The sequence below is a fragment of the Cohnella sp. AR92 genome, from assembly GCF_003990975.1.
In the GTDB taxonomy this organism is placed as follows: domain Bacteria; phylum Bacillota; class Bacilli; order Paenibacillales; family Paenibacillaceae; genus Cohnella.
Window position 1 is genome coordinate 57,672 of the sequence record NZ_RZJR01000019.1, and the last position, 42,943, is coordinate 100,614.

Consider the following 42,943-nt stretch of genomic DNA (forward strand, 5'->3'; position numbering starts at 1 on the left):
TACCTACTTTACAACACTAAACGATAGCAACCAGAACGTGTCTCAAACGACCAAGAAATCATATACTTACTATGGTACTGGATTAATTCAAACGGAAACAGACGGAGCCGGCAGAACGACTCGGTATGAATACGATGCATTGAGAAGGCTGACAAAAATTCAGTATCCAAAGTTTATTAATTTGGCGAATACACAGTATGATTCTTACGACCAATACCAGTATGACTATGTCTATACCCCGTCGACCGCCGATTCAGAGACGCGTAATATCTATTCTTTGAGGGTGACTAGTAGTAGAACTTATGTCACCACTTCAGGATCTACCCAGATATCTAAACAGGTCTCCTATTACGATGGACTAGGCTTATTAAGATACGACCAATTGATAGGTGGAGGACAGACACAAACAACGCAGTATCATTGGGATGACCTGAAGCGGGCTGTTTATATGATTGATCCGATGGGATATACGACCACGGTTTCGTATGATGAATGGGGCAATCAGAAAGAGTCGATAGATTCGGACAACAATCTATATGTAACGGAAACGAATTTGCTTGCTCGCGAATCAACCACCTATTTCGTTGCTGCTAGCAACGTAGCCACTTACAGGACTAACCCGTACCTGGCCGCTAACAAGTCCAGTGTATTGAAGAAAAGTTATGATCAATGGGGACGTCTCCTTTCGAATACGGCATATAAAACATGGCCTAGTACCAGCCAACCCGTCACTGAGACTTATTCCTATGATTTGACTGGAAATGTAGTAACCCAAACGGACCCCAAAGGAAATGTCAATGATGAGGGGGTGACCAGCAAATTCAGCTATGATGCCAAGAATCGTCTTACGAGCATAAAGGATGCGCTTGGTCAAATAACAAAGTATGAATATAATGCAAATGATCAGATTGTTAGAACCACCATTCAAAATGGCAATTCAGGAACTCAACAGGTTATTAGCACCAAAACGTATAATGAAGTAGGTTTAATAACCTCCAAAACCGACCCGAATAATCAAAAGGAATCCTATTCCATTTTCAATAACGTGGGATTATTAGAGAAGACTACGGATCGCAATGGAACGATTTATAGATATCAATATGACGAGAGAAATTTGCCAAAAATCCAAACGGTTACCGGTATGGTCGGCGGGGTTACTCAGAAACTGCAAACAGAGACAACTATTGGGTATAACGGAATTCTGAATGATAAAATTCAAACCTTGCAAAGCAATGTAACAGGAACATTAGTTGATTCGGGAATATTAACTACGGGAATTGATAGTCTTAAACGTACAACTTCAAAACAAATTCAGGAAAGTGGATTTACATCGTACCTTGGACTTGCGTACGACTTAAATAACCGTATTACTCAAATATCATCTGGTACTAATTCTGCGAGCACGTTCAATGTTCTATATAAGTATGCTAAGAAGAATTTGGAAAAAGTCCAAGTAGACGGTCAGAGCACTGTAAATAACTTGGATTCCACAAATGTAAAGTATACTTATTATCCGAATGGTCAGCTCCAAAGTATAACCTATCCACCATTACCGAACGGGAAACTACTGACAATTAATTATACCTATGATGCACTGAATCGGGTTTCGACTGTCCAAAATAAGAATGGGGTCGATGTACTGTCCTCGTTTACCTATGGATATGACAATAATGGTAACATTACATCGATTATTGAAGTGAGAGGGCAATTCACCACTACGAGCAACTATACCTATGACAAGCTGAATCGCCTGACAGGAACGTCTCGTAATGGCGGAGCAACTGTAAGCTATACTTATGACCTCAAGGGTAATCGTCAAGCCGTTACGAATAATGCATTTGCTTTAACCCCTGAAACTACTCGTTACGATTATGATTTATTGAACAAGTTAAAGTCTATAACAAAGGGAGCTGCTGTAACTTCGTTTGAGTATGCTCCGGACAATCTCCGCTACAAGAAAACCTCCGGTAGTACTGTCAGTCAGTATCGCTACAATCAAAACGGAGAAGTTATAGCAGAGGTAAACGGAAGTAATCAAACGACAGCAAATTACGTACGTGGAGACCGTTTATTGGTTAAAAAGGATGTTGCAACCTCCAAGAATTACTATTACTTATATAATGGTCATGGCGATGTCGTACAGATGGTCGATGCTTCGACGGGAAATGTTGTCAATAGTTACAGCTATGATGAATGGGGCAACATATTACAACAAACAGAAGATCCTTCGGCATCAAATATATTCAAGTATGCTGGGGAAGTATATGATAATGAGACCGGACTATATTATTTAAGGGCCCGATATTATGATCCAAGTGTAGGGAGGTTTATCAATGAGGATACGTATGAGGGGCAGGTAAATAATCCTCTAAGCTTGAACCTTTATACGTATGTCCAGAATAACCCGTTGATTTATACAGATCCGTCAGGTATGTGTGGAGTTAAGAGCTGGGGAGACGCTGGTGATTGCTTTGTAAAAGCCGGTAAGGCTGTAAAGAAAGCGGCAGTCGCGACATACAATTTCTTAATTGGAGATGATCTTAACACTTTATTTGACCCCAACTCATCGCAACAAGAAAAAGATATGGCAGCAAAGATGCTCGCTTTGAACTTTATCCCAGGAGAAGGTCAGGTTGCAAAAATAGGGTTGAAGGCAGCGGAAAAACAGGCATTAAAGATAGCAGAAGAGCAATTAGCCAAACAAATTCTAAAAGAGTCTGATCAATTCATAAATATATACAGGGCTGTTGGTGCAGAAGAGTTTTATCAGATAATGAAGAGTGGCTCCTTTATGGTTAGCCCTATGGGATTTGATGGGAAGCAGTTTGGGTTAAACTTTGATGATACGCTTAAGTTTGCCGAAAAATACAAAGATATCGCAGCAATAGTAGAAGTCAAGGTTTCAAAGACAGAACTCGATAGGCTTGCTGATTATACACACGTCGACCCGTTTATTTTTAAGAATGGTACACTTACGATTCACCTTGAAAACTTGGATGATTTCAACAAAATAATACAGGCAATTAGTCACAAGTACTAATTAGAGGAGATTATTATGCTTAAACTGGATGCAAGAGTGATTTTCGATTCAAAGAACTTAACTCACGATATAAGCGCTAAAAACATTCTTAGACCAGGAATAAACTTTGGAAACAATTTATTGTTTTCGGGGACGATTATTCCGGATGCTGATGTAGAAGTGTTAGTGAGAGATGCTCAATATTCGGTAACGATTGAGCTTCCAACAGTCGATGAAGAAGCGTTTGGGCACATCAGAGACCTTGTAAAGAGTGGTGGCAGTATCACTCTTCAACTGGCTTCTAAAATATTGGGAAAGGGAATAATTGAAAACTTCACCTTTGAAACTGAGTAAAGAGAGTGGCCACATGCGAGTGTAACAACTCCATGTGGCTTCTTTCAACAAAGAGGCATAGTAGAAGGAGGCTAAGCTCGTGCGGTCGTTGCCAAGGTATATCGCATCGTCAGACTTTGATGACCTGATCGAACTGGCGTTAGCTAACGGCGACAAGGAGTGGTTCCTCGATCTCGTTCAGCGGAAAAAGGAACTGGAAAAGGCGGAAGCGGAAGTCCGGCGCGACCTTGGCTTCGAAGATTAGACGTTGACTTGCGAAAATAGATGGGATGAATAGAGCACATGGCTCCCTTCAATACATGGGGCTCATGTGCTCTATTTTGATTGGTGATAAGTCGGGCGCGAACGTCATGCTTTCGGTTTTCGAGGCTCTCCGATGGTGAACGGATGATTTTACCACCGAAGGGGTTGAACGGGCGCAGCACCCGGAATGCGCAAGCGAGACACGGTTAAACAGGAGTCGAGTGCGGTGGAACGATAACGACAAACGTGCTATTATTGCCGCGGGAACGTCTTGAATATCTCCACCAATAGCTTCTTGGTCATCTGAATGTGGCGAAGCTCCTTGGCTTGAAGTAACGTGAGCACTTCCTGTAATGCTGCTTCCTTCTTGTCGGAAGGCGGCTGTACGAAGGGCTGTTCGAAGTCAAAGAATACCTTCGGCTCCAGTTCCAGCGTCTCGGCAATCTTAGCAAGGTTCTCTAAGGAGATGTTGCGCTCGCCGCGTTCGACACCGCCGATGTAGGAGAAATGGAACCCGCACAACTCAGCGAGTTGATCTTGGGAGAGACCCTTGGCTTTCCGGTAGTCTCGTATTTTGGAACCGACTAAATTTAGAATATCTGCCACGGTAAACACCTCTATAGAGAGAGTAGACGATGGCAGAGGATGCGGTAATTGATAGTATAGTATCAAAATAAATAATACTAAAATACATGCTTTTACTGTATAATTCTGCCTATCGTAAATTGTCGAAGGGGTGCAGAAAATGCAGGGAAAGCAGAAGAATTCGTTGAAGAGTGGGACAAACGTACAGTCGGCAAGCGTGGTCAAACAAGGAGAAGTGAACAAGCAGAAACCTAAGACGAATTTTCTAACCGGGTGCCTTGGATGTTTAGGAATGTTGATAGCGCTGGTCTTCATTGGAATCATCATCGTAGCGATTGTAGGGGATAAGGGCAACAACAACGAGCATGGGGCTGCGGAAGCAACACCCGTGACGGCGAACAGCACAGGGCAAGGAATCGAAGCTCAGGTTCGTTCCTCCATAACGAGAGCCATCGGGGACACATCCAACATGGACGAACCGAGAATCGTTAGTCTTCAAGTAAACGACCATTCCGGCACAGTGCAAGAAGGGGATAAAATTGTTGTCGCATCACTGAGAGGGAACGATAACTTGACTGCAGGCATGATTAAGGGCGGCATGCAACTAGACTCGATTAAGGTGTTCAAGGCATTGTTCCAGATAGCGGACATTGAAGAAGTAGCCTTGTTATGGCAGTTCCCAACTACTGACGATTACGGTAACTCCAAATCAACAACGATACTCAAAATAACACTAACGAAAGAAACAGCCGGTAAGATCAATTGGAGCGAATTTGATAAAGATGACTTTGTGAAGGTAGCCGACAGCTATTGGGAGAGTCCTGCGATTCGGGAGTAGGAAGAAGAATGAATCTATTGCTTCACGCAAGACTCATGATGGTGAACTTTTATGGTAAAAATACACAGGCAAGCAAACGTGTCATGAAGCCTTGATTGTCCGGTTTACACAGAAGCTCATGAGTGTGATTTGTTTAGTGTGATTCAACTGGAACTCCATGTAGGTAATAGTTGTCGGTAATCCGGATTACACGGAACTCATGAATATGAACGTTTAACATGAAGATCGTTTGAAATGAGGGTTGACCGCCAGATAACCTCTATGCAATAATGAGGACGCGAAGGCGGGATAGGCTACGCCGGGACAACCTTAACAAACATTCAACCTTAGAACACTTGATTTTCACCGCTTGGGCGGTGGCAGTCGGTGTTCTTTTTGCGTTTCGGTGCAAATTGATCGTCCGACATAATAATTCGAGCAGAGAGGGATGGACGAAATGAGGAAATCAATCAAAGAAATGGATTTCGAAGCACTAAGTTGGGAGATCGTGCGAGTAGAGAGGGTCTTGTTCGCGTACAGCACGATTAAAGAATCCGTACAGCAAGCCATGAAAGCTATGTGTCAGGAGGATGCGGAAGCAAGCATGACCATCCTGCGTTCTATTCAGAAGATGGAGAACGATCAGCAAGAGAGAAAGCTTCGACTGGAGTTAGAGCAAGTGCGCAAGGGGAGAGCGTTAGGGCTGCTGCCCATCTCAACGGAACAATCGGAGTCGATGTCCGAATGGTCGTTTGACATGGTGCAGAACGTAAGCGAGAACGGGAGAAGTGGGTTAACAGGGTTCGACATCTTCGAGGACGAGGAGTTCATCGATGGCTATATCTAATGCAACGCATACAGCGGCGATGGTACTGAGATATATTCGGCTGGCTGTTGGCTTGCACAAGTCGCTGACCGTAGAGGGACGGAGTCCGGTCAAATGGGCTAGCTGCTGACGAGTCATACGACGCTCCTTCAAGATTTCATTCAGACGGATTCGAACAATGGATTTCATCATGGGTTCCTTCCTCCAACACGTTAATTGCGAATAGTGTACGACCTCTTCCGGAGCGAACACGAGTATAAATTTGCGGGTTGTGCAGATTTTGGAAAGGGTCGTATACTACGCATCAACGTTTAACCGTTGACGGAGGCGAGTTATCCGCAGAAAACGGGGATAGCGTTAAAGGGACTAAAGTCCGTGTAACGGGAGGGGATTTTCTTGAGGGAGAAGGTCGTCGGATACGTTAGAGTATCCACTTATGGACAAGCGAAGGAAGGTTACAGCTTGACCTACCAAGTGGAGGAGATCGAGCGATACTGTCTTCAGAACGACTTGGAGCTGTTGAGCGTCTATGAGGATAAGGGCATAAGCGGCGCGGCAGTCGATGAAGAAGGGTTGACCGTTGAACGCGAAGGCTTGCAGGAGATGCTTGCCGATCTGAGGTGCGGGGATGTGTCCGCAATCGTCGTCCTGAATACGTCACGACTATGGCGTTCGGATATGGCGAAGGTGCTCATTCAACGGGAACTGAAACGGCAGAACGTGGATGTAACCGCCATTGAGCAACCGAACTACAGCATCAACGCCCATGACCCTAACGACTTTCTAGTTAATGGCATGTTGGAGTTGTTAGATCAGTATCAGCGCCTTGAAATCGCTTTGAAGCTGAGTCGAGGGCGCAAGAAGAAAGCCCAACAAGGCGGTTATGCGGGTGGTGGCGTTCCGTTTGGATACCGTGCTACGAAGGGGCAGAAGGCTTTTCAGATTGATTGGGAATGTGCCATTATCGTTCATCGGCTGTTTGAACTGAAGGAACTGTTCCCGCATTGGCCGCTGTCAGAGTTCGCCAAGCAACTCAACTATGACGGTTACAAGACAGCGCAAGGCAAGTCGTTCACCAAGGTGCAGATCAAGCGCATATTCGATCGTGAGGACTTCTACAAAGGGATCTACAGCTACGGTGAAGTCACGGCTCCGGGTCGCTACACCGCGATCATATAGGAGGCAGTCGGAATGGAAGACTTGAATAACCGATACAACCGACTTGTCGAGAAGGAAGACCAACTATTAGAGGAACTTGAAACGATTGAAACCTACGTAGATGGGATGCTCAGCTATACGCATAAAGAAGGCGACCGATTCCAGATGACGATGATCGAGGGTATTCTGAACGCCGTATTCGCGTTAGAAAGTGATCGCCGTCAGCATCTGCTCCATGTCCGATTCGAGAAAGCAATGCTGTCGTGCAGGTTGCAGAAGCAAGTTTGAATAAAAGGTTCAATGCCACTTAAAGAATCGACTTGAAATCTTTTAAGTTAGGTCAGGGCAGGAGAAAGGGAAGAAACTTGCTGTTGTATCTTTGCGGGCTGCCTCGTGCGGTTAACGCTCGAACTGAGGATGCAGGCTTCTCTTTTACCGACTGTCCAAAATTCTGAAGGGGGCATCCAGAATGATCCATCCTAAAATGAATCATATCTATGTGGGGGTAGATTTGCACAAAGAGAAACATGTGGCGGTTGTCATTGACTGCTGGAATGAAAAGACGCTGGGAACGTTCCGCTTTGCGAACAAGCCATCAGCGTTCCCTTCATTCGTTGAACAAGTCAAGTCCTGTACCACAGAGGGGCTGACACCTGTATTCGGTCTGGAGGATGTTAACGGATATGGGCGAGGCTTATCGATCTATCTAACAAGCGAAGGGTATGCGGTGAAGTCGGTAAACCCATCGCTTGCGAATGACAAGCGTAAAAGTAACCCACAGCCAAAGAAAAATGATAATTGGGATGCCCGAATCGTTGCCAAGATACTGCTTGACGAGTTGGACCATCTACCGGATGCAAAGCCCCAAGATGTCTATTTCTCGTTAAAGCATTGCGTTAATCGCCAGGACTCATTGGTTTGCGAACTGACGAAGACGAAGAAGCAGCTCCACAATGAACTTAGCTATCACTATCCAAGTTACAAGAAGTTTTTCACCGATCTAACGGGGAAGACGGCGTTGGCATTCTGGAAGGAATATCCGTCCCCTCATTGTTTGAAGGATGTGCCAGTAGAGGACTTAGCGGAGTTTCTTCGAAAACATAGCAACAACTGTTTAACTGTCGGGAAAGCGATGGAAATAGTAGGTTGCATAGAGTCAGATGGAGACACGAAGCGCGGGAACCAGGGGGTGAAGGATGCGATGATTGTCAGTTATGTCCGACAGGTTGACTTCTTGAAAAAGGAAATCGCAATGGTGGAAGAGCAAATCAAGGAACTGATGGATACCCTCGACTATAAGTTAGAATCCATGACAGGCATTGAACTTGTGACAGCAGCGGACTTTATAGCCCGAATCGGTGACATTAGACGCTTCAAGAACGCCGATAAACTGGCGAAGTATGCAGGAATTGCACCATACGAGAACAGTTCAGGCATTAGGGAAAACGTGAAGAAGAGTAAGTTGGGAGACCGTCACTTGCACGGGCTGTTCTACGACTTGGCCATACGACAGTTAGCGGTGACGAAAGGCAAGAAAGAACCTAGAAACCCAGCAATGCTGGCATACTACCAAAGCAAATTGGATGCGAACAAGACGAAAAAGCAGGCTATCGTCTGTGTGATGAGAAAGCTGGTCAACGTTATTTTTGGCATGATGAAGCATAAAACTGCTTATGTAATGCCAGTGGTAGAAGAAAGAAGAGTAGGATAAAATTGATAGAAGATAGCGGTTTATTAACTAGGATACGTATGAGGGGCAGATTGATAATCCTCTGACGTTGAATCTTTATACGTATGTACTGAATAACCCACTAAACAGTATTGATCCTACAGGCCATAATCCGATAAGTGGGTGGTCATTGACTAAAAAGTTTATGGATAAAGTCCAAGATTCAGTGGAGTTTGCTGGGAAATGGGTGTATAACGGATTAACAGGCGGACTTGCTTCGGATATATACAATTCTGCAATCGGAGTGGACTTACTAACTGGACAAAAGTTATCTGCAACAGAAAGAGTCATAAGTGGTGCATCTGCTGCGCTCTTTTTCTCACCGGTGTTAGAGGAGTTTGTACTTACTTCAAACACAGTTAAGTCTATGCGGGTTCTTAATATTGGATCAGGTACCAATCCAATTAGAGGTGCGATAAACATTAATAATGTGATGAAGGATGGCGTAGATTTGGTAGCTGATGTTACAAAAAAACTACCTTTTGACACTGGTTCAATTGATAGCATAATATCAATTAACCCTTACGGTTATAATCCCTTGAACGCTGCTACAAATACGGTTCTTAAAGAAGGGGGGACATTCACCATTGTCGGGCAAACATGGAACAAATATTTTAACAATATCTATAAGGCTAGTTCTGAAGCACTCAAACAGATGGGATATGAGGTGGTTTCAAGAGGCGCTGCCTCTGATGCTTATAAGTTCGGAACTCAAACAACGAATGGTAATCCTATAGATCCAGATACTCTTTTCCAAATAATCTTGCGAAAGATATAGGTGACGAAATGAATATTATATACATTACTGGAGAAAAGTTCAATTCAATTGGATTTGGTGAAGCTAAAATTGATTGTTCTCCTTCACGACATGTAGATGGCACTTTAACAGTTCAAGTCAGTAATATTGACTTCTCGGCCTCTTTAGCACAAGATATTGTTTCAAGTTATGAGGATGATGTAATAATAACAAACGCTACTTTAACTTTTGAAGAAGTTTCAAGGATAAAAGTAAAAGTTGCATTATATGAAGAAGATGGAAGATCATTCTTAGTTCAGCAGAGTGGGGAAATCTTGAGATTAAAAAAAGAATGGATATTCCCATACGAAAATGAAGGTTATACATATAATTTTGGAGGTGTCTTAGATTGGCCTTATGGTCATTGCAGTATAGTTATCACTGCACACGGAAATGTGCTAATTCAATTTAATCAAGAAGATTGTATCAATTTACGTGAATTTAACTTGAGAAAGTAAACAGCTTTATTACCATATGAGAGTGTAATAACTCCATGTAGTTTTCGTGCGCTTGCTAAGCTAGGTACAACTCGTCGGTGAAAGTCAGACCAAGGTAAGAGCCAAGTCGCCTTGTAGATGACAGGCAACTGGTGGAGAAATCCTAAGGTTGAAGCCCTGTGACAAAGCATTCCTTCCGGAGTGCAAGCAAAGGAACAGACCGTAACATCAAGTGAATCCTGCCGCATCGTCACATGGCCCCGAAAGGGACAAGAGAGAGTCGAGCCTTGTATCGGATAATTGCCGCATGCACAAGAAAGAGGAACATCGGAAAGCCTTATGAGGGAAAACCTCACGTACGGTTTGATGCAGGGGGGACTGGGATACCAGTCCCCCTCTACTTTTCGCCAACATACTGGTGTTTTCCCTAAGCAATTAGAAACATAACCGGATTCAGAAAGATGAACTTTGGTATGAAAATGATGGGATTGTCGGCCGATATCAGAGGTAGCGAAAGGAGGCAAAACCATGCAAAAGTTGCCAAGACAATCGCCTCGTCGGACTTTGATGTTTAGATTGAGCTGGCGTTAGCTAACGTTGACCAAGGATTAGTTCCTCGATCTAGTCCAGTTGTGGAAGGGACTGGAAGAGACGGATTCGTCGTGACCTTGGCTTAAAGGAATAGGTGCTGTCGCTAATACGAACGTCATGCTTTCGGTTTACAGGATTCTTCGATAATGATCGGGTGAGATTTTACCGACAAGCGGGGTGAACAGGTGCAGTACCCGGCAAGCGCAAGCGAGATACGGTAAATAGGGGGCGGGTACAGTGGGACGATGACGGCGAACAAATTTCTCATTGCCGAGGAAACGTCTTGAATTACTCAACCAATAGCTTCTTGGTCACTGAATATGGCGAAGCTCCTTGGCTTGAAGCAGTGAAAGCACTTCTTGGGTCCAGCTTCCTTCTTGTCAGAAGGAAGCTGGACGAAAGGGTGATCGAAATCAAAGAACACCCTGTGATTTTAAATGCTTCCGCGCTTTACGGAAGTTCTACGACAACCTATTGTTTGTCAAAGAAGGGCCTAAGCCTAGACAACCCTCATAGACGGAACGAAGTCACTTCTCCCAATGAATGAACCGGCTGACGACAGAAACGATCGGCGACGCATCCAGATCCATCAGGCCGTTCAGATCGGACACGACGTAGATCAACAAGAATGGCAGCAGCCCGATGGCGAGCAGCGCCATGACCATCCCGACCGTAACACTGCGCACGATACGGCCCCATGCGATCATGAGACTCACCCCGCTTTTCCAATAAGATTAGGAATGGAAGAAGCGACCGTCTCGGAAGGAGGGCGGTCGCTCGCGTATGGTCACCCTACGGCGTCTCTCTTCTTGAAGAACGTCTTGAGAGCGCTATAGATCTCGGTTTTCTCCTTGATGACATGATAGAGAAACTGCTGATGCTCGAGATGCTTGTAGGCGGACATGAGGGTGCTGGAGCGATTGTATTGGTTCACTTCCCCATAGCCGAAAATATTCGCAACATTCAGAATTTCTTTGATAAGCCGAACGCATCTCTCGTTGTCGCTGGTCAGGTTGTCGCCGTCGGAGAAATGGAAGGGGTAGATGTTGTAGAGAGACGGGGAGTACCGGCTGTCGATGATCTCCAGCGCCTTGATGTAAGCGGACGAACAGATCGTGCCGCCGCTCTCGCCGCGGGTGAAGAACTCCTCCTCGGTCACTTCCTTGGCTTCCGTATGGTGCGCGATAAACACGATCTCGACTTTCTCGTACTGCCTTCTCAGGAATCTCGTCATCCAGAAGAAGAACGAGCGGGCGCAGTACTTCTCGAAGGAGCCCATGCTTCCCGACGTATCCATCATGGCCAGGATCACGGCATTGTTCTGGGGCTTCACGATGTCCTCCCATGTCTTGAAGCGGAGGTCGTCGGGGGAGATGCCGGCGATCTCGGGCCGTCCCTCGCGGGAGTTGCGGCGCAGGTTCTCCAGGATCGTCCGTTTCTTGTCGATGTTGGACATGATCCCTTTGCGGCGAACGTCGGTGAAGCGGACGTCCTTCATCTCGATCTGTTCTTTCTCCTTGCGCTTCAGATAAGGCAGCTCCAGCTCCTCGAACAGCAGATTTTCCAACTCCGCTATGGAGATCTCCGCTTCCACAACATCGTCGCCCGGCTGGTCGCCGGCTCCTTCCCCCTTGCCGCTGCCGCTCTGGGGGTCGGTACCGAGAACGTCGCCGACCTGGCTGTCCCCGGATCCTTGGCCGACATGCTTGCGCTTGTTGTTGTTATAGATGAAGCGATACTCTTCCATGCTGCGAATCGGAATCTTGATGATCTGCTTCCCGTCCGAGAGGACGATATTCTCTTCCGACAGCAGGTCGGGCAAGTTCTGCTTGATAGCCTCGCGAACCTTCTGCTGATGCCGCGACTGATCCTGGTATCCCTTGCGATGCAATGACCAGTCTTCGCGCGACAGGATGAAAGCCGGCTCAGTCATGGCGTGGACACCACCTTTTTTGGCAAGTGTAAAAATCGTGTGTTATTCAATATATTCTAGTTCTCACAAACGATGTGTGCGATTTTTCTAAGCTGTGATTCCCATCATAAGATCGAGGCCTTTCCGGCGAATCATTTGTCCCATTTCGTTCATGGCGTTAAGCCGGGGAAAAGGGTATGATGGTAACAGACTGCCACGATTTGCCTTTAAGGGAGGATATACCGTGTTAAGGAAATATGCGATGATCGGCGCTTTCATTGCGCTGTTGGCTGTCGTATTCGGAGCGTTCGGCGCTCACGCGCTCAAGGACCAGATCTCCGAGGACGACCTGAAGACATTCGAGACCGGCGTTCGTTATCAGATGTACCATGGGCTGGGCCTTCTGCTAATCGCCCTTCTGGGAGACCGGTTCGGCTCCGGCAAAAAGATGGTTTGGGCGGGGCGGCTGCTCGTGCTCGGAGTCATCCTGTTCTCGGGAAGCCTCTACGGCTTGTCCCTGACGGGGCTGACCTTCTTCGGTCCGATTACCCCGCTCGGCGGCGTTTCCTTCATCGCCGGCTGGCTCTGCGTGATTCTGGCGGCAAGGAAGGCACAATAGTTTCAAAAATGTCGAATTTTGTTATATAATGAAGATCATACATCGTTTGTCATGTTTCCCATAAGGGAGGAAGGACGTAGCCTTGTGAACGGATGGACCGACATAACGTCTTACGAGCTCGAGCTTCTTCACTCGATTTACAACAGTCCGATCACGATAGCCGTCTTGAGCAGCGATGGACGCTTGCTCGACCTGAATCAAGATTCCAGCGATTACTTCGGATATGACAAGTCGGAAATGATCGGCGAGCCGTTCTTGAGATGGCTCGATCCGTCTTCTTATGAGACTGGCGTTCAAGCCTTTAGAAGATCGCTGCTCGGCGAGAAAGTCACGGAGGACATTCGCATCTTCCACAAAGCCGGACATGCGGTCGATCTGAACGTGACGATGACCCGCATGCACCGCGACGGAGAAGCGGCCGGCGTCGTCTTCGTGCTGCAGGATGTCACCCAGCACAAGAGATCGCTGAAGCGCAATCACTACCTGGCCCATTATGACGATATGACGGGGCTGCCGAATCGCCGTCTCTTCCTTCAGAATCTGCAGAAACGCATGTCGGAGATGAGCAGAGGGGAGAGCCGGCTTGCGGTCTGCTACCTGGACGTCGATCGATTCAAGCTGGTGAATGCGTCCTTCGGCCGCGAAGCGGGGGACATGCTCCTTCTGCTGATAGCCGCGAGGCTGAATCTATTCTTCCAAGGAGAGAGCGATCTGGCCCGGATGGAAGGCGACGAGTTCGCGGGCATTCTCCTCGACGTCCAAGGAGAAGAGGACCTCTCGCACCGCATGCGTCTTCTCATGAGCTTGTTCGATGAGCCGTTCCTGCTGGGAGAGTCGCCTATCCACGTATCCGTAAGCATCGGCATCATGATGAGCGACGGTCTTGCGGAGGATGCTCCTTCTCTGCTTAAGAAGGCGGATACCGCCTTGAACAAGGTGAAGGAGAACGGCCGCAACGATTATCAGCTGTATTCCCCGGACGTCGACCAGCAGGCGCTGCGTCGTCTCCAGCTTCAGCATGAACTGATGAAGGCGTTGCAGAACCAGGAATTCCTGCTGCATTATCAGCCCCAATACGAACTTGCCAGCGGAAGGATCGTCGGGATGGAAGCTCTCGTTCGCTGGCATCACCCGAAGAGAGGCCTCGTCCCCCCCGGGGAGTTCATCCCGGCCGCGGAGGACAGCGGAATCATCGTTCCGCTCGGAGATTGGGTGATTCAAGAGGCTTGCAGACAAAACAAGGAATGGCAGGACGCCGGCCTGCCTCCAATTCCGGTGTCCGTCAATTTGTCGGCTCGCCAATTCTCGCAGCGCAATCTCATAGGCAAGATCGCCGAGGTTCTCGAAGCGACGGGACTCGATCCGAACTACCTGGAGCTGGAGATCACGGAGAGCATGACGATGGATGTGGAGCGGGCCACTTCCTTCCTGGAGCAGCTGTCGGAGCTCGGCGTGGGCATCAGCATCGACGACTTCGGCACGGGCTACAGCTCGTTCCATTATTTGCGCAACTTCCCGATCGGAAGCCTCAAGATCGACCGATCGTTCGTAAGGGACATCCAGCAGGACCCGAACGATGCCGCTATCGTAGCGGCCATCATCGCCATGGCCCATAATCTTCAGCTGGAAGTCATCGCCGAAGGCGTGGAGACGATCGAGCAGGTTCAATTCCTGCAGCAGCATGGCTGCGACGAGATGCAAGGGTACTACGGAAGCCCGCCGCTGCCCAAGTCGCAGATCGAGGGGCTCCTATACGAAGGCGGCAAGTTGGAAGGGCAAGGGTAGAATGCTTATTTCTCCATATAACAATCAAAGGCCGATCCTTATTGAAGTTAAGGATCGGCCTTTGCGGTTGACTGCGCCTATTCAATGAAATCGTCGATCTCGTTCAAGTAGATGGAATAGACTCTCTTCTCATCGACATGATAGAGCGTAAGCAGCGTTTGTTCCGGATCGAAGTTAACGATCCTGCACGGCATGGATTGCTTGATGCCCTTCCCGCGGTTCAGGTTAACCCGAATCAGCTTGTTCGACTGGATGTAACCTCGTATCTTGGCGTCGAGGTTGTCCGTCAGGAGGAGACTGGTGCGCTCCGAAGAAGCAAGCTCCTTCTTGATCGTCTCTCCAAGCTTCATTCCGGATTGTATTCGGTAGTCCGCGAGTTCACCCTCGTTCAGAAGGTGCAGGAGCTTCTCCATGGCGATGCCGTTGCTCGGTGCGCGGATCAAGATGTCGACTTGGAAGAGGTAAGAACCGTCTTCCGAAGCTTTGTTTTTAGTCATGGCTGATCCAAACCCCCGAGGTAACCCAGCATTCAACTATCAAAATGGATACCGTTAGTTATAATATACCATGTTTCTACTGGTTAAAATAGTACAAATTGGGCATTTCCCTATCGATTACACAGGACCTATTGCATAGTCGCGAGCATAGTATGGTTCGAATGCACTATTGAGATACCCTCAGCAGCTGCATGATCGCTATTGGGAGGTGATTATCGATGATGCGACTCGTTCCTATCGAAGTGGAAGGCCATACCGCGCTTGGCGTAGAGGTTCTGCTGCCGGGAACCACGCTTCTGGCCATCACGATAAACGACGGGTATATTATGTGCGGAGCGCTTGACGTTCAACTTCTGAACGAGCGGCTCAAGGACCGCCGAATCATCGCGGGCCGCGCGGTAGGCGTACGGACGTTCGAGCAGCTGCTGGAGGCTCCGCTGGAATCCGTTACGGACACGGCGCGGGAGCTTGGCATCGTGCCCGGGATGAAAGGCCATGATGCAATTGCGGCGATAGCGGAGCGCCATGCTCGCTCCTGAACACCGCCGCCTGCGGCTTTGCTTATCCAAGCAAAAACGCCTTACGCGTTCTTGGACGTCGATGAAGCTTAGCGTAAACGATACAGGCAATGATGAGCTTGAAACTTATTAATCCTGTATCGTGAATAAGGCTTTGAGGCCGGTCTGATAAGGGGCGCGAACGATTCCCTTCTCGGTAATGATGGCCGTCACCAGTTCGTTAGGAGTCACGTCGAAGGCGGGATTGTAGACCTTCACCCCTTCAGGCGCCGTACGGCGCCCGAAGGCGTTCGTGACCTCGTCCGAATGCCGTTCCTCGATCGGAATCTCGGCTCCGGTCGCGGTAGACAAGTCGATGGTGGACATCGGACAAGCTACATAGAACGGAATGTTGTGCGCCTTGGCCAATACAGCCACCCCATAGGTGCCGATCTTGTTGGCGACGTCGCCGTTCGCGGCAACGCGATCCGTTCCGACGATAACGGCTTGAACCCATCCCTTGGACATGACGTGAGCGGCCATGTTGTCCGTGATGAGCGTCACGTCGACGCCCGCCTGTTGAAGCTCGAAAGCGGTCAGCCGCGCGCCCTGCAGGACAGGACGAGTCTCATCGGCGAACACCTTGAGCGTTATTCCTTGTTCGAGGGCGAGATAGAAGGGGGCAAGCGCCGTTCCGTACTTGGAGGTGGCGAGACCGCCCGCGTTGCAGTGCGTCAGTACGCCCATTCCGTCGCGGAAGAGCGTCAAGGCATGCTCGCCGATCAGTCGGTTCGTCTCCACGTCTTCCGCATGGATAAGCTGGGCTTCCTTCCGCAGCTCTTCGATCGCCTCGGCAGTCGAGAAATCGGATGCCGCCAGCGCGGCCGCCTTCGATTCCATGCGCTCGAGCGCCCAGAACAGATTGACGGCCGTCGGCCTGGAAGTGGCGAGATATTCCGCGTGGCGCTTCGCTTCGGCCGCCAGCTCGCGGACCGAACCTTCGAGGTTCTGCACGCCGAGAACGACGCCATAGGCAGCCGAGATGCCGATCGCCGGAGCTCCGCGAACCTTCAGCTCGCGGATCGCTTCCCACACCTCCTGCGGCGTGGTCAGCTTCAAATAAACGGTCTGCTCGGGAAGAAGGCGTTGATCCAACAGTTCCAATTCTCCGTCCGCCCATATAACAGGTTGCAATATCTTCGATACGACGGAAGCTTCTAGCTCGCTCATGATGCGTAACTCCTCTCGTAATGCCGGACTCTCGTCCGAATGCCTGATTTGCCCGGCTGGCGCCGAGCGTTAAGGATCCGAACCGCTTACTTCGCGGCGGCATCCGTTGCGATCCGAATGATATCTTCAATAGAAGCGGCTTGACGATGGCTCTTGATCAGCCCAGTGCCGATCTTAAGCGCCAGGCGCTGGGCGCGCTCGCGGGAAGCGGCGTCCGGAATGGTATCGATATCCGCGACGTGGGCGAGGCCGTAGACGCGGCGGACGGTCTTCGCGCCGGCGAAGCCGACCGTGTCCTGCAGCAGGCGGGCGAGGAAGCTGTCTTGGTACCCGGAAGCGCGGAAAATGCGGTCGTTGCCCTGCTCGTTCCACAGCTTGCGGAATTTCGACTCGAACAGCGTCCAGGTGTCGCGGATGGTGTTCAACAGGTAAGCTCGGCGGTCGCTGCGGGAAGCTTCGTCAAGGCTCCAATGCTCCTGGGAAGCATAGTTCAGCAGCAGGTTCGCGAAGACGGCGCCGATATCGAAGCCCATCGGGCCGAAATAAGCGAATTCCGGATCGATGACCTTGGTGGATTCCGGGGTGATGAAGATGCTGCCCGTATGCAGGTCTCCGTGAAGCAGCGCCTGCGCGCTCGTCAAGAACTTCTCCCGAAGCAGCGCGACTTCCAGCTTCAGCTCCTCGTCCTTCCAGATCGCTTCGGCCGCGTCGCGAATGCTCGATTCGATGCTGTTCGTCGGCGCATCGAAATACGGATCCTCGAAGATGAGATCTTCGGTGATCTTGCACAGATCGGGGTTGATGAAGCGCTCCACCAGCCGTTTTTTATCCTGTTGATTCATGCCGAGGTCGGAGGTGAAGAAGAGGGTTCGGGCCAGGAATTCGGAGATGTGCTCCGCGAATCTCGGATAGGTTCCGCCTTCGATGAGGCCTTTGCGCATGATGACGTGATCGCTCAGATCCTCCATGATCGTCAAGGCAAGCTCGTTGTCGGCTTTGTATACGCGGGGGGTAAGGCCGGGGGCGAGTTCGCCTTCCTTGACCAAGGCTTCGCTCTCGATCCGAGCCCGGTCCAAGGACAGCGGCCAAGATTCGCCGACCACCTTCGCGTAAGGCAGCGCCTGCTTAACGATCAGGCTGGCCCCCGTTGCAGGCTGTGTGATATGGAAGACGAGGTTCAGATTGCCGTCTCCGATCTCTTTGGAGACAAGCTCTTCGCTCGTCGGGAATACTTCCTTGATCGTACGCGCGATCTCGATCGCTTCCGCTTCGCTGAGCGGGTGATAGTGGCTCATTCTCTCCAACCTCCATTAAGTCGTCTTGCTTGTCGATATGCGCTTGCCGCATGAAGCCCGTTAGCCTATCGCATCGCCTTGCCGGCTGAAAGCCCTCGGGCCGCCTTCCAGCAAAAAGACACAGCGAGGAGGCGATAGCGTCTCCAAGGCTGTGCCTCTCCGCCGTCGGTCAAGGCCTTGCCCAATTTGATTCTCTCATTATAAGGGAAGCGGAACATTTCATCCAGCGATAACCGATATGTTATAATCCGAATATAGAGAAAGAAAGGGGAAGAGCGGCATGCTACAGGAGATTGCGCTTCGCGAATGGGCGGTTGCCGTGAAGGCGCTGGAGAGCGGAAGGCAAGTGATCGTGCTGCGCAAAGGCGGAATCGCGGAGGAGACGAGGGAATTCCGTCTGGAAAGCCCTCATTTTTATTTATTTCCATCTTATGAGCATCAGCGTCCGGAATTGGTCAAGCAAGAGACAAGAGACGTCGTCGGCGACACGATCCGGGAAGCGGAGAGCCATCCCGGAGCCGTCATGATCGCGTCGTACGCGGAAGTCGCGGACGATATCGAAGTAACGGATAGCGAGACGCTGTCCCGTCTCCGCGATCTGCATATCTGGACGGAAGAATACGCGGAAGAGAGGCTGAAGTGGAAGAAGACCAAGCCCCTGCATGTGCTGGTGCTTCGGATGTACAGGCTGGGGAAGCCCGTGCTCGTTCCGATGAAGGAAAGCTACGGCGGCTGCAAGTCCTGGCTCCGCTTCGAGGATCCGCTCCCCGAACTAAGCGGAATCCCCGTATTGGCCGACGACCTGTTCGAAGAGCGGGTGGAAGCTGTTAAACGAGCCATTCGGGGCGAATAATCAGAACCGGCGCCGAGATGTCTGTGATAAATATCACACTTAAGGCGCGTCGGTTGCGTTTTTTCTCTGATTTTCATAAAATGTAGGTTGAGAATCAATGAGAATCAAATTAAAATAATTATAAATAAGGATGAACCAAACGTTGCAATCGACATCTAAGCACCATGTGAGCGGTCAACCGCAACGGGATTGGAGTCCTCATCACCTGGAGGGAAACGATATGTCCAGCTTGTTCGAAATCCACGGCCTGCGATCGGCCATTGAAGGTAAAGAAATTCTGAAAGGCCTCGACTTGAAGATCGAAGGCGGCCAAGTGCACGCCATCATGGGACCGAACGGTACCGGCAAGAGTACGCTTGCGTCCTCGATCATGGGTCATCCTAAATATGAAGTTACGGGCGGCGAAATTCTGCTCGAAGGCGAAGACGTTCTGGAGATGGGCGTCGACGAGCGCGCGCTTAACGGCCTGTTCCTGGCTATGCAATACCCTAGCGAAATTACCGGCGTCACGAACGCGGACTTCCTGCGCAGCGCGATCAACGCTCGCCGCGGCGAAGGCAACGAGATCTCCCTGATCAAGTTCGTTCGCCTGATGGAAGGCAAGATGAAGGAGCTCGAGATGAATCCCGAGTTCATGCACCGTTACCTGAACGAAGGCTTCTCGGGCGGCGAGAAGAAGCGCAACGAGATTCTGCAGATGATGATGCTGGATCCGAAGCTGGTCATTCTCGACGAGATCGACTCGGGCCTCGACATCGACGCCTTGAAGATCGTCGCTGCCGGCGTGAACGCGATGCGCTCCGAAGAGCGCAGCTTCCTGATCATCACTCACTATCAACGCTTGCTTAACTACATCAAGCCGGACTTCGTGCACGTTATGATGCAAGGCCGCATCGTGAAGTCCGGAGGTCCGGAGCTTGCAGAGCGTCTTGAAGCGGAAGGCTACGATTGGGTCAAAGAAGAGCTGGGCATCGTCGACGAGACGGTTGGCCAGGCCTAAGAGGATAAGGGAGGCTAGCAATCATGAGTACACCGACCACCTCTTTTAACCGCGAGGCGGCTGCTGCGTTGTCCCGCAGCAAGAACGAACCCGCTTGGCTCGTCGCTTGGCGCGAGCAAGCCGGCGAATGGGCTTCCGCGCTGGAGCTGCCGAAGCCGGAGAAGACGCCGATTCACCGTTGGACGCTGGATGTTCAAGGCGCGCATCGCCCGGGCAAGGCCGTAACGGCCAAAGCCGATCTTCCTGCCTCCATTGCTTCCAAGCTTTCGGAGGAAGAGATCGAAGCGGTCATCGTTCAGCACAATTCTTCCGTTATCTACACCCGCCTGTCGGATGAGCTGAAGGCGAAGGGAGTCATTCTGACGAGTCTCGAAGAAGCGGCTCGCTCGCATGAAGAGCTCGTTCGCGGCCATCTGATGACGGCGTACGAACGGGATGAGCACAAGCTGTCCGCGCTGCACGGCGCTCTGTGGAACGGCGGAATGTTCCTTTACGTTCCGCGCGGCGTCGTCATCGAGAAGCCGGTACAGGCGATCTTGTTCGCGGATGACGCGGAAGCGACGTTCGCTCCCCATATTCTGGTCGTAGCGGACGCGAACAGCCAAGTCACCGTCGTCGAGCACGTGTCCTCGGACCTCGGAGAAGGCGTATCGGCTACTCTGCTCCATAACGCGGCGGTCGAGATCTTCGCGAAGCCGGGAGCCAAGGTTCGATACGCATCCGTCCATCACATGGACAGCACGGCGATCGACGTAACCTACCGCCGCGCTATCCTGGAAAAGGATTCCCGCATCGAATGGATCGTCGGCGAGCTTCACGAAGGCAATACGCTGGTGGACACGAAGTCGATCCTCAAGGGCAACGGCTCCACCTCCGACGCGAAGGTCATCTCCGTCGGAACGGGCTCCCAACGCATGAGCCTCACGACGCGCGCCGTACACTACGGCCTCTCCTCCGAGAGCGACATGATTACCCGCGCCGTGATGACGAATGAAGCGACGGCGATTATCAACGGAATCACGAAGATCGAGAAAGGCGCGACCAAGGCGAACGGCCAGCAGACCGAGAAGGTCCTGATGCTGAGCCCGAAAGCACGCGGCGATGCCAACCCGATCCTTCTTATCGACGAAGACGATGTCAAAGCCGGCCACGCGGCGAGCGTCGGCCAGGTCAATGCGGAGCAGGTGTATTACCTGATGTCGCGCGGGATCTCCAAGGAAGAAGCGGAACGCCTTATCATCTATGGATTCTTGGATCCGGTCGTTTCCGAAATTCCGGTCGAGTCGGTCCGCGACGAGATGCACCGCATCCTTGAAAGGAAGCTGGGGTAAATGGATCCGATCGCGCTGAAAGCCGAGTTCCCGATTCTTCACCAGGACATTAACGGCCATCCGCTCGTCTATCTGGACAACGCGGCGACTTCCCAGAAGCCGCGGAGCGTCATCGAAGCGGTTAAACGCTACTACGAATGGGATAACGCGAACGTGCACCGCGGCGTGCACACGCTAGGCTCGCGCGCTACGGACGCTTACGAAGGCGCCCGCGAGAAGGTAGCCCGGTTCCTGAATGCGGCGAGCCGGGAGATCGTCTTCACGCGAGGAACGACAACGGCTTTGAATCTTGTTGCGCACGGTTATGCGCGTCAGGTTCTGAAGCCGGGCGACGAGATCGTCATCACCTATATGGAGCATCACAGCAATATCATCCCTTGGCAGCAGGCCGCCAAGGCGACCGGCGCGACGCTGAAGTACATTCCGCTGCAGCCGGACGGTACGCTTGCGATGGCCGACGTGGAGAGCACGGTGACGGAGAACACGAAGATCGTCTCCATCGCTTATGTATCGAACGTACTCGGCACGGTGAATCCGATCGCCAAGATCGCGGAGATCGCTCACCGGAAGGGCGCGATTATCGTCGTCGACGGCGCGCAGAGCACTCCGCATCTGAAGGTCGACGTGAAGGCTCTCGATGTTGATTTCTATGCGTTCTCCGGTCATAAGATGTGCGGACCGACCGGAATCGGCGCTCTATATGGCAAGGCGAAGCTGCTTGAGAAGATGGAACCGATGGAATTCGGCGGAGAGATGATCGACTTCGTCGGCTTGCAGGATTCCACCTGGAAGGAGATCCCTTGGAAGTTCGAAGGAGGCACTCCGATTATCGCGGGCGCCGTCGGGCTTGGAGCGGCGATCGACTTCCTCGAGAGCATCGGCCTTGACGAGATCGACCGTCATGAGAAGAAGCTCGCGAAGTACGCATACGAGCGCTTGTCGGCGATCGACGGAATTTCGATCTACGGACCGAAGGCCGATCAACGCGTCGGCCTCGTGACGTTTAACCTGGGCGACGTGCACCCGCACGACGTGGCGACGGTGCTCGACACCGAGGGCGTCGCCGTCCGCGCCGGCCATCATTGCTGCCAGCCGCTGATGAAGTGGCTGGAGCAGAGCGCTACGGCAAGAGCAAGCTTCTATCTGTACAATACCGAACAAGACGTGGACCGTCTCGCCGAAGCGCTACTGAAGACAAAGGAGTTTTTCGGCTATGAACCCGTTAGATGATCTCTACCGCCGCGTTATTATGGACCATTATAAGAATCCCCGCAATCGAGGAGCGCTGGAAGACGGTTCGGTTACCGTCAACCTGAACAACCCAACCTGCGGAGACCGCATCAGCCTTCAGCTCACCCTGGAGGACGGTATCGTGAAGAACGCGAAGTTCACCGGCGAAGGCTGCTCGATCAGCATGGCTTCGGCTTCGATGATGACCGATGCCGTCAAGGGCAAGACGGCTGCCGAGGCGCTGTTGCTGGCTGACAAGTTCTCTTCCTTGATGAAGGGCGAGAAGGCGGAGTTCGATGAATACGAGGATATCGAGGCGCTGTCCGGAGTCAATAAATTCCCTGCCCGTATCAAGTGCGCGACTTTGTCGTGGAACGCGCTTCGCAAAGGCGTAGAGAGCGGTCAAGGCGAGCACGAAGGAATCGAAGAATAATAAAACCAACAACAGAAGGAGGATGATCGCCATGGCAAAGCAAATGCCTGAGATGGAAGAGTACAAATACGGCTTCCGCGACGAGCATAAGGCGATATTCCAATCCGGCAAAGGATTGACCCCGGAGATCGTGCGCACGATCTCGGAGATGAAGGGCGAGCCGGAATGGATGCTGAATTTCCGTCTGAAGTCGCTGGAACAGTTCAACAAGATGAGCATGCCTCGTTGGGGCGGCAATCTTGACGAGCTGGACTTCGACGATATCCAATACTACGTCAAGCCGTCCGAGAAGCAAGGCAAGACGTGGGAAGAAGTGCCGGAAGAGATCAAGGCGACCTTCGACAAGCTGGGGATTCCGGAGGCCGAGCAGAAGTTCCTCGCCGGCGTCTCCGCTCAGTATGAATCCGAAGTCGTCTACCACAACATGCAAGAAGACCTCGAGAAGCAAGGCGTTATCTTCATGGATACCGACTCCGCTCTCCGCGAGTATCCGGAGCTGTTCAAGGAATACTTCGCGACGGTCGTTCCGGCGGCGGACAACAAGTTCGCGGCGCTGAACAGCGCGGTATGGTCCGGCGGCAGCTTTATCTACGTGCCGAAGGGCGTGAAGTGCGAGATTCCGCTTCAAGCTTACTTCCGGATCAACTCGGAGAACATGGGCCAATTCGAACGCACGCTTATCGTTGCGGACGAAGGCAGCTTCGTGCACTATGTCGAGGGCTGTACGGCTCCGGTATACAGCACGAACTCCCTGCATAGCGCGGTCGTCGAGATTATCGTTAAGAAGGACGCTCGCGTTCGCTACACGACGATTCAGAACTGGGCTCCGAACATCTACAACCTCGTCACGAAGCGCGCCGTCGCGGAAGAGAACGCGACGATGGAATGGGTCGACGGCAACATCGGCTCCAAGCTGACGATGAAGTACCCTGCCGTCGTTCTGAAGGGACGCGGCGCAAAGGGCATGGTTCTCTCCATCGCCGTCGCCGGCAAGGGCCAGCACCAAGACGCCGGCGCGAAGATGCTTCACCTGGCTCCGGACACGACCTCGACGATCGTATCGAAGTCGATCTCCAAGCACGGCGGCAAGGTGACGTATCGCGGCATCGCGTCGTTCGGGCGCAATGCCGAGGGAGCGAAGTCGAACATCAAGTGCGACACGCTCATTCTCGATAACCAATCGACCTCCGACACGATCCCGTACAACGAGATCATGAACGACAACGTGACGCTCGAGCACGAGGCGACCGTCTCCAAGGTATCCGAAGACCAGCTCTTCTACCTGATGAGCCGCGGCCTGTCCGAAGCCGAAGCGACGCAGATGATCGTCATGGGCTTCATCGAGCCGTTCACGAAGGAACTTCCGATGGAGTATGCGGTCGAGATGAATCGTCTTATCAAGTTCGAGATGGAAGGCAGTATCGGCTAAGCTTACAGCCGTGGGGCTTTCGGGGATTCATGCGAGGCTTGTCCGGGTTTTGTCCGGTTTTAAAACGGGGCATGGCGCTCGTAAAGACTTAATGAATCCTGCTCAATCTTTTTAGTGATGTAAAGATACGTGTCCGTTGTGATTCTGGTGCTTGCATGCCCTAATCGCGCGGACACGTATTTTTTTTCTTTTTAAGAAGATGAACAGCATGAGGGGGCGTCAATATTCGAGTTGATAAGATTGGCAAGCAAATATGCATGTCACTTAAAAATCTCTCCAACAACATTTTTACGAAACATCCTCAGTAATGTTGATAAAAGACAATGTTAGAGGTTTGAGCCTTGTAGAGGCGATCGTCCAGCTTAATTGTCTGAGAATCTTCTTTGATTGTGGGGTTGAAAGGTAAGGCTCCTAGTTTAAAGGGTAACATTGCAGCCTATCATTGGTTAGAATTTTTGCTCTAGAATCAATGTAAGCTCTTTAACAATAAAGAATTGGATCTGTCACTGCGTATCGATATCCTTCGAAACTATAATTTTCCTCTATATATTCTCAATTCGTTTCTTAATCCTTTCGTTCCCGTCTTCCTCAAATACATACTAAGTATTTTCTGCGGCTATTTGTCTTTCTCTGTCTTGAATCCTTCTTTACGACCTACTATTGTTTTTCTGATTTTGATCAATAAAGTTAATTCAACGAACACCCACATTTACAACTCGCTTGAGGGATAGTCCATTTTCTTTTCTTCAATTCTCATCAGACAAAAGATAATCGTATATAAAATGTTGAGCGAGATCGCCCCGTTAAAAACGTCCGTGTAGTATTTGTAAAAAGTGCACCATCTCCAACAGCCTTTTGGGATGGCTCAAGGTCAACATTACTCGTTTGAATCAAATTCCGTGATATTGCCATGATTTTACTGTTAAAATCCGAATCCGTTGGATAGCCGCAAGACATTCGGCACCTGGCATTGAATTTGCAGCATCGTAGCCGCCCCGAACAGACATATATCAACCTTTGGTGAACAAGAGGTCTTGATAAAATAATAGTAAGTCGATGGTAACACCCGTCAGTTGTAGTCGTGGTGATATCGTTATGCCAACGCAGATCTCTTTCGCTACGTATGCCTTACTTGGTAATCAGCTCAGAGGCAAGGTCTAACGGACTTATTTTGGATAAAATACAAAAAAATAAAAAAAATATAAAGAAAAAGGAGGAATAATAGTAATTATGTGGAATCACTATAACGGAGGAGGTAAAATAAAGTAGAAATAAGTGGAAAATACATGAATCTAGGAGGTTTTATGATGAAAAAAGGATTTATACTATGTAGTGTTCTTACTTTGGCATTGGTTGTACCATTATCAAACGCAAGTGCATATAATCTTTTAACCACTAAATGGCCGAAAACAGTAGGATCGACCTACGTTGTAAAAGTGAAATATAGTACGATTATTTCTACAGATGCAAAGAATGCGTTTGATACCGCTGTCTCGGATTGGAACAGTGCTCAAACAAAAATTAGCTTTAATTTATCAACCTCAAATTCTACTAGTAGTAATGTAGTAACCACAGAAAATGTTGCGGATCAATCACTTTTTGGAGATACTTTACTTACTTCTAGCGGAACCACAATAAGCTATTTCACAGCAATGATAAACGTCGGAAATTCAGATGTAATTAATAAATCTAATACTCGCAGAAGTGCTGCAGGTCATGAACTCGGTCATGCTCTCGGTTTAGATCATCCCCCAGCTCCAACACTTTCAATAATGAATTCTTTTAGAGATCGAGAAGTAGTATACACACCACAATTAGATGATAAGGATGGTATAAAGGCTCAATACCCACTATAAGTTCAAAGGAGGAATGAATAATGACAATTAAGAACAGCTACAAGTTATTAGTTATTGCACTCGTAGCGCTTTTAGCGTATTTTATTTGGAATGGATCTGAGGGTTCAGAGTCAAACTATAAAACAAATGCCAGTGCAGCAAAAAATGAAGCCAAAGTAATAAATGTTAATAAGTCATTTGACTACGCAACAAGTGGTGATATTGAAGGCTTGGTAAATTACGCCGATTATGTTGTTAGTGGTCACTATGAAAAGCTTGAGAAACAGTGGGATATGGGTGGGGGTTACGTTAGTGATGTTTATTCGTTTGTAATTGATGAATCCTTGAATGGTGATTTGAAAGATACCATTAGTGTAGCAATCCCACAATATGTTACTTTGTATGCTGATGTAGAAGGTCAATCTTATTCAGCGAATCTAGATCTTCCAAACAAAACAACCCCGACTAGCACATCCAAATACATTTTATTCTTAAAGAAATATGAACCGGCCAATATTTATACCCCTGCAGCAGTTCCATTCCAAGTTGAAATTAGTTCAACTGGGCAAACGGCTCTGATATATAATAAAAAAATAAGTACATTGAAGAAAGTTGAAACAGCACAAAAAACTGTTGTTCATTTTAATCTAGACAATCCAAACGATGGGCTTGTAGATGAGATATCAGGATTAAGTGAAAAAGAAATTCTTTCAGAAATAACTAATGCAGTAAGCCAGAAATAATTTTTAGCCCGGGGGCTTTGGCCCTCGGGCTTTTCTTATTTAAACCGATCAAAGAAGAAAAACGGTCTTTGAACTATCATGTTACCTTAACAAATTTGATGCATGCCCCTCGCGATAGTACCATTCTTTTTGTCTACATAATCAATTCCACTTTCACAATTACTTTTTCGTTCCCATTTTATTTCATACTCATCCTGTTTTTTTAGGATAGAAACGATTTCAATTTCACCAAAATTGAATTTTTGTTCATGTTGGGTTTTAACTGTTTCTATTGCTTGGTCCTCAGTTATTGTACCAATCTGAATTTCACTCTCATTGCTGTTTTTGGTACAGGCGGTAAGTAAAATCAGTAGAGTAATTACAATTGTTAAATTAATTTTCATTTTTACCCTCCTTATAGTCTCGATCCTTATATAACGACGAAGGGACTTTTATAAATGTTCCGTTATGAAGAAGCTTTTGAGCTATTATGGACGAAAACAACAGGCTGCTCTCTGGATAACGGACTCTGGTTGCCAACAGAAAAACACCGCCAGAGATGTTCCTTACATCTTTCGATGCAGAGCATTTCTTTTGACGGTGTTTTGATTAGTTTCACGCTAGGAGGTCATTCCCTTCTTCCTTACGAGAGAGGCTGCGTAGGTTTTTTGGTTAGAAACGGCTTCTGGAGCCGTTATCGTTGCGAATGATCAGGTATACGATCAAGCCGAGGATAGGGAAGAAAAACAAGCCCAGCAGGACCAGAATCGCGAACTCCTGGCTTCTTCCTTTGTTTAGAGCATCCCGGTAGGCCCATACGCAGATCGCTACTTGGGCGATAAAGAGCAGAATGGAAAACAGGAAAAAGAATGCGATGATCCCGCTGAAGAAGCCGGCGCCTCCGTCGTCGATCGCCAAAGAGATGTCTCCTTTCAAGGCGTAGGATGTTAAACATTAACAATAATACGCGATAAAGGAAGAGAAGTTCCGTTCTGCAAGCCGACTACCCATAGGAACTTCGACGGCTTCCGGATATTTTGCATAGAAGCGATCCATTCTATCGGAAGGACAGGAATATGGGCATGGCAAGGAGCGGGATCGGGTGGATAAAAACAAACGGTTAACGAAGCGGATGGCGGCTGCTGTTCCAGGCACTCTCATGCTGTCGCTAGCAATCGCCTTGTCGGGGTGTGCGGCCAACAACAACGAATCCGGAGGGAACGTTCGCAAGTATTCCGCGCCGGTTCGAATCAAGACGCTGGAGCAGACGAAGGCCGAGGAGAACGGCTCTCCGAGCGTTGTCCCCGTCAAAGTTATCCAGAACAGCGAATACGTGGCGCTCGGAGACGTCGCCCGGGCGATGGGCTTCCACGCGATGTGGCTTCGCGACGGGCATTACGGAATCGGGGACAACGACGCGGCCTGGAAGTTCAAGCCCGGCATGAGCTCGGCGATGGTTGGAGACGAGAACGTCAAGTTGCCGGCGCCCACGATCAAAGAGAGCAATCGGCTCTATGTGCCGGTTAAAGGGTTAAAAAAGCTGTTCGGAGATGTCGCGACGTTCCGCGCGGATTCGGAGACGGTCTCCTTCTATCCGCATTCGGACCACATTCTCCGGAACGGAATCAAAGCCCAGGCCGTTAATCCGCATGGGGGCTGGGAACATCGGAACGAACACGGTCCTCAAGCGGAGGAGCTTCTTCCGGGAACCGGAGGGGCCGAGGCGCCGAATACGGCCGGCGGGCCGACGAACCTCTCTCCCGATGAATCCTTCGGCAACGCAGCCGCAGAGGAATCGGCGAATCCCTCCGGAACGAACGAAGGGGCGGGAAGCTCATCGGAAGGACAAACCTCTAACGCAAGCAACGGCACGGCCGAAGCGACGGCTGTGATAACGGAGGCGAAGAAGTATCTAGGCGTCAAATACGAATTCGGCGCGGGGGATTATAAGGATACCGGCCGATTCGATTGCTCCTCGTTCGTTCAGTTTCTCTTCGCGAAGGAAGGAATCACGATGCCTCGTGCGGCCAGGGACCAGGCGGAGCTCGGAACCAAGGTATCGCGGGACCAGTTGAAGAAAGGCGATCTGATGTACTTCTACGTGCCGGGACGGTTCAAGAGCGACAGCACGGTGGGGCATGTCGGCATCTATATGGGCGACGGCAACATGATTCATGCGAGTCCGGCGTCGGGCGAAGGGGTTCAGATCACGCCGATCGACAAGCCGTACTGGGCGAGAACGTACCTGTACGCGAAGAGAGTACTCCCGGAATGACAGAAGAGCTATCCCTCTCGTTCCAGCAACGAAGGGGATAGCTCTTTTCATGGAATGGGTCAATTGGTCTGTCATATACATAAATAGTTTTCGGGGGCTGGGGAAACGATTAGTCGGCGAGAGGAGCTAACGGGTTCCAAGGGCCTTGCTGATGTCCCTTCCATTCCGAGCCGTCCTCGTAGACTTCCTTCTTCCAGATCGGAACGGTCTGCTTGAGCCGATCGATCGCATATCGGCTGGCCTCGTACGCGTCCGCGCGGTGAGAGGAAGAGACGCCGATGACGACGCTGGCTTCTCCGATGTCCACGCGTCCAATGCGATGATGAATGGAGACCAGCGTTCCGGGCCAGCGGCCGGCAATCTCCTCGCCGATGGTTCTCATCGCTTGAAGCGCCATTGGCGCGTATGCCTCGTATTCCAGCGTGACGGTGCGGGAGCCGGCCGTCCATTCGCGGGTCGTTCCTACGAATAGAATCGTCGCCCCATGATCGGGATGCGCCACCCACCTTTGAACCTTTTTCGCTTGGAGCACTTCCTCCGTGATCGCATATCTCGCGCCTTCCGGGTCCTCGTCAATCGAACCATCCGCTTCATCGCCCGAGCCGCCGGAGACCGGAGGCAGCAACGCCAGCTCATCCTCGGCGCGAAGCTCGGCGGAATCGTCCGAGAACGTCCGGTTGCAGGCCATGAACGATACGGAGATAAGCTCCGCATGTTCGGGATAGATCTGCTTAAGCCGACCTTTGAGCTCTCCCGATGTCAGCTTTGCTTCAGGATATTCAAGATTCAGAATTCTCGCCTGCAAACGCTCTGCCAGTCCAGCGAATAAGGTAATTGTCCATTTGTGCATTCGGATGAGTCCTTTCATGCTTCCCTAGCCCGGGGAGATTTCCTTACACAAGCATACCATATCGCCATTGAAAATGTTATGCTAGAGGAACAAGAATGCGGGATTGGCAGCGAACGCTGAGGAGGGACCGACATGCAGGAATTGATCGATAGATACGGGAGAAAACATACCTACTTGCGGATTTCGGTCACGGACCGGTGCAACCTGCGTTGTCTCTATTGCATGCCCGAGGAAGGCATGACGTTCATGGAGCAGAGCAAGCTGCTCAGCTTCGACGATATCGCGGAAGTGGTGGAGACGGCCGCGGGCTTCGGGATCTCCAAGCTTAGAATCACGGGAGGAGAACCGCTTGTCCGCCCGAACCTCGATCAACTGATCGGACGGCTGTCGTCCATCTCCGGCATCAAGGAGATCGCCTTGACGACGAACGGCTTGCTGCTGGCGAACCAAGCGCAGAAGCTGAAGGACGCGGGCCTAAGCCGAGTGAACATCAGTTTGGACACGCTGGATTCGGCCCGGTTCCGCTTCATTGCCAGAAGAGGCGAATTGAGAAGAGTGCTCGAAGGAGTCGAAGCGGCGGCGAAGGCCGGCCTTGGGCCGATCAAGCTGAATTGCGTCCTGCTCAAGGGCATCAACGAGGACGAGATCGCGGAATTCCTTCGGATGTCCTATGAGCAGCCGCTTCATATCCGGTTTATCGAATATATGCCGATCGGGCACGACGATGCCGGCTGGCGCAATCATTATCTTCCGCTTAGCCGCGTTCTGGAGGTTGCGAATGCACAAGGGTATGCCATTGATTCGGCGAATGACGAGGCCCCTCAAGGGAGCGGTCCTTCCGAGAACTGGAAAATCCGCGGCGGGGTCGGGACTTTCGGTCTGATTCATCCGATCAGCGATCATTTCTGCAAGAGCTGCAATCGGCTGCGGCTTACCGCGGACGGCCATATCAAGCCTTGCCTGTACTGGATGGACGAGCTGAACGTGCGCCCGGCGCTCGGTTCCAAGGATGCGATGAACCGGCTGTTCCTCCGGGCGATGGATATCAAACCGGAGAACCACGAGATGGCGGCGCTGCTGGCCGGAGAGGCCCAGTCGCATATTCCGACCGAGCGGAGAATGTCCCAGATAGGTGGGTAAGGAGGAGGTTGCGCAGCCTCCTCTTCTCATGTTACGTTTACTGATAACGGGTTCGGGATCGCTTAATCGCGGCACGGAACGGAGCAAGCAGCCCGATTGCGCTTGCAGGAGGTTGAGATGAGCGAGAGCACTGTCGCATTGACCCTGCTTCATACGAACGATATCCATAGCCACTTCGAGGAAGCCTGCCGGATTGCCGGTCATGTGAAGGACTTGAGGGCAAACCGTTCTCCAGACGAACTGCTGCTGATCGACTGCGGAGACTTCCTCGATCGGGTTCGCGCGGAGACCGAAGGATCGGATGGAGCGGCTAACCGCGCGCTTCTGGATTACATGGGGTACGACGCGGTCGGCATGGGCAACAACGAAGGCTTGTCCTACACGAGGGATCAGCTCGGGTCGTTATTCAAGGAAGCTCCATACCCGATCGTGTGCGCCAATCTGATCGAGGCCGAGACGGGAGGCTTGCCGGTCTGGATGAAGTCCCACGTTCTCGTTCGGCGCGGGGGATTGCGAGTCGCCTTGCTCGGATTGACGGCACCGTACACCGACTTCTACGAACTGTTAGGCTGGAAGGTTCTCGATCCGATGGAGACGCTTGCGAGGATGGTTCCCGAGCTCCGCAAGCAGGCGGATCTCGTCGTGCTGATCTCCCATCTGGGACTGAAGCACGATGAGAACATAGCGTCGACCATCGAGGGAATCGACTTGATATTGGGCGCCCATACGCATCATCTGCTGGAGGTTCCTCTGCGAATCGGCGGCACGGTCATCTGCGCGGCCGGCAAGTTCGGCAAGTATGCCGGGCTCGTAACGATCCATCGGGAGCCCGAGAGCGGTACCTTGCGAATAGAGGGACGCGCGGAGACGACGGAGGCTTATCCCGTCGACCCGGGAGCGGCTCTTCTCGTCGAGGAGCATAGGAAGAAGGCGGAGGCAGCCATGAGCGGAACGATCGCGACGCTGCGTGAGCCGCTGGAGCTGCGGACAGATCGGGAATCCCCGCTGGGGACGCTGCTAGCCTCCGCCGTTCGCAAAGCGACGGGAGCTCGAATCGGGCTCGTGAATTCGGGACAGCTTCTTCGGAGCTTCCCGGCTGGACCGGTGACGGAGCTGGACGTGCACGAGGCCTGTCCTTCTCCGATCAATGCATGCCTGATCACGCTGAAGGGCTCGCTTCTCAAGGAAGCCCTTGAAGAGAGCCTGCTTCCCGAGTTTATCGGGTTCGAGTTCCAAGGCTTCGGCTTCCGGGGAAGAACGTTGGGGACGTTAAGCGTGGACGGACTGGAATGGCTAGTCGACGAGACGAAGCCTCCTCGGGAGAAGGTCGTCGGCATCTTCGTCGACGGAGAGCCGCTGGACACGGAGGCCGAATACGAGGTCGGAACGCTGGATATGTTCACCTTCGGGGTCGGTTACATGGGACTGAAGAAAGGGCGGGTTGTCCGTTACTTCCTGCCGGAATTCATCCGAGGCATCCTTGCCGGGGCGCTGCGGGACGAAGAGGCGCTGCTGGACTGCCGCCGCTCCCGCAGGCATTCGCCAGCGGATTCCAATATAGAATTCTGATCGAAAGAAACTGGAGGAGAACTATGGATTGGTTCGATAGCGTCATACTGGGCATTGTTGAAGGATTGACCGAGTTTCTACCCGTCTCGTCTTCGGGACACATGATTCTGACGAATAAGCTGCTTGGCTATGAAGACGCGCCCGATATTCTGAAGACGTTCGAAGTCGTCATTCAATTGGGGGCCATACTCGCGATTGCCCTCGTGTATTGGAAGAAGATTCTCCAGGTGTTCGGCCTGAACAAGAAAGAGACGGTCAAAGGGCTAAGCGTAGATCAGTTCCCGAAGAAGCGCCTTACTCTCGTACATGTCGCTATCGCGATCGTACCCGCTTTGGGGCTGGCGTTCCTGCTAAGGCATCCGATCAAGGATCTCGGCTTCTCGCAATACCCCGTGCTTCTCTCCTTGATCGTGGGCGGCATTTATATGTGGGTATCCGAAGCGTTGTACGACAAGGGCAAGATCAAACGAACGTCGGAGACCATGGATGACATTACATACAAACAAGCGCTTATCATCGGCTTGCTGCAATGCTTGTCCCTCTGGCCGGGCTTCTCGCGTTCGGGCTCCACGATCGCGGCGGGAATGCTGAGCGGGCTCAGCTACCGCGCGGCGGCGGATTTCTCGTTCTTCATCGCGATTCCGATCATGGTGGTCGCTTCCGGCTACGAGATTCTGGACAACCTGGGCAACTTCCATTCCAGCGACATCGGCTTCTTCGTTACCGGCTTCCTCGTCTCCTTCGTCGTCGCTTGGATCGTCATCGTAACCTTCCTTAAAGTGCTGCAGAAGGTCAAGCTTAAATATTTCGCCTGGTATCGTTTCGCGCTTGCCATTCTTTTCTACTTCTTAGTAATGATGTAGGCATTCTCGGCAGGACAGCAGGGAACCCGGCAAGATCGTTGGTGAACAATGATCTTGCCGGGTTCTTTTTTTGTGCGGAAATTCGGGAGCTGCTTACCAATTTATGTCGAAAAATGTTGTTTTACGAGGAAATATCTTGTACTAATCCTCCAAATCTCTTACATTATTCATAGGGAGATTTAGGAATTGGAAAGAAAGAAAGCCAAAGCATGTTCAACCATGCACCAAGAAAGGGGGACCCGTTACGAATGCGCATGATGCCGCTTGCCTCGATACATCCAGGTATGAAACTAGGCAAAAAGATCTATTCGGAAGAGGGCATCGTGCTGTTGGCAGAAGGAGTCGAGCTCACGGGAACCTTGCTGCGCAGGCTTGGTGACAAGGGGATTCACTATCTTTACATACAAGATCCTCGAACGGAGGGCATCGAAGCGCCGGAGCTGCTGAGCGAAGAGACCCATCGCCAGGCTTTGTCCACGCTTCGGTCCGTCTTCCGCGATCTGGTGGACCAGCCGGGCAAACGCCACGCGGGAACCTATCCTTACGTCGGCAAGACGATGCGGCAGCTGATGCATTCCGTGATGGAGGAGCTTCACCGCAGCAAGGATTCCATGATCATGCTCATGAATATGCAGACGGTGGATCATTACCTCTATATGCATTCCTTGAACGTGTGCGTCTATACGGTCTTGCTAGGCATGGCCTATGGATACAACTCGGAGGAGCTGTCGAACCTCGGGTTGGGCGCCCTGTTGCACGATGTGGGCAAAACCCAGATCTCCATGGATGTCCTGCTGAAGCCGGGAAGATTGTCGCACGAAGAGTACGAAGAGATGAAGAGGCATGCCGAGAGGGGCTTCTATCTGCTGAAGGACGAGCCGAACATTCCGTTGCTCGTCGCTCATTGCGCCTACCAACATCACGAGAGATTGGACGGCTCGGGATATCCGAGGGGATTGCAGGGGTACGAGATTCACGAATACGCGAAATGGATCGGAATCGTCGACTCCTATGATGCCATGACCAGCCACCGCGTCTACAAGAATCCGATGCTCCCGCACCAGGCGACCGAGACTCTCTATGCGGGAAGCGGGACGCTGTACGACACGGCGATGCTCAAGATTTTCCGGGATAAGGTGGCCATCTACCCGGTAGGCATCAGCGTTACGCTGAGCACGGGACAGACGGCGATCGTGGTCGATATCAACGCGGCCAGCGTTCACCGCCCTATCGTTCGGGTGCTGACCGACGAGAGCGGCGCCGACTTGAAGACGCCTTACGACCTGGATTTGTCCAAGAATTTGTCCGTCATGATCAACCGTATCGACGCCGGTCCATCGAACCGCTAGCGAGCTTGACATGGCTTCCGGGAGCTTGCTTCCGGGGGCTTTTGTTTGCTTTCCCGCGGCACGACAAGTACAATGAAGGATATATCTAGACCAGACAGGAGTACTTGCCATGCACGGCTTTGCCGCAACAAACCTGACCCCGCGCTTCGCGCCGCCGGCCGATCTTACCCCTCTGACGCCTCAATACGATCCTTGGGATCCGATTCGATCGCTTCAGAGATACGGCCGACATACGCTGACCAGCGTGGAGTTCACCGTCACCCATCTGTGCAACATGCGCTGCGAGCATTGCGCGGTAGGCGACAGCCTGACGATGACGGAAGCGCCTCACCTGCCGATGGATCTGATTCTCCGCCGCTTGGATGAGGTCGAGAATCTGGAGACGATCAGCTTGACCGGGGGCGAACCGACTTTCCGCGAGGAGACCGTTCGCGAAATCCTGCTTCCGCTTCTGAAGTATGCGCGTTCCCGGGGAATTCGTTCGCAATTGAATTCCAACGTCACTTTGGATTATTCCCGCTACGAGATCATCGCTCCTTACCTGGACGTCATGCACATCTCGATCAATTATACGGAAGCGTCCGACTTCCACGAGGTGGGATTCGCGCGGACGGGGCGTTCCGTCAGCCCGGCGGCGACCTCCAAGCTTTATGAGAGAATGATGGAGAACGCCCGCAAGCTGTCGCAAGATGGCGTTTTTGTGTCGGCCGAGTCCATGATCAATTACCGCACGTATAACAAGATGGACAAGATTCACAAGCTTATTGTAGAGATGGGCTGCAAGCGGCATGAGGTTCATCCGATGTATCCGAGCTCGTTCGCGTCGAATCTTCCCGTTATTACGCGCGATCAGATGCTGGATACGATCAACGGATTGCTGGATATTCGCGATCCGGACGTCTGGATGCTCTTCGGAACGCTGCCGTTCTTCGCCTGCGGTTCCGACAAGAAGGAACTGGCGCTGGTACGCCGCCTGGCCTCCGAGCCCAACGTGACGGTACGCAACGACCCGGACGGACGCAATCGGGTGAACGTGAACCTGTTCAGCGGGGACGTGTACGTGACGGACTTCGCGTCGATCCCTCCCTTCGGCAACGTCCAAAGCGAGAAGCTGGACGACGTCTTCGCGAAGTGGCAGGATCACTCCCTTCAGAAGAAGGTTAACTGCCACTGCCCGTCCGCCGGATGCTGCGGTCCTAATCTCTTGGTATCCGACATGTATTTCAAGGAAGTCGATTTTACCCGGCGCCAATCCTTGATTTAACCGATTGCATTATGGTTACCTGGAGCCTGGAACGGGATTTCTTATTTTTTGAAGGGGTGCCATAACGGTTTTGCATACGGAATTCTTATGGGGTTCTATCTTCTGGAATTTGTTGATCGTCCTTGTTCTTGTCCTTCTGAACGGCTTCTTCGTAGCCGCGGAATTCGCTCTTGTTAAAGTTCGCCAGAGCCGGTTGACCCAGCTTGCCAACGAAGGCAATGGCAGAGCCAAATATGCGCTTAAAGTAAACAATAAGCTGGACGTATACCTGTCCGCTACTCAGCTTGGAATCACGTTGGCGTCACTCGGACTCGGTTGGACGGGAGAACCGGCAATCGCCGAATTGATCGTCGAACCGCTCATGTATCAGATGAATATCACGGACGAGACGGTCATTCACACCGTAGCATCGATCGTAGCTTTTGTCGTGATTACATTCATGCATATCGTGTTGGGCGAGCTTGCGCCTAAATCGTTGGCCATTCAGAAAGCGGAAGGTGTCTCCTTGTGGCTGAGTTGGCCGCTTCTAACGTTCTATCGCATCTTCCTTCCGGCGATCTGGCTGCTCAACGGCGCGGCTAACCTGCTGCTGAGGATGGTAGGCGTTCAGCCTGCCGGCGAGCATGAAGCTCATACCGAAGAAGAGATACGAATTCTGATGAACGAGAGCGCGAAGAGCGGCATCATCGACAAGGAAGAAATGACCTTGTTCGATAACGTCTTCGAGTTCGCGGATCGAGTCGCCCGCGAGGTGATGCTGCCGCGAACGGACATGGATTGCATGTTCACGAATCAATCCATGAGAGAGAACATGAAGGTCGCCTACGCTACGAAGCATACCCGTTATCCTCTCGCGGTCGATGACAAGGACCAGATTATCGGCTTCATTCATATTACCGATCTGCTCACGGCCGATCCCGACGAGGATCACGACCTTCGGGACTTCATGCGTCCGATTCTCAGCGTTCCGGAATCCATGGAGATCAGTAAGGTGCTGAAGCTGATGCAGAAGCGCAAGTCCCAGCTCGCCATCGTCATCGACGAATACGGCGGCACGGCCGGGATGCTGACCGCGGAGACGATCCTTGAGGAGATCGTCGGCGAGATCCACGACGAGTTCGACAACGAACCGCCGAGCATCGTGATCAAGGGCGACGTCACTTCCGTCGAAGGGCGGATGCTGATCGAGGACGTCAACGACATGTTCGGGCTCGACATCGACGACGAGGAAGTCGATTCGATCGGCGGCTGGCTGTTCCGCAACCTGGAGGGCAATATCGCCAAGGGGCAGAAGTGGATCCACGACGGGTACGTATTCGAGATCGCCCACACCGAGCGTCTTCGCGTCCTGCGGGTTCATATCTTCAAGCTCAAGAGCGCGGATAAGACGAAGCAGGGAGAAGAGCAATTGTCCGGCGCGGGAGCATCGGAAGAATAATCCTTTAATAGAGAGCAGCTTGCCGATTGGCGCAAGCTGCTCTTTTTCGCGTTAGATCGGGCGCACGAAACGGACGAACGTCCGCTTTTTATTTTGCGCGGGCTACAAGTTTCGGCTGATCTTCACATATACGTAGAACGTATGCCTATACCGACCGAAGGTTTTCTCAGAAGGAGGAGTGACGGTGTACGACAACGATCAATGGCGCGAATGGAAGCCGTATGTGAGTCCGTGCGATCCCTGTCCGCCGATTCTGGTAAAGCGCTATGTGGTGCCGCCCAATCAATATATTCCTTTTCAGCCGATGAATCTTCCCCAGTTCCCGCTCCACGAAGCGCTGCGGAGAGGAACGCTGTGGCCCGCTCTGTACAGCCCATACCCGTCGAGAAGAGCGACCAAAGGAGGGTAAGCGATGGCAGAACGCCAAGATCGGTATGACAGGTCCGACCGGTATGATCGCAATGACGGCAAAGACCGCTCCGGTTCAGGCAAGAAAGAACCGGCCTCCGCGCCGGAACGATCGGTTCCGGGGGACGAGAGATACCGCGCGGAGCTCGAGCAGCTCCAGATTGTCGACTTCGCCTTGGTGGAGCTGACTCTCTATCTGGACACCCACCCGACGGATATGCAGGCGATCCAGCAATTCAATCAGCTCGCTCAGAGGCGGGGGCAGCTTGCTCACGCGTTCGAGATGCAGTACGGGCCGCTTCTTCAATTCGGACACAGCTACACCAAGTTCCCTTGGCAATGGAACGAACCGCCGTGGCCATGGCAGGTATAAGGAGGAGCATGGATGTGGATCTATGAGAAAAAGCTGCAGTACCCCGTGCGAGTAAGCAAATGCGATCCGAGAATGGCGAAATTCCTGATTGAGCAGTACGGCGGGGCGGATGGCGAGCTGGCCGCCGCTCTGCGGTATTTGAACCAACGGTACACGATCCCGGACAAAGTGGTCGGTCTTCTGAACGATATCGGCACGGAAGAATTTGCCCACTTGGAAATGATTGCCACAATGGTTTACAAGCTGACAAAGGATGCAACGCCGGAACAGATGGAGGCAGCGGGGTTGGGGGAGCATTTTGTCAACCATGACAAGGCGCTGTTCTACAACAATGCGGCCGGGAATCCATGGACAGCTACTTATATTCAAGCCAAAGGCGATCCATTAATGCGTTGAGGCTAAACAAAGGATTTCCAAGTAATACTTACATCAGAACCATTGAGCAAGGTTATTTCAGATATAAGCTGACGAATTGCCGACTTTGCTTTAACTCTATCATCCCCGGTTATATCACCCCATAATTTCCTCGCGCTTTCCTTAAGTCCGCTTACATCTTGTTTTCTATCCGCCAGTTTTTGAAGCTTTTTAGATATTTCAAGACGTTCTCTTTCGGCCCGCTCTGTTGCTATCTTCAGATCGGAGGCGGTGATCAAATCATCAGAATATGCATCAATGTTCTTCTGAATCCTTTTTTCAATTTTTTGTAGTTGGGCTTTAAGTTCGCCTATTTCGTTAACAATAATTGTTGGCTGTGAGAATGATAGCGTTAGTTCTTTATCAGACTTGTTTGCCATCGTTTGGATATGATTAATAATCTCTGATTCAAGATCATCTCGATGAATTGCGTGGTATTTGCAGCCATAGCCGAGTGTATAAGACGCGCAGACATATCGGAAGTAATCGTATGAAGCATTTTTACGTCTAACGCGTGCAGTATTGCCTTTCATATTTCTCCCACAATGGCCGCATTTAATAAGTCCTGTTAATAAGTATGTCTCACTGTCGGCGTGTTTTTTTGCGGGTTTTCTACTATTTAAGAGTTCTATTATCTTCTGATGACGCTCTTTAGAAAGGATCGCAGGATGATTATCTTCTTTAATGATCCACTCGTTTTTATCCCTTGCTACAATCTTGCCGTTCTTGTTCTTCCTGGCGTTAAATATAGCTGTTCCTGAAAGCATTGGGTTTAAAATAACTCTTTTAACATTAATCTGATCCCATGGCTTTCCTTTTCTCGTCAGATAACCGCAATCGTTTAAAATCTTTGCCACCATTCGGTATCCATGTCCTTGTTCGAATGCCGAAGCCATTGTTTCAACTACAATCAACTCTTTAGAATCAATTGAGTATTTCCCTTCAAGAACAGTGAATCCATAAGAAGGGCGAGAGAGGGCTTTGTCAGTATTTCGAGCAAGTGATAACATGTTGTCTTTTACTCTTTCGCTAATTCTCTCCCTTTCAAACTCAGCGAATGCCGCGAGTAATTGAAGCACCATTCTTCCTACTGCAGTTGAAGTATCAAACCCTTCTGATGCCGATACAAAGTTGCAATCATGATCGTTTAATAGATTTACTAACTGGAGCATGTCCAAGAGATTACGAGACATTCTATCCAGCTTTGAAGTCAAAACTATGTCGAATTCATTGTTATGTACATGTGTAATCATTTCTTGGGCTGCAGGCCTGCGCATATCTTTGGCGCTGTAACCATCATCAACAAAGAACGTTGGTCGCCCCCACCCCATAGCGATGCAATAAGCAGCAAGGCGTTCGCGCTGTTCATGTAATGAATTACCTTTATCCGCTTGTTCATCCGTACTTACGCGAATGTAAGCTGCTACACGCATTTTAAACAGCCCTTTCAATATTTAACGTTATATGGGGACATGTACCATATCATTTTTCCAATGACTTTTAGCGTGGAAGCTTCTTCAGATCCATATAGTTTGGCAATATGATCGGGATTGAAACTGTCAGGTTCAAGAGCAACTGTGTTTTGAAGACGAAAGAATCTTTTGAGAGTTGCGTCGAAACCATCAACACTAACAGCAGCTATGTCGCCATTATTTATTTCTTCTTTAGGATCAATAAGAGCATATGCGCCATTTGGAATAATTTTGTTCATACTGTCCCCATTTACACGCAGCAAGAAGGCATTGGGGTGTTTCTCCGCTAAAGATTCTGGAATTTCTATATAGTCTTCAACAGTTATCATCTCTAACGGTTGCCCAGCAGCGATAGAGCCGTATAAAGGAGCTTTATGTGATTTTCCTTTCACAGGAACTACATCATAACTAGCTTTAGTTTCATTAACAACGAAGGGACTTTTTACTTGTCCTTCATCAACGAATACCATGGGATTCACATTGAAGAGGGCCGCAATTTCCTTAATCTTGGATAATGCTGGAGATTGTTCGCCGGACTTCCACCGACCAATGGTGGAACGGTTGACATCTAATCTGCGCGCAACCTCAGCATCACTATACCCAGATTGATCGACCAACTTTGCGAAGACAACTTTAAAGGTCTCAAAAGTCATTTCCGTTTCCTCCTTCATATATAGACATTATAAGTAAATAGTGTGGGAAACGCAACAAATTTGTTGTGTCGAACGAAACAAGCGTATTTTGACAAAATTAGTGTTGCGTCGCACGAAACGTTGGAGTATATTGGTTCTACGAGGAGGTGAGAAACATGCCCGAGGCTACCTCTCAATACGCCGAACTCGTTTATCTGCGCAGGATAGTAAGGAAAGTTCCGTCCTCAGATATGGCGAAGACTATCGGCGTCAGCACCGAAACGTATCTACGATCTGAAAGGGGTGAGAGAGAATTCACACTTCTTGAGGCGATGAAAATCGCTAATAAGTTAAGAATGCCCATCTCTTATGTATTTCCAAAAATTTTTGAACTCGATGTTGCGAATAGCGCAACATAATCAGCGGCAAGTCGGACAATCGTTGCGGCATACCATTTAACGAGGTGGTGGCGATGGGAAAGCGTAGAGAGCGGCCTCAAATCAGAATTGTTGCTCATTTCATGAAAGTAAATGGGGTGCTGGTGGAGATTGATCCGATCAAAGCTGGCATCCCGGACCGGTGCAAAAAGGTAGTCGCTGAGATCATGTCAGGTAAGAAGTATGAACTTGTCGATCGAGTTGCAAGCAGCTCCTAACGGGGCTTGCTATAAAGGACAAGCATAATAAAGGAGCTGATCCCCATGCCAAGACTTCAAGCCGAGATCGACCCTGAAACGATCCGAGCCGAGAAGCTGCATCGATTCTTCCGCCACTTCGAGATCCAACGCCGCTACAAGATCACTTTTCGCGAGTTCGTCGCAATGGTAGACGCCGGCACATGGGTCCCGTATCTGGCGGGGCAATGAGGAGGAGGTGAGAAGGTGAAGGACTTAACGCAAGCCAAGGAAGTAAGGAACGCCTCGTCGGCAGCAGAAACAAATGAATTGCTTAGCAAGGGATGGACGTTGCATTCCGTCCACCCCAACGCAAACGGGATCATCTTCGTGTTACTTAGATTCTAGAACCCAAGGTCTCCGAACTCGCTTTTCAATTTCGAAAGCATTGCAACGTTTGAAGGTTTACCAAGGACGTACATCGGACAAGCGATATCTTCGTTCCGAAACGGGACAACACTTATAATCTTCCAACCTTCTTTCAAGAACTTGTTTGCTTCCTGATCGCTGGATGTCTGAATCACTTCAACGATATCATCGTACATCGAATTTCCTCCTATTTTGTTAAATGGTAAGTCTGGACAACTTCCAGTATTCGACAGGAGATGAGGTTAACCCTTCAAAGGAGGTAAGGCTATTGAATCAACTTCAAGTATTCAACTTCCAAGAAACTCAGGTCCGGACGGTCGAGAAAAACGGACAACCTTGGTTTGTGCTTAAGGATGTCGCTGACGTATTGGAAATAGGACACGTACCGGCATTGCGGCAGCGGCTTTCCGATGATGTAGTTTCAAACTACCCCATCCMTGATTCGCTTGGMCGCCAGCAAGAAACAACAATCATCAACGAAGACGGCCTTTACGATGTCATCCTAGAAAGCCGAAAGCCAGAAGCTCGGGCCTTCCGAAAATGGATCACTTCCGAAGTGCTCCCAACAATCCGCAAGACCGGCTCTTACACGGCAGACAAGCCCAAATCTCAAGCCGAGCTCCTTCTGATG

At 50.6% G+C, this 42,943-nt stretch carries 46 protein-coding genes and 2 pseudogenes (1 of these 48 running past the window's edge); 35 read left to right on the forward strand and 13 right to left on the reverse strand.

Annotated features, from left to right (window positions below; translation table 11 throughout):
- From ELR57_RS24790 to ELR57_RS27965, 3 genes are all read left to right on the forward strand, one after another.
- On the forward strand, positions 1-3,040 hold the 3' portion of the coding sequence (locus ELR57_RS24790; protein ID WP_126962080.1) for an RHS repeat domain-containing protein. The gene continues 1,913 nt to the left of window position 1, outside the view; the window shows 3,040 of its 4,953 coding nt (coding positions 1,914-4,953); its start codon lies beyond the left edge, outside the window; its stop codon occupies positions 3,038-3,040.
- A 15-nt stretch (positions 3,041-3,055) separates the two neighbouring features.
- On the forward strand, positions 3,056-3,373 hold the full coding sequence (locus tag ELR57_RS24795) for a hypothetical protein (RefSeq protein ID WP_126962082.1): 318 nt from the start codon (positions 3,056-3,058) through the stop codon (positions 3,371-3,373).
- Between the two features lie 79 nt (positions 3,374-3,452).
- Positions 3,453-3,617 (forward strand): hypothetical protein, encoded by a 165-nt coding sequence (locus tag ELR57_RS27965; protein ID WP_158630160.1) that lies wholly within the window; start codon positions 3,453-3,455, stop codon positions 3,615-3,617.
- 251 nt (positions 3,618-3,868) lie between these two features.
- On the opposite strand, the gene ELR57_RS24800 is transcribed toward ELR57_RS27965, so the two are convergent.
- Entirely contained in the window at positions 3,869-4,222 is a 354-nt protein-coding gene (locus tag ELR57_RS24800; protein ID WP_126962084.1) for a helix-turn-helix domain-containing protein, read from the reverse strand.
- 139 nt (positions 4,223-4,361) lie between these two features.
- Between ELR57_RS24800 and ELR57_RS24805 the strand changes: the two genes are divergently transcribed.
- Together ELR57_RS24805 and ELR57_RS24810 are read left to right on the forward strand one after the other, a co-directional pair.
- Positions 4,362-5,039, forward strand: a complete 678-nt coding sequence (locus ELR57_RS24805; protein ID WP_126962086.1) for a hypothetical protein — start codon at positions 4,362-4,364, stop codon at positions 5,037-5,039.
- Positions 5,040-5,496: 457 nt separating this feature from the next.
- Positions 5,497-5,865: a hypothetical protein gene (locus ELR57_RS24810; protein ID WP_126962088.1), complete on the forward strand. Its 369-nt coding sequence runs from the start codon at positions 5,497-5,499 to the stop codon at positions 5,863-5,865.
- On the opposite strand, the gene ELR57_RS24815 is transcribed toward ELR57_RS24810, so the two are convergent.
- A complete protein-coding gene (locus tag ELR57_RS24815) occupies positions 5,812-6,036 on the reverse strand; it encodes a helix-turn-helix domain-containing protein (protein WP_370452348.1) in 225 nt (74 codons plus the stop codon). The two genes, ELR57_RS24810 and ELR57_RS24815, sit on opposite strands and share 54 nt — an antisense overlap.
- A gap of 204 nt (positions 6,037-6,240) precedes the next feature.
- Between ELR57_RS24815 and ELR57_RS24820 the strand changes: the two genes are divergently transcribed.
- The 5 genes from ELR57_RS24820 to ELR57_RS24840 all read left to right on the forward strand — a co-directional run bounded on the left by ELR57_RS24820 (position 6,241) and on the right by ELR57_RS24840 (position 9,985).
- Entirely contained in the window at positions 6,241-7,023 is a 783-nt protein-coding gene (locus ELR57_RS24820; protein ID WP_126962089.1) for a recombinase family protein, read from the forward strand.
- Between the two features lie 12 nt (positions 7,024-7,035).
- Complete coding sequence (locus ELR57_RS24825) at positions 7,036-7,290, forward strand: hypothetical protein (protein WP_126962091.1); 255 nt, start codon at positions 7,036-7,038, stop codon at positions 7,288-7,290.
- A gap of 184 nt (positions 7,291-7,474) precedes the next feature.
- Positions 7,475-8,713, forward strand: coding sequence for an IS110 family RNA-guided transposase (locus ELR57_RS24830; protein WP_126962165.1), 1,239 nt, complete (start codon positions 7,475-7,477; stop codon positions 8,711-8,713).
- A gap of 148 nt (positions 8,714-8,861) precedes the next feature.
- Complete coding sequence (locus tag ELR57_RS24835; protein WP_126962093.1) at positions 8,862-9,509, forward strand: pre-toxin TG domain-containing protein; 648 nt, start codon at positions 8,862-8,864, stop codon at positions 9,507-9,509.
- Between the two features lie 8 nt (positions 9,510-9,517).
- On the forward strand, positions 9,518-9,985 hold the full coding sequence (locus ELR57_RS24840; RefSeq protein WP_126962095.1) for a hypothetical protein: 468 nt from the start codon (positions 9,518-9,520) through the stop codon (positions 9,983-9,985).
- A 1,097-nt stretch (positions 9,986-11,082) separates the two neighbouring features.
- On the opposite strand, the gene ELR57_RS24845 is transcribed toward ELR57_RS24840, so the two are convergent.
- Positions 11,083-11,262: a hypothetical protein gene (locus tag ELR57_RS24845; protein WP_126962097.1), complete on the reverse strand. Its 180-nt coding sequence runs from the start codon at positions 11,260-11,262 to the stop codon at positions 11,083-11,085.
- Positions 11,263-11,342: 80 nt separating this feature from the next.
- Positions 11,343-12,488 carry a sporulation protein YhbH gene (yhbH, locus tag ELR57_RS24850; RefSeq protein WP_126962099.1) on the reverse strand — a complete coding sequence of 382 codons (1,146 nt, stop codon included), beginning with the start codon at positions 12,486-12,488 and terminating at the stop codon, positions 11,343-11,345.
- A 223-nt stretch (positions 12,489-12,711) separates the two neighbouring features.
- Here yhbH and ELR57_RS24855 point away from each other — a divergent pair, with 223 nt between their 5' ends.
- On the forward strand, positions 12,712-13,086 hold the full coding sequence (locus tag ELR57_RS24855) for a DUF423 domain-containing protein (protein ID WP_126962101.1): 375 nt from the start codon (positions 12,712-12,714) through the stop codon (positions 13,084-13,086).
- Between the two features lie 84 nt (positions 13,087-13,170).
- Positions 13,171-14,871 (forward strand): sensor domain-containing protein, encoded by a 1,701-nt coding sequence (locus ELR57_RS24860; RefSeq protein WP_126962103.1) that lies wholly within the window; start codon positions 13,171-13,173, stop codon positions 14,869-14,871.
- 77 nt (positions 14,872-14,948) lie between these two features.
- Here the strand turns inward: ELR57_RS24860 and ELR57_RS24865 are convergent, their stop codons facing one another.
- Positions 14,949-15,368, reverse strand: a complete 420-nt coding sequence (locus tag ELR57_RS24865; protein WP_126962105.1) for a hypothetical protein — start codon at positions 15,366-15,368, stop codon at positions 14,949-14,951.
- A 218-nt stretch (positions 15,369-15,586) separates the two neighbouring features.
- On the opposite strand from ELR57_RS24865, the gene ELR57_RS24870 reads away from it, so the two are divergent.
- Positions 15,587-15,907: a YunC family protein gene (locus ELR57_RS24870; protein WP_126962107.1), complete on the forward strand. Its 321-nt coding sequence runs from the start codon at positions 15,587-15,589 to the stop codon at positions 15,905-15,907.
- 108 nt (positions 15,908-16,015) lie between these two features.
- Here ELR57_RS24870 and mtnA read toward each other — a convergent pair whose 3' ends face one another.
- A complete protein-coding gene (mtnA, locus tag ELR57_RS24875; protein WP_126962109.1) occupies positions 16,016-17,095 on the reverse strand; it encodes an S-methyl-5-thioribose-1-phosphate isomerase in 1,080 nt (359 codons plus the stop codon).
- A gap of 86 nt (positions 17,096-17,181) precedes the next feature.
- Positions 17,182-18,390 carry an S-methyl-5-thioribose kinase gene (mtnK, locus tag ELR57_RS24880; RefSeq protein WP_126962111.1) on the reverse strand — a complete coding sequence of 403 codons (1,209 nt, stop codon included), beginning with the start codon at positions 18,388-18,390 and terminating at the stop codon, positions 17,182-17,184.
- A gap of 280 nt (positions 18,391-18,670) precedes the next feature.
- On the opposite strand from mtnK, the gene ELR57_RS24885 reads away from it, so the two are divergent.
- The 8 genes from ELR57_RS24885 (at position 18,671) to ELR57_RS24920 (ending at position 27,244) form a co-directional block, all read left to right on the forward strand.
- Positions 18,671-19,243 carry a DUF1802 family protein gene (locus ELR57_RS24885; protein WP_126962113.1) on the forward strand — a complete coding sequence of 191 codons (573 nt, stop codon included), beginning with the start codon at positions 18,671-18,673 and terminating at the stop codon, positions 19,241-19,243.
- A 220-nt stretch (positions 19,244-19,463) separates the two neighbouring features.
- Positions 19,464-20,243 (forward strand): Fe-S cluster assembly ATPase SufC, encoded by a 780-nt coding sequence (gene sufC, locus ELR57_RS24890; protein ID WP_126962115.1) that lies wholly within the window; start codon positions 19,464-19,466, stop codon positions 20,241-20,243.
- Between the two features lie 23 nt (positions 20,244-20,266).
- Positions 20,267-21,574, forward strand: coding sequence for a Fe-S cluster assembly protein SufD (sufD, locus tag ELR57_RS24895; protein WP_126962117.1), 1,308 nt, complete (start codon positions 20,267-20,269; stop codon positions 21,572-21,574).
- Positions 21,575-22,804 (forward strand): cysteine desulfurase, encoded by a 1,230-nt coding sequence (locus ELR57_RS24900; protein WP_126962119.1) that lies wholly within the window; start codon positions 21,575-21,577, stop codon positions 22,802-22,804.
- A complete protein-coding gene (sufU, locus tag ELR57_RS24905; protein WP_126962121.1) occupies positions 22,788-23,237 on the forward strand; it encodes a Fe-S cluster assembly sulfur transfer protein SufU in 450 nt (149 codons plus the stop codon). The genes ELR57_RS24900 and sufU overlap by 17 nt, the downstream gene beginning before the upstream one ends.
- Before the next feature lie 31 nt (positions 23,238-23,268).
- Positions 23,269-24,666, forward strand: coding sequence for a Fe-S cluster assembly protein SufB (gene sufB, locus ELR57_RS24910; RefSeq protein ID WP_126962123.1), 1,398 nt, complete (start codon positions 23,269-23,271; stop codon positions 24,664-24,666).
- Between the two features lie 1,307 nt (positions 24,667-25,973).
- A complete protein-coding gene (locus tag ELR57_RS24915) occupies positions 25,974-26,522 on the forward strand; it encodes a M57 family metalloprotease (RefSeq protein ID WP_158630161.1) in 549 nt (182 codons plus the stop codon).
- Between the two features lie 20 nt (positions 26,523-26,542).
- Positions 26,543-27,244, forward strand: a complete 702-nt coding sequence (locus ELR57_RS24920) for a hypothetical protein (RefSeq protein ID WP_126962127.1) — start codon at positions 26,543-26,545, stop codon at positions 27,242-27,244.
- Positions 27,245-27,330: 86 nt separating this feature from the next.
- Here ELR57_RS24920 and ELR57_RS24925 read toward each other — a convergent pair whose 3' ends face one another.
- Both ELR57_RS24925 and ELR57_RS24930 read right to left on the reverse strand, forming a co-directional pair.
- Positions 27,331-27,627: a hypothetical protein gene (locus tag ELR57_RS24925; RefSeq protein ID WP_126962129.1), complete on the reverse strand. Its 297-nt coding sequence runs from the start codon at positions 27,625-27,627 to the stop codon at positions 27,331-27,333.
- A 268-nt stretch (positions 27,628-27,895) separates the two neighbouring features.
- Positions 27,896-28,141 (reverse strand): PLD nuclease N-terminal domain-containing protein, encoded by a 246-nt coding sequence (locus ELR57_RS24930; RefSeq protein WP_370452349.1) that lies wholly within the window; start codon positions 28,139-28,141, stop codon positions 27,896-27,898.
- A 184-nt stretch (positions 28,142-28,325) separates the two neighbouring features.
- On the opposite strand from ELR57_RS24930, the gene ELR57_RS24935 reads away from it, so the two are divergent.
- Positions 28,326-29,498 carry a C40 family peptidase gene (locus tag ELR57_RS24935; protein WP_126962131.1) on the forward strand — a complete coding sequence of 391 codons (1,173 nt, stop codon included), beginning with the start codon at positions 28,326-28,328 and terminating at the stop codon, positions 29,496-29,498.
- 109 nt (positions 29,499-29,607) lie between these two features.
- Here ELR57_RS24935 and ELR57_RS24940 read toward each other — a convergent pair whose 3' ends face one another.
- A complete protein-coding gene (locus tag ELR57_RS24940) occupies positions 29,608-30,348 on the reverse strand; it encodes a molybdenum cofactor biosynthesis protein (protein ID WP_126962133.1) in 741 nt (246 codons plus the stop codon).
- Between the two features lie 132 nt (positions 30,349-30,480).
- Between ELR57_RS24940 and moaA the strand changes: the two genes are divergently transcribed.
- From moaA to ELR57_RS24985, 9 genes and pseudogenes are all read left to right on the forward strand, one after another.
- Complete coding sequence (gene moaA, locus ELR57_RS24945; protein WP_126962135.1) at positions 30,481-31,488, forward strand: GTP 3',8-cyclase MoaA; 1,008 nt, start codon at positions 30,481-30,483, stop codon at positions 31,486-31,488.
- Between the two features lie 117 nt (positions 31,489-31,605).
- Positions 31,606-33,057: a bifunctional metallophosphatase/5'-nucleotidase gene (locus ELR57_RS24950; protein ID WP_238162681.1), complete on the forward strand. Its 1,452-nt coding sequence runs from the start codon at positions 31,606-31,608 to the stop codon at positions 33,055-33,057.
- A gap of 23 nt (positions 33,058-33,080) precedes the next feature.
- On the forward strand, positions 33,081-33,920 hold the full coding sequence (locus ELR57_RS24955) for an undecaprenyl-diphosphate phosphatase (protein WP_126962137.1): 840 nt from the start codon (positions 33,081-33,083) through the stop codon (positions 33,918-33,920).
- Between the two features lie 248 nt (positions 33,921-34,168).
- Positions 34,169-35,269 carry an HD-GYP domain-containing protein gene (locus ELR57_RS24960; RefSeq protein WP_126962139.1) on the forward strand — a complete coding sequence of 367 codons (1,101 nt, stop codon included), beginning with the start codon at positions 34,169-34,171 and terminating at the stop codon, positions 35,267-35,269.
- Between the two features lie 109 nt (positions 35,270-35,378).
- Positions 35,379-36,533, forward strand: coding sequence for a radical SAM/CxCxxxxC motif protein YfkAB (gene yfkAB / locus ELR57_RS24965; protein WP_126962141.1), 1,155 nt, complete (start codon positions 35,379-35,381; stop codon positions 36,531-36,533).
- Positions 36,534-36,603: 70 nt separating this feature from the next.
- Positions 36,604-37,971: a hemolysin family protein gene (locus ELR57_RS24970; protein WP_126962143.1), complete on the forward strand. Its 1,368-nt coding sequence runs from the start codon at positions 36,604-36,606 to the stop codon at positions 37,969-37,971.
- A gap of 184 nt (positions 37,972-38,155) precedes the next feature.
- Positions 38,156-38,380, forward strand: coding sequence for a spore coat associated protein CotJA (locus ELR57_RS24975; protein ID WP_126962145.1), 225 nt, complete (start codon positions 38,156-38,158; stop codon positions 38,378-38,380).
- A 138-nt stretch (positions 38,381-38,518) separates the two neighbouring features.
- Positions 38,519-38,752, forward strand: a pseudogene (locus tag ELR57_RS28430) (spore coat protein CotJB); the annotation flags it as partial.
- A gap of 12 nt (positions 38,753-38,764) precedes the next feature.
- A pseudogene (locus ELR57_RS24985) lies at positions 38,765-39,139 on the forward strand (manganese catalase family protein); the annotation flags it as partial.
- Positions 39,140-39,150: 11 nt separating this feature from the next.
- Here ELR57_RS24985 and ELR57_RS24990 read toward each other — a convergent pair.
- Both ELR57_RS24990 and ELR57_RS24995 read right to left on the reverse strand, forming a co-directional pair.
- Positions 39,151-40,599, reverse strand: a complete 1,449-nt coding sequence (locus tag ELR57_RS24990; RefSeq protein ID WP_126962150.1) for a recombinase family protein — start codon at positions 40,597-40,599, stop codon at positions 39,151-39,153.
- A gap of 14 nt (positions 40,600-40,613) precedes the next feature.
- Positions 40,614-41,291 carry a LexA family protein gene (locus tag ELR57_RS24995; protein WP_158630162.1) on the reverse strand — a complete coding sequence of 226 codons (678 nt, stop codon included), beginning with the start codon at positions 41,289-41,291 and terminating at the stop codon, positions 40,614-40,616.
- Positions 41,292-41,446: 155 nt separating this feature from the next.
- On the opposite strand from ELR57_RS24995, the gene ELR57_RS25000 reads away from it, so the two are divergent.
- The 3 genes from ELR57_RS25000 to ELR57_RS27970 are packed head-to-tail and all read left to right on the forward strand — an operon-like array spanning position 41,447 to position 42,135.
- Entirely contained in the window at positions 41,447-41,689 is a 243-nt protein-coding gene (locus ELR57_RS25000; protein WP_126962154.1) for a helix-turn-helix transcriptional regulator, read from the forward strand.
- Between the two features lie 53 nt (positions 41,690-41,742).
- A complete protein-coding gene (locus ELR57_RS25005; protein WP_126962156.1) occupies positions 41,743-41,925 on the forward strand; it encodes a hypothetical protein in 183 nt (60 codons plus the stop codon).
- A 45-nt stretch (positions 41,926-41,970) separates the two neighbouring features.
- Entirely contained in the window at positions 41,971-42,135 is a 165-nt protein-coding gene (locus ELR57_RS27970) for a hypothetical protein (RefSeq protein WP_158630163.1), read from the forward strand.
- Between the two features lie 152 nt (positions 42,136-42,287).
- Here the strand turns inward: ELR57_RS27970 and ELR57_RS25010 are convergent, their stop codons facing one another.
- Complete coding sequence (locus ELR57_RS25010; RefSeq protein ID WP_126962158.1) at positions 42,288-42,488, reverse strand: hypothetical protein; 201 nt, start codon at positions 42,486-42,488, stop codon at positions 42,288-42,290.
- 92 nt (positions 42,489-42,580) lie between these two features.
- On the opposite strand from ELR57_RS25010, the gene ELR57_RS25015 reads away from it, so the two are divergent.
- Positions 42,581-42,943: BRO-N domain-containing protein (locus tag ELR57_RS25015; RefSeq protein ID WP_192896617.1), on the forward strand; the 363-nt coding region annotated here is incomplete at its 3' end.

Coding starts and splice junctions, on each gene's coding strand:
- ELR57_RS24915 (WP_158630161.1), top strand. CDS start 25,974: ATGAAAAAAGGATTTATACTATGTAGTGTTCTTACTTTGGCATTGGTT.
- ELR57_RS24810 (WP_126962088.1), top strand. CDS start 5,497: ATGGATTTCGAAGCACTAAGTTGGGAGATCGTGCGAGTAGAGAGGGTC.
- ELR57_RS24870 (WP_126962107.1), top strand. CDS start 15,587: ATGATGCGACTCGTTCCTATCGAAGTGGAAGGCCATACCGCGCTTGGC.
- ELR57_RS27970 (WP_158630163.1), top strand. CDS start 41,971: ATGCCAAGACTTCAAGCCGAGATCGACCCTGAAACGATCCGAGCCGAG.
- sufU (WP_126962121.1), top strand. CDS start 22,788: ATGAACCCGTTAGATGATCTCTACCGCCGCGTTATTATGGACCATTAT.
- yhbH (WP_126962099.1), bottom strand. CDS start 12,488: ATGACTGAGCCGGCTTTCATCCTGTCGCGCGAAGACTGGTCATTGCAT.
- ELR57_RS24940 (WP_126962133.1), bottom strand. CDS start 30,348: ATGCACAAATGGACAATTACCTTATTCGCTGGACTGGCAGAGCGTTTG.
- ELR57_RS24900 (WP_126962119.1), top strand. CDS start 21,575: ATGGATCCGATCGCGCTGAAAGCCGAGTTCCCGATTCTTCACCAGGAC.
- ELR57_RS25010 (WP_126962158.1), bottom strand. CDS start 42,488: ATGTACGATGATATCGTTGAAGTGATTCAGACATCCAGCGATCAGGAA.
- sufC (WP_126962115.1), top strand. CDS start 19,464: ATGTCCAGCTTGTTCGAAATCCACGGCCTGCGATCGGCCATTGAAGGT.
- ELR57_RS25000 (WP_126962154.1), top strand. CDS start 41,447: ATGCCCGAGGCTACCTCTCAATACGCCGAACTCGTTTATCTGCGCAGG.
- ELR57_RS24995 (WP_158630162.1), bottom strand. CDS start 41,291: ATGACTTTTGAGACCTTTAAAGTTGTCTTCGCAAAGTTGGTCGATCAA.
- mtnA (WP_126962109.1), bottom strand. CDS start 17,095: ATGAGCGAGCTAGAAGCTTCCGTCGTATCGAAGATATTGCAACCTGTT.
- ELR57_RS24920 (WP_126962127.1), top strand. CDS start 26,543: ATGACAATTAAGAACAGCTACAAGTTATTAGTTATTGCACTCGTAGCG.
- mtnK (WP_126962111.1), bottom strand. CDS start 18,390: ATGAGCCACTATCACCCGCTCAGCGAAGCGGAAGCGATCGAGATCGCG.
- sufB (WP_126962123.1), top strand. CDS start 23,269: ATGGCAAAGCAAATGCCTGAGATGGAAGAGTACAAATACGGCTTCCGC.
- ELR57_RS24825 (WP_126962091.1), top strand. CDS start 7,036: ATGGAAGACTTGAATAACCGATACAACCGACTTGTCGAGAAGGAAGAC.
- ELR57_RS24885 (WP_126962113.1), top strand. CDS start 18,671: ATGCTACAGGAGATTGCGCTTCGCGAATGGGCGGTTGCCGTGAAGGCG.
- ELR57_RS24845 (WP_126962097.1), bottom strand. CDS start 11,262: ATGATCGCATGGGGCCGTATCGTGCGCAGTGTTACGGTCGGGATGGTC.
- ELR57_RS24840 (WP_126962095.1), top strand. CDS start 9,518: ATGAATATTATATACATTACTGGAGAAAAGTTCAATTCAATTGGATTT.
- sufD (WP_126962117.1), top strand. CDS start 20,267: ATGAGTACACCGACCACCTCTTTTAACCGCGAGGCGGCTGCTGCGTTG.
- ELR57_RS24815 (WP_370452348.1), bottom strand. CDS start 6,036: ATGATGAAATCCATTGTTCGAATCCGTCTGAATGAAATCTTGAAGGAG.
- ELR57_RS24805 (WP_126962086.1), top strand. CDS start 4,362: ATGCAGGGAAAGCAGAAGAATTCGTTGAAGAGTGGGACAAACGTACAG.
- moaA (WP_126962135.1), top strand. CDS start 30,481: ATGCAGGAATTGATCGATAGATACGGGAGAAAACATACCTACTTGCGG.
- ELR57_RS24795 (WP_126962082.1), top strand. CDS start 3,056: ATGCTTAAACTGGATGCAAGAGTGATTTTCGATTCAAAGAACTTAACT.
- ELR57_RS24955 (WP_126962137.1), top strand. CDS start 33,081: ATGGATTGGTTCGATAGCGTCATACTGGGCATTGTTGAAGGATTGACC.
- ELR57_RS24865 (WP_126962105.1), bottom strand. CDS start 15,368: ATGACTAAAAACAAAGCTTCGGAAGACGGTTCTTACCTCTTCCAAGTC.
- ELR57_RS24990 (WP_126962150.1), bottom strand. CDS start 40,599: ATGCGTGTAGCAGCTTACATTCGCGTAAGTACGGATGAACAAGCGGAT.
- ELR57_RS24950 (WP_238162681.1), top strand. CDS start 31,606: ATGAGCGAGAGCACTGTCGCATTGACCCTGCTTCATACGAACGATATC.
- ELR57_RS24960 (WP_126962139.1), top strand. CDS start 34,169: ATGCGCATGATGCCGCTTGCCTCGATACATCCAGGTATGAAACTAGGC.
- yfkAB (WP_126962141.1), top strand. CDS start 35,379: ATGCACGGCTTTGCCGCAACAAACCTGACCCCGCGCTTCGCGCCGCCG.
- ELR57_RS25005 (WP_126962156.1), top strand. CDS start 41,743: ATGGGAAAGCGTAGAGAGCGGCCTCAAATCAGAATTGTTGCTCATTTC.
- ELR57_RS24925 (WP_126962129.1), bottom strand. CDS start 27,627: ATGAAAATTAATTTAACAATTGTAATTACTCTACTGATTTTACTTACC.